This is a genomic window from Halomonas koreensis, from assembly GCF_031451675.1.
Classification (GTDB): domain Bacteria; phylum Pseudomonadota; class Gammaproteobacteria; order Pseudomonadales; family Halomonadaceae; genus Halomonas; species Halomonas koreensis.
In genome coordinates this window covers 113,056-167,439 of sequence record NZ_JARWAK010000002.1, presented here as the reverse complement: position 1 = coordinate 167,439, position 54,384 = coordinate 113,056, and the positions used below count along the sequence as shown (strand labels likewise).

The 54,384-nt window shown below is 70.7% G+C and carries 56 protein-coding genes and 1 tRNA gene (2 of these 57 cut by a window edge); 22 read left to right on the top strand and 35 right to left on the bottom strand.

Annotated elements, in window-relative coordinates; genetic code table 11:
- On the bottom strand, window positions 1–1,088 hold the 5' portion of the coding sequence (locus tag QC818_RS02925) for a peptide chain release factor 3 (protein ID WP_309651345.1). It extends 502 nt beyond the left edge of the window; the window shows 1,088 of its 1,590 coding nt (coding positions 1–1,088); the start codon lies at window positions 1,086–1,088; its stop codon lies off the left edge, out of view.
- Between the two features lie 129 nt (window positions 1,089–1,217).
- Window positions 1,218–1,523 (bottom strand): hypothetical protein, encoded by a 306-nt coding sequence (locus tag QC818_RS02920; protein ID WP_309651344.1) that lies wholly within the window; start codon window positions 1,521–1,523, stop codon window positions 1,218–1,220.
- Between the two features lie 200 nt (window positions 1,524–1,723).
- Here QC818_RS02920 and QC818_RS02915 point away from each other — a divergent pair, with 200 nt between their 5' ends.
- Window positions 1,724–2,524, top strand: coding sequence for a formate/nitrite transporter family protein (locus QC818_RS02915; RefSeq protein WP_309651343.1), 801 nt, complete (start codon window positions 1,724–1,726; stop codon window positions 2,522–2,524).
- Between the two features lie 6 nt (window positions 2,525–2,530).
- Here QC818_RS02915 and cysQ read toward each other — a convergent pair whose 3' ends face one another.
- The 4 genes from cysQ to QC818_RS02895 are packed head-to-tail and all read right to left on the bottom strand — an operon-like array spanning window position 2,531 to window position 8,436.
- The gene (cysQ, locus tag QC818_RS02910; protein ID WP_309651342.1) at window positions 2,531–3,367 is read right to left on the bottom strand and encodes a 3'(2'),5'-bisphosphate nucleotidase CysQ; all 837 of its coding nucleotides are present in this window, start codon (window positions 3,365–3,367) and stop codon (window positions 2,531–2,533) included.
- A complete protein-coding gene (locus QC818_RS02905; RefSeq protein WP_309651341.1) occupies window positions 3,364–4,029 on the bottom strand; it encodes an SDR family oxidoreductase in 666 nt (221 codons plus the stop codon). Before QC818_RS02905 ends, cysQ begins: the two co-directional genes overlap by 4 nt.
- Before the next feature lie 43 nt (window positions 4,030–4,072).
- Window positions 4,073–7,213, bottom strand: a complete 3,141-nt coding sequence (locus QC818_RS02900; protein WP_309651340.1) for an efflux RND transporter permease subunit — start codon at window positions 7,211–7,213, stop codon at window positions 4,073–4,075.
- Complete coding sequence (locus QC818_RS02895) at window positions 7,210–8,436, bottom strand: efflux RND transporter periplasmic adaptor subunit (protein ID WP_309651339.1); 1,227 nt, start codon at window positions 8,434–8,436, stop codon at window positions 7,210–7,212. Before QC818_RS02895 ends, QC818_RS02900 begins: the two co-directional genes overlap by 4 nt.
- A 143-nt stretch (window positions 8,437–8,579) precedes the next feature.
- Between QC818_RS02895 and QC818_RS02890 the strand changes: the two genes are divergently transcribed.
- Window positions 8,580–9,851 (top strand): ATP-binding protein, encoded by a 1,272-nt coding sequence (locus tag QC818_RS02890; protein ID WP_309651338.1) that lies wholly within the window; start codon window positions 8,580–8,582, stop codon window positions 9,849–9,851.
- Window positions 9,852–9,878: 27 nt separating this feature from the next.
- On the top strand, window positions 9,879–10,418 hold the full coding sequence (locus QC818_RS02885) for a response regulator transcription factor (protein ID WP_309651337.1): 540 nt from the start codon (window positions 9,879–9,881) through the stop codon (window positions 10,416–10,418).
- Between the two features lie 127 nt (window positions 10,419–10,545).
- Here the strand turns inward: QC818_RS02885 and QC818_RS02880 are convergent, their stop codons facing one another.
- Together QC818_RS02880 and hybE are read right to left on the bottom strand one after the other, a co-directional pair.
- Window positions 10,546–11,316 carry a 3-hydroxybutyrate dehydrogenase gene (locus QC818_RS02880; protein WP_309651336.1) on the bottom strand — a complete coding sequence of 257 codons (771 nt, stop codon included), beginning with the start codon at window positions 11,314–11,316 and terminating at the stop codon, window positions 10,546–10,548.
- An 85-nt stretch (window positions 11,317–11,401) separates the two neighbouring features.
- Window positions 11,402–11,833 carry a [NiFe]-hydrogenase assembly chaperone HybE gene (gene hybE / locus QC818_RS02875; protein ID WP_309651335.1) on the bottom strand — a complete coding sequence of 144 codons (432 nt, stop codon included), beginning with the start codon at window positions 11,831–11,833 and terminating at the stop codon, window positions 11,402–11,404.
- A 147-nt stretch (window positions 11,834–11,980) separates the two neighbouring features.
- Here hybE and QC818_RS02870 point away from each other — a divergent pair, with 147 nt between their 5' ends.
- The 3 genes from QC818_RS02870 (at window position 11,981) to QC818_RS02860 (ending at window position 14,111) form a co-directional block, all read left to right on the top strand.
- Window positions 11,981–12,802 carry an inositol monophosphatase family protein gene (locus QC818_RS02870; RefSeq protein ID WP_309651334.1) on the top strand — a complete coding sequence of 274 codons (822 nt, stop codon included), beginning with the start codon at window positions 11,981–11,983 and terminating at the stop codon, window positions 12,800–12,802.
- 126 nt (window positions 12,803–12,928) lie between these two features.
- Window positions 12,929–13,204: a GrxA family glutaredoxin gene (locus tag QC818_RS02865; protein ID WP_309651333.1), complete on the top strand. Its 276-nt coding sequence runs from the start codon at window positions 12,929–12,931 to the stop codon at window positions 13,202–13,204.
- 139 nt (window positions 13,205–13,343) lie between these two features.
- Entirely contained in the window at window positions 13,344–14,111 is a 768-nt protein-coding gene (locus tag QC818_RS02860; protein ID WP_309651332.1) for a VOC family protein, read from the top strand.
- Window positions 14,112–14,296: 185 nt separating this feature from the next.
- On the opposite strand, the gene QC818_RS02855 is transcribed toward QC818_RS02860, so the two are convergent.
- Window positions 14,297–14,959: a CoA transferase subunit B gene (locus QC818_RS02855; protein WP_309651331.1), complete on the bottom strand. Its 663-nt coding sequence runs from the start codon at window positions 14,957–14,959 to the stop codon at window positions 14,297–14,299.
- Window positions 14,960–15,161: 202 nt separating this feature from the next.
- On the bottom strand, window positions 15,162–15,863 hold the full coding sequence (locus QC818_RS02850; protein WP_309651330.1) for a CoA transferase subunit A: 702 nt from the start codon (window positions 15,861–15,863) through the stop codon (window positions 15,162–15,164).
- 123 nt (window positions 15,864–15,986) lie between these two features.
- On the opposite strand from QC818_RS02850, the gene QC818_RS02845 reads away from it, so the two are divergent.
- The 7 genes from QC818_RS02845 (at window position 15,987) to QC818_RS02815 (ending at window position 23,062) form a co-directional block, all read left to right on the top strand.
- The gene (locus QC818_RS02845; protein ID WP_309651329.1) at window positions 15,987–16,889 is read left to right on the top strand and encodes a LysR family transcriptional regulator; all 903 of its coding nucleotides are present in this window, start codon (window positions 15,987–15,989) and stop codon (window positions 16,887–16,889) included.
- A gap of 26 nt (window positions 16,890–16,915) precedes the next feature.
- Window positions 16,916–18,865 (top strand): acetoacetate--CoA ligase, encoded by a 1,950-nt coding sequence (locus QC818_RS02840; RefSeq protein WP_309651328.1) that lies wholly within the window; start codon window positions 16,916–16,918, stop codon window positions 18,863–18,865.
- 84 nt (window positions 18,866–18,949) lie between these two features.
- Entirely contained in the window at window positions 18,950–19,819 is an 870-nt protein-coding gene (locus tag QC818_RS02835; protein ID WP_309651327.1) for an acyltransferase, read from the top strand.
- Window positions 19,768–20,655, top strand: coding sequence for a LysM peptidoglycan-binding domain-containing protein (locus QC818_RS02830; RefSeq protein ID WP_309651326.1), 888 nt, complete (start codon window positions 19,768–19,770; stop codon window positions 20,653–20,655). Before QC818_RS02835 ends, QC818_RS02830 begins: the two co-directional genes overlap by 52 nt.
- Before the next feature lie 105 nt (window positions 20,656–20,760).
- Window positions 20,761–21,918, top strand: a complete 1,158-nt coding sequence (locus tag QC818_RS02825; RefSeq protein ID WP_309651325.1) for a glycosyltransferase family 4 protein — start codon at window positions 20,761–20,763, stop codon at window positions 21,916–21,918.
- Entirely contained in the window at window positions 21,890–22,429 is a 540-nt protein-coding gene (locus tag QC818_RS02820; RefSeq protein WP_309651324.1) for a phosphatase PAP2 family protein, read from the top strand. Before QC818_RS02825 ends, QC818_RS02820 begins: the two co-directional genes overlap by 29 nt.
- Window positions 22,430–22,453: 24 nt before the next feature.
- Window positions 22,454–23,062, top strand: coding sequence for an alpha-ketoglutarate-dependent dioxygenase AlkB family protein (locus tag QC818_RS02815; protein ID WP_309651323.1), 609 nt, complete (start codon window positions 22,454–22,456; stop codon window positions 23,060–23,062).
- A 122-nt stretch (window positions 23,063–23,184) separates the two neighbouring features.
- On the opposite strand, the gene gcvT is transcribed toward QC818_RS02815, so the two are convergent.
- Together gcvT and QC818_RS02805 are read right to left on the bottom strand one after the other, a co-directional pair.
- A complete protein-coding gene (gene gcvT, locus QC818_RS02810; RefSeq protein ID WP_309651322.1) occupies window positions 23,185–24,294 on the bottom strand; it encodes a glycine cleavage system aminomethyltransferase GcvT in 1,110 nt (369 codons plus the stop codon).
- 61 nt (window positions 24,295–24,355) lie between these two features.
- Window positions 24,356–25,732: an alanine/glycine:cation symporter family protein gene (locus QC818_RS02805; protein WP_309651321.1), complete on the bottom strand. Its 1,377-nt coding sequence runs from the start codon at window positions 25,730–25,732 to the stop codon at window positions 24,356–24,358.
- A gap of 474 nt (window positions 25,733–26,206) precedes the next feature.
- Here QC818_RS02805 and gcvH point away from each other — a divergent pair, with 474 nt between their 5' ends.
- On the top strand, window positions 26,207–26,599 hold the full coding sequence (gene gcvH / locus QC818_RS02800) for a glycine cleavage system protein GcvH (RefSeq protein WP_309651320.1): 393 nt from the start codon (window positions 26,207–26,209) through the stop codon (window positions 26,597–26,599).
- Window positions 26,600–26,789: 190 nt separating this feature from the next.
- Window positions 26,790–29,684, top strand: a complete 2,895-nt coding sequence (gene gcvP, locus QC818_RS02795) for an aminomethyl-transferring glycine dehydrogenase (RefSeq protein ID WP_309651319.1) — start codon at window positions 26,790–26,792, stop codon at window positions 29,682–29,684.
- A gap of 75 nt (window positions 29,685–29,759) precedes the next feature.
- Here gcvP and QC818_RS02790 read toward each other — a convergent pair whose 3' ends face one another.
- Window positions 29,760–30,689: a LysR family transcriptional regulator gene (locus tag QC818_RS02790; RefSeq protein WP_309651318.1), complete on the bottom strand. Its 930-nt coding sequence runs from the start codon at window positions 30,687–30,689 to the stop codon at window positions 29,760–29,762.
- Between the two features lie 153 nt (window positions 30,690–30,842).
- Between QC818_RS02790 and ppnN the strand changes: the two genes are divergently transcribed.
- A complete protein-coding gene (ppnN, locus tag QC818_RS02785; RefSeq protein ID WP_309651317.1) occupies window positions 30,843–32,204 on the top strand; it encodes a nucleotide 5'-monophosphate nucleosidase PpnN in 1,362 nt (453 codons plus the stop codon).
- A 101-nt stretch (window positions 32,205–32,305) separates the two neighbouring features.
- On the opposite strand, the gene QC818_RS02780 is transcribed toward ppnN, so the two are convergent.
- A complete protein-coding gene (locus QC818_RS02780) occupies window positions 32,306–32,677 on the bottom strand; it encodes a hypothetical protein (protein WP_309651316.1) in 372 nt (123 codons plus the stop codon).
- Between the two features lies 1 nt (window position 32,678).
- Window positions 32,679–33,143: a flavodoxin domain-containing protein gene (locus QC818_RS02775; RefSeq protein WP_309651315.1), complete on the bottom strand. Its 465-nt coding sequence runs from the start codon at window positions 33,141–33,143 to the stop codon at window positions 32,679–32,681.
- 160 nt (window positions 33,144–33,303) lie between these two features.
- On the opposite strand from QC818_RS02775, the gene QC818_RS02770 reads away from it, so the two are divergent.
- Window positions 33,304–33,510 carry a DUF2788 domain-containing protein gene (locus QC818_RS02770; RefSeq protein ID WP_309651314.1) on the top strand — a complete coding sequence of 69 codons (207 nt, stop codon included), beginning with the start codon at window positions 33,304–33,306 and terminating at the stop codon, window positions 33,508–33,510.
- A 76-nt stretch (window positions 33,511–33,586) separates the two neighbouring features.
- Here QC818_RS02770 and ihfA read toward each other — a convergent pair whose 3' ends face one another.
- The 9 genes from ihfA to QC818_RS02725 form a co-directional block, all read right to left on the bottom strand.
- On the bottom strand, window positions 33,587–33,889 hold the full coding sequence (gene ihfA, locus QC818_RS02765; RefSeq protein ID WP_309651606.1) for an integration host factor subunit alpha: 303 nt from the start codon (window positions 33,887–33,889) through the stop codon (window positions 33,587–33,589).
- 38 nt (window positions 33,890–33,927) lie between these two features.
- Window positions 33,928–36,309 carry a phenylalanine--tRNA ligase subunit beta gene (gene pheT / locus QC818_RS02760; RefSeq protein ID WP_309651313.1) on the bottom strand — a complete coding sequence of 794 codons (2,382 nt, stop codon included), beginning with the start codon at window positions 36,307–36,309 and terminating at the stop codon, window positions 33,928–33,930.
- Between the two features lie 203 nt (window positions 36,310–36,512).
- Complete coding sequence (pheS, locus tag QC818_RS02755) at window positions 36,513–37,532, bottom strand: phenylalanine--tRNA ligase subunit alpha (RefSeq protein WP_309651312.1); 1,020 nt, start codon at window positions 37,530–37,532, stop codon at window positions 36,513–36,515.
- Window positions 37,533–37,663: 131 nt separating this feature from the next.
- Complete coding sequence (gene rplT / locus QC818_RS02750; protein WP_309651311.1) at window positions 37,664–38,017, bottom strand: 50S ribosomal protein L20; 354 nt, start codon at window positions 38,015–38,017, stop codon at window positions 37,664–37,666.
- Between the two features lie 38 nt (window positions 38,018–38,055).
- Complete coding sequence (rpmI, locus tag QC818_RS02745) at window positions 38,056–38,250, bottom strand: 50S ribosomal protein L35 (protein ID WP_309651310.1); 195 nt, start codon at window positions 38,248–38,250, stop codon at window positions 38,056–38,058.
- An 85-nt stretch (window positions 38,251–38,335) separates the two neighbouring features.
- Window positions 38,336–38,875, bottom strand: coding sequence for a translation initiation factor IF-3 (infC, locus tag QC818_RS02740; RefSeq protein WP_309651605.1), 540 nt, complete (start codon window positions 38,873–38,875; stop codon window positions 38,336–38,338).
- A gap of 34 nt (window positions 38,876–38,909) precedes the next feature.
- Window positions 38,910–40,808, bottom strand: coding sequence for a threonine--tRNA ligase (gene thrS / locus QC818_RS02735; protein ID WP_309651309.1), 1,899 nt, complete (start codon window positions 40,806–40,808; stop codon window positions 38,910–38,912).
- Between the two features lie 207 nt (window positions 40,809–41,015).
- The gene (locus tag QC818_RS02730) at window positions 41,016–41,828 is read right to left on the bottom strand and encodes an OmpA family protein (protein ID WP_309651308.1); all 813 of its coding nucleotides are present in this window, start codon (window positions 41,826–41,828) and stop codon (window positions 41,016–41,018) included.
- Window positions 41,829–42,106: 278 nt separating this feature from the next.
- Window positions 42,107–42,574, bottom strand: coding sequence for a DUF2489 domain-containing protein (locus QC818_RS02725; RefSeq protein WP_309651307.1), 468 nt, complete (start codon window positions 42,572–42,574; stop codon window positions 42,107–42,109).
- 100 nt (window positions 42,575–42,674) lie between these two features.
- On the opposite strand from QC818_RS02725, the gene QC818_RS02720 reads away from it, so the two are divergent.
- Window positions 42,675–44,114 carry an SLC13 family permease gene (locus tag QC818_RS02720; protein ID WP_309651306.1) on the top strand — a complete coding sequence of 480 codons (1,440 nt, stop codon included), beginning with the start codon at window positions 42,675–42,677 and terminating at the stop codon, window positions 44,112–44,114.
- Window positions 44,115–44,117: 3 nt separating this feature from the next.
- Here the strand turns inward: QC818_RS02720 and QC818_RS02715 are convergent, their stop codons facing one another.
- From QC818_RS02715 to QC818_RS02700, 4 genes are read right to left on the bottom strand one after another with little or no spacing between them, the layout of a single operon-like run.
- A complete protein-coding gene (locus tag QC818_RS02715; protein ID WP_309651305.1) occupies window positions 44,118–45,041 on the bottom strand; it encodes a heme o synthase in 924 nt (307 codons plus the stop codon).
- Window positions 45,034–46,089: a COX15/CtaA family protein gene (locus QC818_RS02710; protein WP_309651304.1), complete on the bottom strand. Its 1,056-nt coding sequence runs from the start codon at window positions 46,087–46,089 to the stop codon at window positions 45,034–45,036. The genes QC818_RS02715 and QC818_RS02710 overlap by 8 nt, the downstream gene beginning before the upstream one ends.
- A 14-nt stretch (window positions 46,090–46,103) precedes the next feature.
- On the bottom strand, window positions 46,104–46,631 hold the full coding sequence (locus QC818_RS02705) for a hypothetical protein (RefSeq protein WP_309651303.1): 528 nt from the start codon (window positions 46,629–46,631) through the stop codon (window positions 46,104–46,106).
- A gap of 3 nt (window positions 46,632–46,634) precedes the next feature.
- Entirely contained in the window at window positions 46,635–47,339 is a 705-nt protein-coding gene (locus QC818_RS02700) for an SURF1 family protein (RefSeq protein ID WP_309651302.1), read from the bottom strand.
- A 10-nt stretch (window positions 47,340–47,349) separates the two neighbouring features.
- Between QC818_RS02700 and QC818_RS02695 the strand changes: the two genes are divergently transcribed.
- Complete coding sequence (locus tag QC818_RS02695) at window positions 47,350–47,544, top strand: DUF2909 family protein (protein ID WP_309651301.1); 195 nt, start codon at window positions 47,350–47,352, stop codon at window positions 47,542–47,544.
- A gap of 5 nt (window positions 47,545–47,549) precedes the next feature.
- On the opposite strand, the gene QC818_RS02690 is transcribed toward QC818_RS02695, so the two are convergent.
- The 5 genes from QC818_RS02690 to QC818_RS02670 all read right to left on the bottom strand — a co-directional run bounded on the left by QC818_RS02690 (window position 47,550) and on the right by QC818_RS02670 (window position 52,100).
- Window positions 47,550–48,413, bottom strand: a complete 864-nt coding sequence (locus QC818_RS02690) for a cytochrome c oxidase subunit 3 (RefSeq protein ID WP_309651300.1) — start codon at window positions 48,411–48,413, stop codon at window positions 47,550–47,552.
- Window positions 48,410–49,003 carry a cytochrome c oxidase assembly protein gene (locus QC818_RS02685; protein ID WP_309651604.1) on the bottom strand — a complete coding sequence of 198 codons (594 nt, stop codon included), beginning with the start codon at window positions 49,001–49,003 and terminating at the stop codon, window positions 48,410–48,412. The genes QC818_RS02690 and QC818_RS02685 overlap by 4 nt, the downstream gene beginning before the upstream one ends.
- A gap of 16 nt (window positions 49,004–49,019) precedes the next feature.
- Window positions 49,020–50,651, bottom strand: a complete 1,632-nt coding sequence (gene ctaD, locus QC818_RS02680; RefSeq protein ID WP_309651299.1) for a cytochrome c oxidase subunit I — start codon at window positions 50,649–50,651, stop codon at window positions 49,020–49,022.
- 43 nt (window positions 50,652–50,694) lie between these two features.
- Window positions 50,695–51,756, bottom strand: a complete 1,062-nt coding sequence (gene coxB / locus QC818_RS02675; protein ID WP_374710052.1) for a cytochrome c oxidase subunit II — start codon at window positions 51,754–51,756, stop codon at window positions 50,695–50,697.
- Window positions 51,757–51,926: 170 nt separating this feature from the next.
- Window positions 51,927–52,100 (bottom strand): DUF2970 domain-containing protein, encoded by a 174-nt coding sequence (locus QC818_RS02670; protein ID WP_309651297.1) that lies wholly within the window; start codon window positions 52,098–52,100, stop codon window positions 51,927–51,929.
- A gap of 182 nt (window positions 52,101–52,282) precedes the next feature.
- Here QC818_RS02670 and QC818_RS02665 point away from each other — a divergent pair, with 182 nt between their 5' ends.
- The gene (locus QC818_RS02665; RefSeq protein WP_309651296.1) at window positions 52,283–52,630 is read left to right on the top strand and encodes a hypothetical protein; all 348 of its coding nucleotides are present in this window, start codon (window positions 52,283–52,285) and stop codon (window positions 52,628–52,630) included.
- Between the two features lie 13 nt (window positions 52,631–52,643).
- Here QC818_RS02665 and QC818_RS02660 read toward each other — a convergent pair whose 3' ends face one another.
- Window positions 52,644–53,372, bottom strand: coding sequence for an LrgB family protein (locus QC818_RS02660; RefSeq protein WP_309651295.1), 729 nt, complete (start codon window positions 53,370–53,372; stop codon window positions 52,644–52,646).
- A complete protein-coding gene (locus QC818_RS02655; protein WP_309651294.1) occupies window positions 53,369–53,731 on the bottom strand; it encodes a CidA/LrgA family protein in 363 nt (120 codons plus the stop codon). Before QC818_RS02655 ends, QC818_RS02660 begins: the two co-directional genes overlap by 4 nt.
- A gap of 189 nt (window positions 53,732–53,920) precedes the next feature.
- Between QC818_RS02655 and QC818_RS02650 the strand changes: the two genes are divergently transcribed.
- Together QC818_RS02650 and QC818_RS02645 are read left to right on the top strand one after the other, a co-directional pair.
- A tRNA-Pro gene (locus QC818_RS02650) sits at window positions 53,921–53,997 on the top strand.
- 227 nt (window positions 53,998–54,224) lie between these two features.
- On the top strand, window positions 54,225–54,384 hold the 5' portion of the coding sequence (locus tag QC818_RS02645; protein ID WP_309651293.1) for a hypothetical protein. The gene runs 407 nt beyond the window's last position; only the first 160 of its 567 coding nucleotides appear in the window; it begins with the start codon at window positions 54,225–54,227; its stop codon lies beyond the right edge, outside the window.

Genomic DNA, 54,384 nt, shown 5'->3' with positions numbered 1-54,384 from the left:
TCGCCCGGCCAGGCCTCCTCGACATGGGCGCGGTCCGAGGCCATGAAGGTCAGGGCATCGGCGATCTTGACGTCCTTGCCGATGCGCACGTGGCGCATCTTCATGCTCTTCTCGTACTTGCCCGAACAGACCCGCAGGAAGGCGATGCGATCCCGGTGGTTGGGATCCATGTTGGCCTGGATCTTGAACACGAAGCCGGTGAAGGTGCCGTCCTCGGCCTCCACGGTGCGGGTGTCGGTCTCCCGGGGCTGGGGCGTCGGGGCGTACTCGACGAAGCCGTCGAGCATCTCGCGCACGCCGAAGTTGCCCATGGCGGTGCCGAAGTACACCGGGGTCAGCTCGCCGCGCAGATAGGCCTGGTGGTCGAAGGGATGGGCGGCGCCGCGGACCAGCTCCACCTCCATGCGCAGCTCCTCGGCGACGTCCTCGCCGAGCACCTCGTCGACCTCGGGGCTGTCGAGCCCCTCGATGCGCCTGTCGTCGGGGATGCGATTGCCCTGCCCCTGGGTGTAGAGATGGATGACGTCGTTGTAGAGATGGTAGACGCCCTTGAAGTGCCGCCCCATGCCGATGGGCCAGGTCATGGGCGCGCACTGGATGTTGAGCACCTCCTCCACCTCGTCCATCACCTCGATGGGATCGCGGATGTCGCGGTCCATCTTGTTGACGAAGGTCAGGATCGGGGTGGTGCGCAGGCGACAGACGTCCATCAGCTTGATGGTGCGGTCCTCGACGCCCTTGGCGCCGTCGATGACCATCAGCGCCGAGTCCACCGCCGTCAGGGTGCGGTAGGTATCCTCGGAGAAGTCCTCGTGACCGGGCGTGTCGAGCAGGTTGACGATGCGCCCGCCATAGGGGAACTGCATCACCGAGGTGGTCACCGAGATGCCGCGCTCCTGCTCCATCTTCATCCAGTCGGAGGTGGCGTGGCGATCGTCGCGCTTGCTCTTCACCGACCCCGCCATCTGGATGGCGTTGCCGAACAGCAGCATCTTCTCGGTGATGGTGGTCTTGCCCGCGTCGGGGTGACTGATGATGGCAAAGGTGCGTCGAAGCCCGGTCTCGTGGGCTTGCGTGGAATGTGTCATCGGGCCTCTGTGCTCAGGCTGGTACTCGCGTCTCGATGGTCCCGGCATGACGGGACTCGCTGACGGGATTGTACCGCCCGGCCGGGGGCGCTGTCTCGAGGCGCGAGCCGTTGGCCCGCCGGCGAGCCCCTAGACGGCGGCCCCGAGCCGCAGGCCCAGCGACTCGGCGACGAACTCCCGCACCCTGGGGGTCTCGGCCCGCTCGGCGTCGACCACCAGCACCCGGCAGCCGGCGAGGTCGCCCCCGGGGCGAGCGTCGTGCAGTGGCCAGCAGCGCAGGCCGGACTTCAGCATCAGGAAGGGGCCGCGCCGGGGATCCCTTCCGAGGCCTCGCAGGTCCGCCTCGGGAGGCACCACGAAGACCACGTCGGGCACGGCGCCGCGACGCCGGTTCAGCTGCTGCAGGGGAAGCCGCTCGACCTGTACCTGGCACATGGGGACCGCCTCCGGCTGTGCTGCGCCTATGGGACCTACACCATAGTCCAGCCTGACCCGGCCGGCGGGTGACCTTGCCATGAAAGTTTTGCGACCCGGCGGGGCTCGAACACCGATCGATATCCGATACCCACGGGCCGGGCGAGGCCCACGGGGCAGCCGCTATAGTGAAGGGGTCACCGCCTCCGGAGGTCGCTCCCATGGACAAGGCGCCGCTGTTCGGCGATGCCTACCCGCCCCGCGAGATCGCGCGGCGCGTCACCCGCCTGGGCGTGGCCAAGGCGCGCGCCGATGCCGCCAGCGTGCTGCTGCTGGCCGTGCTGGCCGGCGCCTTCATCGCCCTGGGCGCGCTGTTCTTCGCCGTGGTGGTCACCGGCAGCGAGCTGGGCTTCGGCATCACCCGCCTGCTCGGCGGCCTGAGCTTCTGCCTGGGGCTCGCCCTGGTGGTGGTGGCCGGCGCCGAGCTCTTCACCGGCAACAACCTGATGGCCATGGCCTGGGCCAGCGGGGAGATCCGCGGCCGGGAGCTGCTGCGCCACTGGGGGCTGGTCTACCTCGGCAACGCGGTCGGCGCAGTGGGCACGGTGGCCCTGGCCCTGGTCGCCGACCTGCCGGCGCTGGGCGACGGCGGCCTGGGCGAGACCCTGGTGGCGATCGCCGCGGCCAAGGCCGAGCTGGAGCCGCTGGCCGCCTTCGGGCGGGGCCTGCTGTGCAACGTCCTGGTGTGCCTGGCCGTATGGCTGGCCATGGGTGGGCACAGCGTCACCGACAAGCTGCTCGCCATCGTCTGGCCGATCAGCGCCTTCGTGGCACTGGGCTTCGAGCACTCGGTGGCCAACTGGTGCTTCCTGCCGCTGGGCCTGTGGCTGGCGCCGGAGGCGGTGCCCGTCGGCGGCGCGGCCCTCAACCTGGCGCTGGTCACCGCCGGCAACATCCTCGGCGGCAGCCTGCTGGTCGCCGGCGTCTACTGGCTGGCCTACCTGCGCCCCCCGGCCCCTTGAGGCGGCTCAACGGGGCGCCCCCCGGGTGGCGGCCAGGGCCCGCTCCCAGCGGGGATCCCGGGCGCTGCAGGCGATGAAATCGGGATTGAGCGGCTCGCGGCGGCGATTACAGCGCAACGTCGCCAGGCCGTCGGCCTCGAGCACGCCGCCGCCGGCGGCGACCAGTACGGCCTGGCCGGCGGCCGTGTCCCACTCGCCGGTCGGCCCGAAGCGCGGGTAGAGATCGGCCGCCCCCTCGGCGATCAGGCACAGCTTCAGCGAGCTGCCCCGGGCCACCCGCCGGTGGGGCGGCAGGGCCTGACAGAAGGCGTCGAGGAGCCCCAGTCCATGGGCCCGGCTGCCCAGCACCCGCCAGGGCGTGCGCGCCGGGTCCGGCAGCGGCCGTACCCGGATGGCGCGCTCGTCGCCGTCACGATGGCAGCGGCGGCGCGCCCCGAGCCCGACGCCACCGTACCAGCTGGCGGCGAAGGCCGGGGCATGCACCAGGCCGAACACCGGCACGCCGTCCTCGACCAGCGCCAGGTTGAGGGTGAAGTCGTCGCGCCCGGCGACGAACTCCCGGGTCCCGTCCAGCGGGTCCAGCAGCCAGTAGCGCCGCCATCGGCGCCGCATCGCCCAGGGCACCGGCGCCGTTTCCTCGGACAGCACCGGCAGCCGGGGCGTGAGCGCCGCCAACAGCGCCAGCAGGACACCCTGGGCGGCGAGGTCGGCCTCAGTGACCGGACTGCCGTCGTCCTTGAGCTCGACGGCGAAGGACCGCCGGCGAATGGCCAGGACCTCGCGGCCGGCGGCCGTCACGCCGGCCAGCAGCCGGCGCTGCAGCGAGGGCGGAAGCGGGCTCACCAGGGCAGCCGCTCGCCGTTGCTGTGCCAGAAGCCGCCGCTGGTCTCGAGGGTCAGCGCCTCGATGCGCGCGGCCAGCCCCGCGGCCGCCTCCTCCGGCGAGATCAGGCCGCCGAAGTTGACCATGCGGGTCTGCACGTAGCCGGGATGCAGCTGCGCCACCGCGATGCCGCGGGGCGCCAGGTCCACGGCCAGCGACTTGCCGAAGGCGTTCAAGGCCGCCTTGGAGGCGCGATAGCCGTAGCGGCCGCCGGAATCGTTGTCGGCGATCGAGCCCATGCGGCTGGTGATGTTGGCGACCTTGGCGCCCTCCCCCAGGCACGGCAGCAGCGCCTCGACGACGCGCAGCGGCGCATAGGCGTTGATCTCCATCTGGGCGCGGATGGCGTCGAAGTCGAGCTCGCCGAGGACCTCGTCGTGGAGCAGGCCGGCGTTGTTGATCAGCAGGTCGAGGGGTCGGCCATCGAGTTCGCGGGCTAGGCGGGCCACGTCCTCGGAGCGGGTCACGTCGATGCCGTCGATGACCCGCTCGGCGACCTCGGCGAGCTCGGCGGACGCCTTCCGGCAGACGCCGATGACGCGCCGGCCCTCGCCGGCATAGTGACGGGCCAGGGCCAGGCCGACGCCGCGGTTGGCGCCGGTGATCAGCACGGTGGATGACATCGTGTTCTCCTCTGACGGGGAATGCTCGGGTCCGGGAGCCATTCTAGCGGCCGGCGGCGCCCGACGGCAGCTCCGCCGCGTCCGCATCGCGTCCCAGCCGGGCGCGCAGCCGCTCCAGGTAGCTCAGCAGCACCGGGATCACCGCCAGCACCAGCAGGGTCGAGAGCCCCAGGCCGAAGGCGATGGACACCGCCATGGGAATCAGGAACTGGGCCTGCAGGGAGGTCTCGAACAGCAGCGGCGTGAGGCCGCCGATGGTGGTCAGGGAGGTCAGCAGCACGGCGCGCACCCGCTGCACCACCGCCTCGTTGAGGGCGGCGTCGATGGCCAGCCCGCGGCGGCGCTGCTGGCGGTAGAAGGTCACCAGGATGATGGCGTTGTTGACCACGATGCCGGAGAGCCCGAACAGCCCGAACAGCGACAGCATGGTAAGGTCGAGCCCCATCAGCCAGTGCCCCAGCAGGGCGCCCACCAGGGCCAGCGGGATGGTGGCCATGACGATCAGCGGCAGGCTCCAGGAGGCGAACACCCAGGCCAGCACCATGTACATCAGGCCGAGTCCGACCGCCAGGCCGGTGCGCATGTCGGCGAAGGTCTCGCGCTGGTCGGCGGCGCGCCCCTCGAAGCTGTAGTGCACGCCGTGGGCGCGGGCCAGCGCCGGCAGGGTCTCGGCCTCCAGGCCGGCGAGGATGCGATCCGGGGTGGTGACCTCGGCATCCACCGCGGCGGTGACCTCCACCGCCAGGCGCCCGTCGGCGTGGCGCAGGGCCTCGAAGCCCTGGCGATGGTCCAGGGTCATGACCTGGCCCAGGGGCACGAAGCGGCCGTCCGCGGTGCGCACGCCGAGCCGCGACAGGGTCGCCAGGCGCTCGCGCTGATCCCGGGGCAGCATCACCCGCACCTCGATCTCGTCGGCGCCGTCCTGGTAGATCTGCACCAGGCGACCGTCGAAGGCATCGCGCAGCTGGCGCCCCAGCTCGCGGGTGGTCAGCCCCAGGGCTTCTCCCCGGGGGTTGACCCGGTAGAGCAGCTGCTCGCGCCCCCAGGGCATGTCGTCCTCGGTGTCGAGGACCCCGGGCAGCTCGTCCAGGGCCACCGTCAGGGCCTCGGCGGCGCGCTTCAGCGCGACCGGCGTCTCGCCGGTGAGACGCACGTTGACGTCCTTGCCCGGGGGGCCGGCGCTGCGCTCGGTGATGGTCAGGGTCTCCAGGCCCGGCGGCGGCGGCAGCCGCTCTCGCCAGGCCCGGATGAAGGTCGCGTTGCGCACCGTGCGGTCGTCCGAGGGCACCAGCTCCACCATGATCGAGCCGAGGTTGTCGCCGCTGCGCGAGGCCCGGCCATCGGCGATCACCGCGCCATGGCGGGTCACCGCCTGGGTCACCAGGCCGCCGCCCAGCTCGGCGTCGGTGGCCGCCAGGGCCTGCTCCATGCGGGCCAGGAAGCGGTCGACGCGTTCGCGATCGGTGCCCGCCACGAAGCCGGCATTGGCGTAGAGGACATTGGGCTCCGGGGCGGGGAAGAAGTTGAAGGCCAGGCGCCCCCCGGCCAGCAGCCCCAGGCTGACGAGCACCACGGCAACCGCCGCGGCCAGGGTCGCGCCCCGATGGCGCAGGGTCAGCGCCGAGAAGCGCCGGAAGGGCCCCTCGCGGAAGGCCTCGAAGGCGCCCTCGAAGCGCCCGCGGACCCGGGCCGGCAGCGAGCGGGTCGCCGTCGGCGCCGGCACGAAGGCGTTGCGCAGGTGGGCGGGCAGCACCACGAAGCATTCCATCAGCGAGGCGATCAGCACGCAGACCATCACCACCGGAATGTCGCCGAGGATGCTGCCGATCACGCCGCCGACCATCAGCAGCGGCATGAAGGCCGCCACCGTGGTCAGCGAGGACGCCAGCACCGGCCACAGCATGCGGCGCGCCGCCCCTTCCGAGGCGTGCCGCGCCGGCTCGCCCTGGCGGGCATGGGCGTCGGCGTCCTCGCCGACCACGATGGCGTCGTCGACGATCACCCCCAGGGCCATGATCAGCGCGAACAGCGAGATCATGTTGATCGAGCCGCCGATCAGCCAGAACACCGCCATGGCGCCGAGGAAGGCGGTGGGAATGCCGACCGCCACCCAGAAGGCCACCCGCCCCGGCAGGAAGAGGTAGAGCAGCCCCAGCACCAGCAGCAGCCCCCCCAGGCCATTGCCGACGAGCAGCCCGATGCGCTCGGCGATCAGCCGCCAGGTCTGGTCGTGGACCTCCAGGGTCACCGCTGGCGGCAGGCTCGGCCGGCGCGCCTCGAGCCAGTCCTCCAGGACGCCGGCGGCGGCCAGGGCATTGCCGTCCTCGGTGCGCTGCAGCAGCAGCTCGACCGCGGGGCGACCGTCGCGACTCAGGGTCACCTGGCCGTCGCGGGGCTCCTGGCGCACGGTGGCGATATCGCCCAGGCGGATCCGCACCCGGTCGCTGCCGAGGATCGGCAGCTCGGCGAACCCGGCCGGCGAGCGCCGCTGCTCCACGGCGCGCAGCTCGCGCGTGCTGTCGCGCTGTCCCAGCTGGCCCGCCGGCAGGTCGCGGGACAGCCGGTCGATGCGCTCGGCGATGTCGCCGATGTCCAGCGCCAGCCCCTGCAGGCGGGCCGCCGGCACCTCGATGCTGATCTGCTGTTCCGGGAGCCCCTGGGTCTCGATGCGATCGATGCCGGCGTCCAGCAGCTCGTCCTCGAGCCGGTTGGCCAGCGCCCGGAGCTCCCGCCGGGAGCTCGGCCCGTGCACCAGCAGCCGGGCCACCGGCTCGTAGCGGGCCACGCGATTGACCCGCGGCGTCTCGGCGTCCGCCGGCAGGTTGGTGAACTCGTCGACCCGCTGGCGCACGTCGTCCAGCGCCAGCACCGGGTCGCTGCCCTCGCGGAACTCCAGGGTCAGGCTGGAGACGCCCTGGGCGGAGGTCGAGGTCATGCGCTTGAGGCCGTCCAGGCTGCGCAGCCGCTGCTCCAGGGGCACGGTGATGCCCTGCTCCACGTCCTCCGCGGCGGCGCCGCTCCACAGGGTGCGCACGGTGACCACGTCCAGGGCGAAATCGGGGAAGAACTGGATGTTCATGCGCGACAGGCCCAGGGCCCCGCCCAGCAGCATGAGCAGCATCACCAGGTTGGCGGCCACCCGGTGGTGGACGAAGAAGCCCAGCGGCCCGCGACGCCGGCTCATGGCGCCGCCCCGTCGGCTGCCTCGACCCGCAAGCCCTCGAGGGCGTTGGGCAGGTGGGTGACGATGACCGACTGGCCGTCGGCCAGGGCCTCGCCACTGACCAGCACCCAGCTGTCGCCGTCGGGCCCGGGGACCGGGCCGTGGCGGGTCACCGCCACCCGCCGCATGCGGCCGTCGGCATCGCGCAGGTAGAGATCGCCCTCGCCGTAGAGGGCGCTGGCCGGCACGGCCAGGCTGTCGGCCACCGGGGGGCGCCGCAGGCGGACGTCCACCAGGCTGCCGGGCCTCAGCGCCTCGCCGCCGTCCAGCAGGCGCAGGATGGCCTGGGTGCCGCCGGGCTCGCTGCGGCCGCTGAAACCGGTCAGCGCGAAGCGCGCGTCCTCGCCGATGGCGATCGGCCGCCGCCCTTCCGCCAGGGCGGCCTGCAGCTCGGCCAGGTAGGGGGCGGGCACCAGGGCCCGCAGCTCCAGGCCATCCCGGGGATACAGCGACAGCAGCTCGGCCCCCTCGACCACCCGCTCCCCCGGCGCGGCGCTCACCTCGCCGACCACGCCGTCGAAGGGGGCGCTGACCCGGGCCCGGGCGGCGTCCCGTCGGGCCTCGGCGAGCCCCGCCCGGGCCTCGGCGAGGCCGGCCTCGAGCCGCGCCAGGCGGGCGGGGTGCTCGGCGATGCGGCCCTCCCGGGCCGCCACCGTGACCCGCGCCCGGGCCAGCGCATCCCGGGCGTCGTCCAGGTCGGCGGACGCGGCCAGGTCCCGGCTTGCCAGCGAGCGGATGCGCGCCAGGCGTCGGCGGGCGTTGTCGAGCAGCTCGCGCTCGCGGGCCAGGGCGTCGCGGTCGCTGGCATGACCGACCCGCTCGGCCTCGAGCTGGGCCTGCAGGTCCGCCACCCGGGCCTCGGCACGGGCCACCACCGGGGCGACGTCGGCCTGGTCCAGGGCCAGCAGCAGCTCGCCCTCGGCCACGCGCTGGCCGTCACGGACCGGCCGCTCGGCGAGACGCGCGGTGAGCGGGGCGCTGACGGTGACGGCCTCGGGCGCGGTGATCTCGCCGTACAGGGTCAGCCGCGGCGCGTGCTCGGCCAGGGTCGCCTCCAGGGTCTCGACCCGCCAGCGGCGCTCGCCGGGCGCGGCGCCCTCGGGCTCGGGGCGCGTCGCGCGCAGCGCCAGGAAGACCGCCACGCCGAGGGCCAGGATCAGCAGGGGAAGCAAGCGTCGTCGCATCGGGGCGCCCTAGTCGAGGATTCGCGAAGGCCAATATACAGGCTTGCGCCGTCCACGCGGAATCGGGTGACATCGCGCCGCGGGCGCGCATCCGGGGGGAAACTTCGGTTATCATGCCCCCCGACCTGCATCGTGGAGTCCTCATGCAAGCCGCCCTGCCCCTGCCGCTGTCCACCCCCAATCGCAACCTGGTACGCCTGACCATCGTCCGCGGCATCACCTGGACCGGCTTCCTGGCCGGCATCGTGATCGGCGTGGAGGGCCTGGGCTTCGACCTGGACCTGCCGGCGGTGATCGGCGTGATCCTGGTCATGGGGCTGATCAACGTCGCCACCTGGTGGCGGCTGGGGCGCCCGCGGGCGGTGACCCATCGCGAGTACCTGGCCCACCTGCTGGCCGACATGGCCGGGCTGACGCTGCTGTTCTACTTCACCGGCGGCTCCACCAACCCCTTCATCAACTACTACCTGGTGCCGGTGACCATCGCCGCCGCCACCCTGCCCTGGCGCCATGCCTGGGCGGTCGCGGCCGCGGGGCTGGCCGGCACCAGTTTCCTGATGGTCTTCTACCATCCCGTTCCCCAGCTCGGCATGCCCCATGCCGAGGCGGGGGTGAACCTGCATACCCTGGGCATGTGGCTGAACTTCGCCCTGTCCGCGGGCCTGGTGACCTTCTTCATCTACAAGATGGCCCGCGCCCTGCGCGGCCGCGAGCAGGCGCTGTCCCGCACCCGCGAGGCGGTGCTGCGCAACGAGCAGGTGCTGGCCGTGGCCACCCAGGCGGCGGGCACCGCCCACGAGCTGGGCACGCCGCTGTCGACCATGGCGGTGCTGCTCAAGGAGATGCGCGAGGACGCCCGCGGCCAGCCGCTGCTGGAGAAGGACATCGACCTGCTGCGCGAGCAGGTCGACACCTGCAAGTCGCGCCTGCGCCACCTGGTGGACAGCGCCGACCGGCGCCGCATGGCGCGCCCGGAGGTCCGCGACGCCCAGGAATGGCTGGCCGAGGTGGTGCAGCGCTGGCTGGTACTGCGACCGGACGTGGCCCACCGCCTGGACGTGACCGGGCGCCGCGGGAATCCCCGGGTGGCGGTGGACACCACCCTGGACCAGGCGCTGACCAACCTGCTCAACAACGCCGCGGACGCCAACCCCGACGACATCGCCATCCAGCTGGACTGGAACGACGAGGCGGTGGTGATCGACATCCGCGACCACGGCCCCGGGGTCTCGCTGTCGATCGCCGACCAGCTCGGCGAGACCTTCGTCTCCACCAAGAGCAAGGGGCTGGGCATCGGCCTGTTCCTGACCCACGCCACCATCAACCGCTTCGGCGGCGGCGTCAGCCTGTACAATCACCCCGAGGGCGGCACCCTGACCGAGGTGACCCTGCCCCGTAGCGACCCCGCGGCCTGACCCGCGCCCCGACCCTGCGAGGATGTCATGCAAGAGAGCGACCAACGGCTGCTGATCATCGACGATGACGAGATGTTCTGCCATGTGCTGCATCGCGCCCTGAGCCGGCGCGGCTATGAGGTGCTGGTGGCCCATGACGGGGCCGAGGCCCTGTCGCTGGCACGACGTCATCGGCCGCAGATGGCCACCCTGGACCTCAAGCTGGAGCAGGAGTCCGGCCTCAAGCTGCTGCCGGAGCTGCTGGAGCTGGTGCCGGACTGCCGGGTCGTGGTGCTGACGGGCTACTCGAGCATCGCCACGGCGGTGGAGGCGATCAAGCTCGGGGCGGTGAACTACCTGTGCAAGCCGGCGGACGCCGACGAGGTGCTCACCGCCCTGTCGCGGGAGGAGGGAGACCCGGAAGCGGAGGTCGCCGATCACCCGCCCTCGGTCAACCGGCTGACCTGGGAGCACATCCAGAAGGTGCTCCAGGAGCACGACGGCAACATCTCCGCCACCGCCCGGGCGCTGGGCATGCATCGGCGCACCCTGCAGCGCAAGCTGCAGAAGCGACCGGTACGGCGCTGAGGCGCCAAGAGGGAAGAGGGAAGACAGGGTATGCTCATGTCTTCCTTCTATCAGGCGCGAAGCGCCGGTCTTCCTTCTTCGAGTGGCACAGCCACGCCCTTCCCTCTTCCAGCGGCGCAGCCGCGCCTTACTGAGCCGTCCACCCCAGGTCGATGTTCCAGCTGGCGCCGGTCACCGCGCCGGCCGCGTCCGAGGCCAGGTAGCCGACCAGCGAGGCGACCTCGTCGGGATCGATCAGGCGCTTGACGGCGGCGTTCTTGAGCATGACCTCCTCCACCACCTGCTGCTCCTGCATGCCGTGCAGCCGGGCCTGGTCGGCGATCTGGTTGTCCACCAGCGGCGTCTTGACGTAGGCCGGGCAGATGGCGTTGGCGGTGATGCCCTGGCCGCCACCTTCCAGGGCCGCGGTCTTGGTCAGGCCGATCATGCCGTGCTTGGCGCTGATGTAGGCGGCCTTGCCCGGCGAGGCCACCTGGGCATGCACCGAGGCGACATTGACGATGCGTCCCCAGCCGGCCTCGCGCATCGACGGCCAGGCGGCCTGGGTCAGCAGGAAGGGCGCGGTGAGCATCAGATCGATGATCCGCCGCCACTGGTCCTCGGGGAAGTCCTCGATGGGCGAGACATGCTGGATGCCGGCGTTGTTGACGAGGATGTCGAGGCGCCCGAAGCGCGCCAGGGCATCGGCCACCGCGGCCCGGCAGGCCTCGCCGTCGGTCAGGTCGGCCTGGAAGAAGGCCGCCCCGGCGGCCTCCGCCACCTGGCGCCCGTCGGGGTTGAAGTCCACGGCCAGCACCTGGTGGCCGAGGTCGCGAAAGTGGCGAACCACGGCGGCGCCGATGCCGCTGCTGGTGCCGGTGACCAGGGCGACGCGGGGGGTGGAAGCATTGGCGGTCATGACGTCTCCTCGATGCGGGTTCCCTGAAAGGCTGCGGGGTCCAGCATAGGACGGCTTGATGCACTGCACCACCCCCGGCGCCGGGCTAGTCGCCGGACGCCGCCGGCGCCATGACCCGCTCCATCAGCCGCTGGGCCAGGCGGCTGCCTTCCTGCAGCGAATCGATGTCGGACAGGTCGTCCAGCAGCGGACAGGCCCACAGCCACTGCTCCGCGTCCAGCGCCAGCACCCGGAAGGGGTAGCGGCCGGAGGGCAGCGTCAGGACCAGCGACGCCGCCTCGGGAGGAGCCATCGGTGACTCCGGCACCAGCGCCAGCGACAGCGAGACCGGGGTGATGAGCGCGCCCAGCAGGGCCGGGCGGCCGTCGGGCAGCGCCTGCGGCTGGAAGCACAGGGCGTCGACGCCCAGCCGCGGGTTGTAGTGCGGCTCGGCCTTGGCCTCGGCGAGATGGGCCCGTGCCCAGGCGCAGGCCAGCGTGGCCAGGCGTTCGTACTGATCGGCGGTCAATGCCTGCATCCTGCCTCCGGATCGTTGGGGGTCGCCAGTATAGCGGCCGCGAACGAGGTTCGGCAGGGCCCGTCCGGACTGCTAGCCTAGAAGCGCGACATCCCGCGCCGGGGCCGTCGCGCCTCGCGCCCCCGCCACTCGCCCCAAGGAGCCCCCATGTCCCCCGAGCAGCGCCTGGAGATCGCCGTCGACATCGCCACCCACGCCGGCCGCCTGATCGTCGAGGCCCGGGACGCGGGCGGCTTCGGCCAGCGCTACAAGCACGGCCAGGAGCTGGTCACCGATACCGACGTGGAGGTGGACACCTACATCGAGGAGCGCCTCCAGGCGAGCTTCCCCGAGGAGGCGCGGCTCAGCGAGGAGCTCGCCCCGGATCGCGAGGCCCTGGAGCACCCCCGGGACCTGTGGGTGGTGGACCCCATCGACGGCACCGTGAACTTCGCCCACGGCCTGCATCACGTGGCGGTGTCGATCGGCTGGGTCAGCGGCGGTCGGCTCAGGGTCGGGGTGGTGCACGCCCCCTTCCTGGGCGAGACCTATACCGCCCTGGCCGGCCGCGGCGCCTGGTGCAACGGCGAGCCGATGCGCGTCAGCCGGACCCGCGAGCTGTCCCGGGCCCTGGTCGGCACCGGCTTCCCCTATCGCCGGGACAGCCGCCCCCCGCTGATGCGCCGGCTGATGGCCGTGCTCTCCCGCTGCCAGGACGTGCGCCGGGCCGGCTCCGCGGCCCTGGACCTGTGCGCCGTGGCCAGCGGCCGGCTGGATGCCTACTACGAAAGCATCACCCCCTGGGACCTGGCCGCCGGGCTGCTGATCGCCCGCGAGGCCGGTGCCCGCACCGGGCATCTCTACCCCGGCCCCGGCGGCATCCCCGAGGACCTCTACGGCGAGAACCTGCTGGTGGCGACCCCGGCGCTGCACGAGCCGCTGGGCGAACTGCTGCGCCACGCCGACGCCAGCGAGCTGGGCCAGCTGTAGCCGCGCCATAGGCCCCCGCAATCGGCGATACAGGCCGGGGCTATTGGCCAATGGCGCCGTCCTGGGTCACAATGGCGCCCGTTTCCGCCCCCTTTACCCGCATCCCCGATGCAAGGAGTCGTCAGCATGTTCGTCGTCATCTTCGGCCGTCCCGCCTGCCCCTTCTGCGTGCGCGCCAAGGAGCTCGCCGAGAAGCTCGAGAGCGCCGGTGCCATCCAGGGCTTCCGCTACGTGGACATCCACGAGGAAGGCATCACCAAGGCCGACATGGAGAAGACCATCGGCAAGCCGGTGGAGACCGTGCCGCAGATCTTCGTCGACCAGACCCATATCGGCGGCTTCACCGAGTTCGACCAGTACGTCCGCCAGGAGGCGCTGCTGCCGGCCGCGACCGCCGACTGACACGGGCTTCGCGCCCCGCATCGCGAAAACCGCCCTCGCCGGCGGTTTTCGCGTTTCCGGCCCTCGTTGAATCCGCCCACACTCCCGCGGCTTACACTGCCCCCAGGGCACAGGCTTCCGCAGACGAGGGCAAGGCAGCATGCAACGGGAAGAGTTCGTCCAGCAGCTATGGCTGGACTATGTCCACCAGCACCCGGACATCGGCGGGCTGCGACTCTGGCCGGTGTCGATCCCGCCGGAATACCTGACGCTGCTGACGCTCAATCACGGCCCCTGGTCCATGGAGGCCCTGCTGCCGTCCCTGATGCGCTTCGGCTACCGCCCGGCGTATCGCTACGCGATGCCCGACCGCGGCCTGCTGGCCACCCTGCTGGCCGCCCCCGACGACGGCGCCTGGCTGGTCCTGGCCGAACTGCAGCTGGGGACCCTGTCCCGGGAACCGCGCTCGGCGCTGCAGCGACTGGTGGAACGGGCCCCGCCCGGGGAACGCCACGGCCAGGCGCTGCTGTGCCACGGCCGGCCCTGGCCGATGCCGGACCGGGCCAGCTACCTGGCGCTCGCCGCCGCCCACCCGCTGGCCGGCTGGCTGGCGATCATGGGGCCCCGCCTGCACCACCCCGGCTTCGACTGCACGCGCCTCGGCCGCGACATCGCCGACCTGGACGGCGCCCTGGAACAGGCCGGCCTGCCCGGTCGCGCCGACCGCCATCACGGCCTGCTGCCCATCTCGCCACTGCTCGAGTACCGCTTCCACCCGGCCCCGGCCCGCCGGCTGTGCTTCGCCGACGGCGACGAGTACCGGGTCGGCGGCGGCGGCCTGGCGCTGGTCCAGAAGCAGGTCGCCGCCAACCAGGAAAGGGCCGCCGCCCTGCTGCTCCCCCACCACACCCGTTGCGAGCTCGACTGAGCCCGTCCACAGTTTCTGTGGATAACGCTGTGCATCGCCCCGGCACAGGCCGCCGCAGGCCCCACGACGCCGCCGGCGACCTCGGAATGGTCATTTTTTCGGCATCCCGCGCCCGGGCCGGGCCCGAAAGCAGGCGGCCCGGGCGAAAGCCCGGGCCGCGCGACCGGCAGGGTCGTGACGAGGGATCAGTCGGCGAAGACCATTTCCGGCACGTGATCCGGGACGATCAGCTTGCCCGCCGTCTTTTCCTGGATCTCCTCCACCGACACGCCCGGGGCCCGCTCCTTGAGCACGAAGGCGCCGTCCTCGATCTCCAGATAGGCCAGGTCGGTCAGCACGCGGTTGATGCAGCCGGCGCCGGTCAGCGGCAGGTTGCAGGACGCCAGCAGCTTGGACTCGCCATGCTTGGAGGCGTGAGTCATGGTGCAGATGATGTTCTCGGCGCCGGCCACCAGGTCCATGGCGCCGCCCATGCCCTTGATCAGCTTGCCGGGGATCATCCAGGAGGCGATGTTGCCGTTCTGGTCGACCTCGAAGGCGCCGAGCACGGTCAGGTCGACGTGGCCGCCGCGGATCATGGCGAAGGATTCCGCGGAGGAGAAGATCGCCGCGCCGGGACGGGCGGTGACGGTCTGCTTGCCGGCATTGATCATGTCCGGATCCACTTCCTCCTCGGTGGGGAAGCGGCCCATGCCCAACAGGCCGTTCTCGGACTGCAGCATGACGTCGATGTCGTCCGGGACATAGTTGGCCACCAGGGTGGGGATGCCGATGCCCAGGTTGACGTAGAAGCCGTCCTCGAGTTCGCGCGCCACGCGCATTGCCATCTGTTCGCGAGTCAGTGCCATCTTGATGCCTCTTGTGTCTTGTGAGAGATAAACGTCATCTGAGAGCGCAGTTCCCCGACCTCGGCCAGGATGAGTGCCGGGGACAAGGCGGAGCGAGGGTCCTTTGCCATGGAGGGCTAATTGACAGCGCCCTCGCGGTGACCCGGCACTCCGGGGCTTGTCGCCGGAAAAGCTCGTCTCTCGACGGGTCGTGAAAGGGCTCTTAGCCCTGGTGCACGGTGCGCTTCTCGATGCGCTTCTCGAAGCTGCCCTGGATGAGGCGATCCACGTAGATGCCCGGGGTGTGGATCTGGTCGGGCGCCAGCTCGCCGGGCTCGACGATCTCCTCGACCTCGACCACGGTGATCTTGCCGGCGGTGGCGGCCAGGGGATTGAAGTTCTGGGCGGTGTCGCGATAGACGACGTTGCCGTAGCGGTCGGCCTTCCAGCCCTTGACGATGGCGAAGTCGCCGACCACCGACTCCTCGAGGATGTAGTGGCGGCCGCCGAACTCGCGGACCTCCTTGCCCTCGCCGATCGGGGTGCCGTAGCCGGTGGCGGTGTAGAAGGCGGGGATACCCGCACCGCCGGCGCGCATCTTCTCGGCCAGGGTGCCCTGGGGAGTCAGCACCACCTCGATCTCGCCTTCCAGCATCTGCTGCTCGAACAGCGCGTTCTCGCCCACGTAGGAGGCGTGGATCTCGCGGATCTGCTTGTCCTCCAGCAGCAGGCCCAGGCCGAAGCCGTCGACGCCGCAGTTGTTGGAGTACACGGTCAGGTCCTTGACGCCCCGGCGCTGGATCTCGGCGATCAGGTTCTCGGGAATGCCGCACAGCCCGAAGCCGCCGGCGATCACGGTCATCCCGCTCTCCAGACCGGCCATGGCTTCTTCGTAGGAGCCCACTCGCTTGTCGAATCCGGCCATATCGATGCCTCGCATGGTTGGAAGGTTGTTGTGACGGATGCAAGCAGTGTCGCGGGGGACTATATATTTGTTAAGTTTGTTTTTTTTATTGATTATTTTGCCTACCCAATAAATGGGGCCGTCATGACCGTCAAGCAGCTTCGCGCCTTCCTGGCCGTGGCCCAGACCCTGAGCTTCACCCAGGCCTGCCAGCGGCTCCACCTCTCCCAGCCGGCGCTCAGCCTCACCATCAAGGGGCTCGAGGAGTCCCTGGGCGGCCGGCTGCTGACCCGCAGCACCCGCCGGGTGCGCCTGACCCCGGAGGGCGAATCCCTGGTGCCGCTGGCCAAGCGCCTGCTGGCCGACTGGGACAACACCGAGGAGCTGCTGCGCCAGCGCTTCACCCTGCGCCTCGGCCGGGTGGCCCTGGCCGCCATGCCCTCCCTGGCGGGCAACCAGCTGCCCGGCGTGCTGATGGCCTTCCGCGAGCGCTACCCGCAGATCCGCGTCACCGTCCATGACGTCATCAACGAGCAGGTCATCGACATGGTGCGTCAGGGACGGGTCGAGCTGGGCATCGCCTTCGCTCCCGAGGCCGCCGACGCCCTGGAGTTCACCCCGCTGTTCGAGGATCGCTTCGTGGCGGTGGTGCCGGCGGACTCGCCGCTGGCAGGGCGCGCCAGCATCGACTGGCCGACGCTGCTGACCCGGGACTTCATCACCCTGCAGCGCCCCTCCATGGTGCGCCTGATGCTGGAGCAGCAGCTGCAGGCTCGGGGCATCGCGCCGCGGGTGGCCTTCGAGAGCCACCAGCTCACCACCGTGGGCCGCATGGTCGCCGAGGGGCTCGGCGTCAGTGCGGTGCCCTCGCTGTGCATCGACCAGATGCACGAGCTCGGCGCCCGCTGCCTGGCCCTGGAGGCGCCGGTGATCCGCCGCGCCGTGGGCGTGCTCTCGCCCCGCGGCGACGCCCTCTCGGTGGCCGCCCAGGCGCTGCGCGAGGTCATCCAGGAGACCCTCACCGCGCCGGTGCTAAGCTCGGAATAGGCCATCGCCACGAGGGGGGAGCGCCCATGACCCAGCCGATCTGGCAGCCGTCGCCCGAGGCCGTCGAGGCCACGCGGATGACCGCGCTGATGCGCCGCATCGAGCGCGAGCACGGGGTCACCCTCGACGACTACGCGGCCCTGCACGCCTGGAGCCTGGCGCACCCGGCGCGCTTCTGGGCCCTGCTCTGGGACGCCTTCGGCATCGTCGCCGAGACCCGCGGCGAGCGGGTGCTCGAGCGCCCCGACGCCATGCCCGGCGCTCGCTGGTTTCCCGACGCCCGCCTCAACGTCGTCGCCAACCTGCTGTCGCGCCGCGACGACCATCCGGCGCTGATCGCCCGGGACGAGCGGGGCCGGCGCCGCGAGCTCGACTACGCGACCCTGCATCGCCGGGTCGCGAGCCTGGCCGGGGTGCTGCGCGAGGCCGGCGTGGTCCCGGGGGACCGGGTCGCCGGGGTCGTGCCCAACAGCGAGCACGCCGTCATCGCCATGCTCGCCGCCGCCAGCCTCGGCGCGGTGTGGTCGTCCTGCTCGCCGGACTTCGGCGTCCAGGGCGTGCTCGACCGCTTCGGTCAGATCGCCCCCCGGGTGCTGATCGCCGCCGACGGCTACACCTGGAACGGCAAGGGCATCGATATCCGCGAGCGCCTGGCGGCCATCGTCGCCGGCCTCGAGGGCCTGGCGCGGGTGGTGGTCTTCCCCTTCCTCGACGACCGCCCGAACCTCTCGGGCATCCCCGGCGCCGTGGCCTGGGACGATGTCCTGGCCCGGGACGCCGGAGCGCTCGAGGTGACCGCGCTGCCCTTCGACCATCCGCTCTACATCCTCTACTCGTCGGGCACCACCGGCACGCCCAAGTGCATCGTCCACGGCGCCGGCGGCACCCTGCTCCAGCACCTCAAGGAGCACCGCCTGCATACCGACATCGGCCCCGACGACGTGCTCTTCTACTACACCACCTGCGGCTGGATGATGTGGAACTGGCTGGTCTCGGGGCTCGCCAGCGGCGCCACCCTGGTGCTGTTCGACGGCGCCCCCTTCGCCCCCTCGCCGGACGCGCTCTGGGCGATGGCCGAGGGCGAAGGCGTCAGCGTCTTCGGCACCAGCGCCCGCTACCTGGGCGCCTGCGAGAAGCAAGGGCTGCGGCCCGACCGCGATCACGACCTCTCGGCGCTGCGGGCCCTGCTGTCCACCGGCTCCGCCCTGCCCCACGAGTCCTTCGACTACGTCTACCGCGACATCAAGGCCGACCTGCTGCTGGCCTCGATCTCCGGGGGCACCGACATCGTCTCCTGCTTCGCCCTGGGCTGCCCGATCCGCCCCGTCTACCGCGGCCAGCTGCAGTGCCGGGGGCTGGGCATGGCGGTGGAGGTGTTCGACGACGACGGCCGCCCGCTGCGCGGCGAGAAGGGCGAGCTGGTCTGCACCCGGCCCTTCCCCGCCATGCCGCTGGGCTTCTGGAACGACCCGGACGGCGAGCGCTACCACGACGCCTACTTCGCCACCTTCCCCGGGGTCTGGGCCCACGGCGACTACGCCGAGATCACCGCGGAGGACGGCCTGGTCATCCACGGCCGTTCCGACGCGGTGCTCAATCCGGGCGGCGTGCGCATCGGCACCGCCGAGATCTATCGCCAGGTCGAGAAGGTCGAGGAGGTCCTGGAGTCGCTGTGCATCGGCCAGGACTGGGGCGACGACACCCGGGTGGTGCTCTTCGTGCGCCTGCGCGAGGGACAGGTCCTGGACGAGGCCCTGCGCCGGCGGATCCGCGACACCATCCGCGCCAATGCCACCCCGCGCCACGTGCCGGCGAGGATCCTCCAGGTCGCGGACCTGCCGCGCACCCGCTCGGGCAAGCTGGTCGAGCTGGCGGTGCGCAACGTGGTCCACGGCCGGCCGGTCAAGAATCGCGAGGCGCTGGCCAACCCCGAGGCCCTGGCGCTGTTCGAGGACCTCCCCGAGTTGCGCGAATGACCCGACGACGTTGACCGGGCCGCTGGGCACCCCCGCCGGGATCCATTAGCATTGTCGATTTCGTCACGCACCAAGGAGATCGGCATGTCCACCCTCAGGGGGATCGTCAGCCTGACGGTCATGGCCCTCAACACCCTGATCTGGGCCGTGCCGCTGATCGCGCTGACCCTGATCAAGCTGGTCACCCCGGGGCGGCCGCTGCGCCGGCGGGTGCTCCGCGCGCTGAATGCCGTGGCCCTGGGCTGGATCGACGTCAACCTGTGGTGGATTCGTCGCGGCATCCGGCCCGACCTGCGCCTGGACCTGCCCGAGGACCTCACCGCCGACGACTGGTGGCTGGTGATCGCCAACCATCGCAGCTGGACCGACATCTTCGCCCTCTTCCTGGCCCTGCACCGGCGCATCCCCATGCCGCACTTCTTCGTCAAGCGCCAGCTGATCTGGATCCCGGTCGTGGGGCTGGCCTTCTGGGCCATGGAGTTCCCCATGCTGCGCCGCCTGACCCGCGAGCAGCGCGAGCGCCACCCGCACCTGGCCCGCCGCGACCGCGAGGCCACCGAACGCATGTGCCGGCACGCCCGGGAGCGGCCCATCGCCATCTACAACTTCGTCGAGGGCACGCGCTTCACCCCGGCCAAGCACGCCGCCCGCCACAGCCCCTACCGGCACCTGCTGCCGCCCCGCGCCGGCGGCATCGCCCAGGTGATCGGATTGCTCGGCGACCGGCTCGGCGGCATCCTCGACGTGACCCTGCGCTACGAGCGCCCCACGCCCCGCTTCTGGGACTTCCTCTGCGGCCGCGAGGGCGCCATCCACCTCGAGGCTCGCCGCCTGGCGGTGCCCGACTGGATGGCGCGGGGCGACTACCACCAGGACCCGCACTACAAGGAACGCTTCCAGTCATGGCTCAACGCCCTGTGGCAGGCCAAGGACGCCCGCCTCGACTCGCCCTGATCCTGCTGCTGGCCCTGCTGGCCGGCTGCGCCGGACACTCGCCGACGCTGCGCTCGCCCGCCGGCAACTGGGTGACCATCCAGCGCGGCGACACCCTCGGCGCGATCGCCCGCCGCGCCGACATCCCGCTGGTGCGGCTGCGCCGCTTCAACCCCGGCGTGGATCCCCGCGGCCTGGCCGTCGGCCAGCGCATCCTGGTGCCCTCGCGGCGGGAGCGCGCCCCGTCCGGCGGCCCCTATCGCTACCAGGTGCGCCCCGGCGACACCTACAGCGGCATCGCCCGGCGCTTCGGCACCACCGCCGGGCGGATCGCCGCGGCCAACCCCGATACCCCGGCCAACGCGCTGCGGGTCGGCCAGCTGGTGCGGGTGCCGCTGAACGGCGGCCGTGCCCCGACCACGGGCGGCGCCTCCGCCGACGCCGCCCCGCGCCGCCTCCCCGACCCCGGCCCGGTGCCGGGCGGGGCCCGGGACTGGCCCTGGCCGCTGGCGGACTACCGGGTCGCCCGCCGCTTCGGCAAGGACGACCGGGGCACCCTGCAGCCGATGCTGCTGGCCACCGAGTCGGGCGCCAGGGCCCGGGCGGTGGCCGACGGCGAGGTGCGCTTCGCCGACAGCATGCGCCAGCTCGGCCGGGTGGTGATCGTGCACCATGCCGACAACCTGCAGAGCGTCTATGCGCTGTGCGACGCCCTGCTGGTGGACGGCGGCCAGCGGGTCGCCGCCGGCACCCCGCTGTGCGAGGTCGGCCGGCACGCGGCCACCGGTCGCTTCGACCTGCTGTTCGACCTGCGCCATGGCGGCAAGCCCATCGACCCCGAGACGGTGCTGCGCTGAGCGCGGTCATCGCGCCGTCATGCCGGTGTCGCCGGGCTGTCACGCCCGCCGACCATGCTGTAGGCGATGGGGCCCGGACGGGCCGCCGACGGCACGAGGACGGCGATGCGCATCTGCCTGGTCAGCGAAACCTGGACACCGGATATCAACGGCGTGGCCCATACCCTGGGCCGGCTCGGCGCGGAGCTCCGCCGCCGCGGCCATGAACTGCAGCTGATCCGCCCACGCCCGGCCGCGGGCCCGCACCGCGCCGAGGGCATGAGCCGAGAGCTGCAGGTCCGCGGCCTGAGCGTGCCGGGCTATCGCGAGGTGCGGCTGGGCCTGCCCGCGGGCGGCGGCATCCGGCGCCTCTGGGAGGCCGAGCGCCCGGACGCCGTCTACCTCGCCACCGAGGGCCCGCTGGGCTGGTCGGCGCTGCGGGTCGCCGAGTCGCTGGGGCTGCCGGTGGTGGGCGGCTGGCACACCAACTTCGATCACTACTGCGACGATTACGGCATCGGCTGGCTGCGCCCCCTGGTGCTGCGCCGGCTGCGCCACTTCCACAACCGCTGCGCGGCGACCCTGGTGCCCACCCGAGCCCAGGCCGACGAGCTCGGCGCTCGGGGCTTCCAGCGGGTCCGGGTGATGGCGCGCGGCATCGAGGGCGAGCGCTTCTCGCCGGCCCGGCGCGACCCGGCCCTGCGCGAGGCCTGGGGCAGCGACGCCCACCGGCCGGTGGCGCTCTACGTGGGCCGGCTGGCCCCGGAGAAGAACCTGGACCTGCTGCGCGACACCTTCGCCGCCATGCTCGCGGCCCGTCCCGACATGACCCTGGTGGTGGTCGGCGACGGCCCCGGCCGGGCCGCCCTGGAGAAGGCCCTGCCCCAGGTGCGCTTCACCGGCTTCGTGCCGCCCGAGGCGCTGGCCCGCCACTACGCCAGCGCCGACCTCTTCATCTTTCCGTCGATCTCCGAGACCTGGGGCAACGTGGTCCTCGAGGCCATGGCCAGCGGCCTGGCGGTGGTCGCCTTCCGGCATGCCGCCGGCGCCGAGCTGATCGACGACGATGCCAACGGCATCAGCCGCGCGGTCGGTGACGCCGCCGGCTTCCGCGAGGCCGCCATCACGCTGTGCCAGCAGCCCGCCCGCTACGCCCGTCTCGGCCGGGCCGCCCGGGAGCGCGCCCTCCGCTACCGCTGGCCGGCCATCGCCGACGACTTCCTCGCCGCCCTGCACTTCGCCCGGGAGATGTCCGATGAAACCGCGCGCCCCTGTGGTATTTGAACGCCTGGACCTCATCGAGTGGCCGATCTGCCAGCGGCTGGCCGGGTTCAGCATCCACCGTCCCTGGCTGATGACGCTGCGCCTGGCCAGCAAGGCCGGCGACTGGCCGCTGTGGGTGGCCCTGATCGCGGCCCAGCCCTGGCTGTCTCCCCGGGACGGCTGGCACCTGGCGCTGCAGTATGCGCTGACCGCGCTGGTCGCCGTGGCCCTCTATCGGCTGGTCAAGACCCGCCTGTGCCGGGAACGGCCCTTCATCACCTTCGCCGGCATCGCCTGCCGGGAGCCGGCGCGGGATCGCTACAGCTTTCCCAGCGGGCATACCATGCACGCGGTGATGTTCGGCACCCTGGTGGCCGTACACAGCCCCTGGCTGCTGCCGGCCCTGGTGCCGGTGATCGCGCTGATCGCGGTGTCCCGGGTGGGCCTGGGCCTGCACTACCTCAGCGACGTGGCCGCCGGCGCGGCCATCGGCCACCTGATGGCCCTGGCGAGCCTGGCGCTGGCCTCCTGAGCCGCCGACTGGCACCCTGCGCACATGCCCCATGACGCCCGCGCCGGCGGCGAGCGCCTGCTGGCCTCGCCGCCGCTGATCCGCTTCCCGACCCTGCTCGGGCCGCCCGCCGACCGGGCCCTGGCCGCCCTCGACCGGGATCTGGACTGGCAGCGCCCCCGCCTGCGCCTGTTCGGCCGCGACCACCCCATCCCCCGACGCCAGGTGTGGATGGGCGACGCCGTCTACCGCTACTCGGGCCGCGACTTCGCCCCCATCCCCTGGCACCCCGTCGCCCGGGCGATCCGCGACGCCGTGGTGGCCCGGCTGGCCGAGGCCGGCATCGACGCCGACTTCAACGCCGTGCTGCTCAACCGCTACGCCGACGGCGGCGAGCGCATGGGCTGGCACTGCGACGACGAGCCGGAGCTCGGCCCGGCGCCGGTGATCGCCGCGGTCAGCCTGGGGGCCGATCGCCCCCTGCGCTTCCGCTGGAAGGATCGCCGCGCCCCGGCCTTCAACGTCGACCAGCCCCACGACAGCCTGCTGGTGATGGGCCCCGGCATCCAGGCCGAGCTCGAGCATGCCCTGCTGCCGCGCCGCGCTCCCGGCCTGCGCATCAGCCTGACCTTTCGCCGGGTGCGGGACGGCTGACCGCCCCGCTGCTCACTCCCTCGCCCCTCGCCCCTCACTCCTAACGCCTCACCCCATACGCGCACGAAAAAAACGGCCACCCCGTTCGGGATGGCCGTCGCGTTGCAAGATAACGGTATACGTCAGCCGCGATAGTAGCCCGGCGTGACGAAGGGCATCTTGCTGACCGTCATCGGCAGCCGCTTGCCGCGCACCTCGGCCTGCACGGTGGTGCCGACCTCGGCCTGGTCGATGGTCACGTAGCCCATGGCCACCGGCTTGCCGACGCTGGGGCCGAAGCCGCCGGAGGTCACCACGCCGATGCGGTTGCCCTCGGCGTCGAACAGCTCGGCGCCTTCGCGCACCGGCGCCCGGCCCTCGCCGAGCAGCCCCACCCGCTTGCGCCGGTGATCCTTCTCGGCCACCTGGTGGAGGATCAGATCGGCCCCGGGGAAGCCGCCGGGGCGCTCGCCGCCGCGGCGACGGGGCTTGCCGATCGCCCAGATCAGCCCGCCCTCCACCGGCGTGGTGCCGGTGTCGATGTCGTGGCCGTAGAGGCACAGCCCGGCCTCCAGGCGCAGCGAGTCACGGGCACCCAGGCCGATGGCCTCGACCTCGGCCTCGGCCAGCAGGCGCCGGGCCAGGGCCTCGGTCTGCTCGGCGGGTACCGAGATCTCGAAGCCGTCCTCGCCGGTGTAGCCGCTGCGGCTGATCCACACATCGATCCCCTCGATGGTGAACCTGCCGTGCTGCATAAAGACCATCTCGCAGGCCTCGGGACACAGCCGGCCCATCACCTCGGCGGTCTTCGGCCCCTGCAGGGCCAGCAGGCCGCGATCCAGGACCTCGACCTCATGCTCCGGCAGGCCACGGCGCAGGTGGGCGATATCCTGCTCCTTGCAGGCCGCGTTGACCACCAGGTAGAGGTGATCCCCGGCGTTGACGATCATCAGGTCGTCGAGGATGCCGCCGTCCTCGCCGGTGAACAGGCCGTAGCGCTGCATGCCCTCGGCCAGGCCCACCAGGTCGGCGGGCACCAGGGACTCCAGGGCCTCGGCGGGCGACTCGCCCTTCACCAGCACCTGGCCCATGTGCGAGACGTCGAACAGCCCGCAGGCGGTCCGGGTGTGCTCGTGCTCCTTCTTGACGCCGAGGGCGTACTGCACCGGCATGCTGTAGCCGGCGAAGGGCACCATCTTGCCGCCGAGTTCGAGGTGCAGGTCGTGAAGCGGGGTCTTGCGTTGTTCGGTCATCGGTTCGTATCACCCTTGCCGTGAGATGGGGCGACGGCGGCCGGGCCGGCCGCCGGTCGCCTTACTGGTTGAGGTCCTCGCCCGGCAGGATCTCCTTGCCGTCGAAGTAGTCCTTGGTGAGCTTGAACACCACCGGCGAGAGCAGCGCCAGGGCGATCAGGTTGGGGATGGCCATCATGGCGTTGAAGACGCTGGCCAGCAGCCACACGAAGCCGAGCGGCAGCACCGAGCCGACGAAGATCGCCAGGATGTAGACCACCCGATAGAACTTGATGGAGGCCACACCGAACAGGTACTCGAAGCACTTCTCGCCGTAGAAGGCCCAGCCCAGGATGGTGGTGAACGCGAACACCGCCAGGGCGAAGGACACCACGTACTGGCCGACGCCCGGCAGGGCCTCGTTGAAGGACAGCGCGGTCAAGGAGGCGCCGGTCTCACCGGAGGTCCAGGCGGTGGTCAGGATCGCCAGGGCGGTGATGGTGCAGACCACGATGGTGTCGATGAAGGTGCCGAGCATGGCGATCAGGCCCTGGCGCACCGGATTCTTGGTCTGGGCGGCGGCGTGGGCGATGGGTGCGCTGCCCAGGCCCGCCTCGTTGGAGAACACGCCACGGGCCACGCCGAACTGGATGGCCTTGGCCACCGCCGCGCCGGCGAAACCGCCCGCCGCCGAGATCGGCGTGAAGGCATGGCCGAAGATCATGCCCAGGGCCGCACCGACCTGGTCGGCGTTGATGATCAGCACCAGCAGGCCGCAGAGGATGTAGGCCACGGCCATGATCGGCACCAGCTTGCCGGCCACCTTGGCGATGCGCTTGATGCCGCCCAGGATCACGGCGCCGGCCAGCACCATGATCACCAGGCCGGTGATCCAGTGCGGCAGGCCGAGGGACTGCCCCAGGCCGTCGGCCACGGAGTTGGACTGCACGGTGTTGCCGATGCCAAAGGCGGCCACGGCGCCGAACAGCGCGAAGGCGCCGCCCAGCCAGCCCCACTTGCGGCCCAGGCCGTTGCGGATGTAGTACATCGGCCCGCCGACGTGATCGCCGGCCTCGTCCACCTGACGGTAGCGCACCGCCAGCACCGCCTCGGCAAACTTGGTGGCCATGCCGACCAGGGCGGTGATCCACATCCAGAACACCGCGCCGGGGCCACCGAGGAAGATGGCGGTGGCCACCCCGGCGATGTTGCCGGTACCGATGGTGGCCGACAGCGACGTCATCAGGGCGTTGAAGGGCGACACCTCGCCTTCGCCTTCATCCCCCTTCTCGGTGCTGCGCCCCTGCCACAGCAGCTTGAAGCCCATGCCCAGCTTGCGAATGGGCATCACCTTGAGGCCGGCCTGCAGATACAGGCCCACCCCGAGCAGCAGCACCAGCATCAGGGGGCCCCACACGACCCCCTCGATGGCTGTCAGAACATTGGTCAAAGTTTCCACGTCTCGTCTCCCTAAGCTTGTTGTTATGCACCAACGTGCACGACTCACGGGTGGGTGACACCCCGATGATTGCGAACCCGCGTACCATAGCGGATCCTTCCGTTGGCGCTCCAGTCTCCTATAGGAAAATCTGGCCGGTGGCGCCTCCCGCAGGATAAAGCGTAGCCCAATCGCCGGCGCTGCCGCGGCGCCGCGCGGCCCGGGCCGCCGCCGACGAGAAACTTGTTTCCTATAGGAAACAGCGGCTACTCTAGCGAGGTGGCGCCGTCGGAGCAAGCCGCCCCCACGGCCACCACACGGCGCCATGGCCCCGGCGCCGGCGGGCGTCACGGGTCGGGAAATGGGCAAGCGGCCTCGCGGCGCCTAAGCTGGAGGAGCACGCGACCGAAGTCCCGTCCCCGGGACTCGCCAAACGGCGTCGGGGGCGTTACGATGCCCCCGTTTCAGAAAACCTTTTTCGTATAGGAAATCGTCATGAGCGCTATCCCCGCCAACCTGCGTTACGCCGAAAGCCACGAGTGGGTCCAGGACAACGGCGACGGCACGGTGACCATCGGCATCACCGACCATGCCCAGCAGTCCCTGGGCGACGTGGTCTTCGTGGAACTCCCCGAGGTGGGCGCCAACCTGTCCAAGGGCGACGAGTTCGGCGTGGTCGAGTCCGTGAAGGCCGCCTCCGACCTCTATGCCCCCCTCGCCGGCGAGGTGGTCGCGGTCAACGAGGAGCTGGAAGACGCTCCCGAGACCCTCAACGAGGCCCCCTACGAGGGCGGCTGGATCATGAAGCTGCGCCTCGAGGACGCCGCGGCCCTGGACGCGCTGCTCGACGCCGACGCCTACCAGGCCCTGGCCGACGCCGAGGACTGATCCCGGCGACCGGGAAACGCCATCGCCGCGTGGGCGCCCGGGGCGCCGGCGACGGGGCATGGAGCCGGCGACGCCCGGCCGTCCCGTCGCCGGCCCGGCCCGGAGCCACCAGGCCGTGAGGCCCGTCCCAGGCCCGATTTCCCCGCTTCCCTGCCCGTCTTCGGGTGACGACATCGCAATAGGGTATTCCATGGCTACCGAACAACGCCGCCTGGCCGAGCTGGCCAATCACGATGCTTTCCTCCGTCGCCACAACGGCCCCGGCGCCGACGACGTGGCTTCCATGCTCGACGCCCTGGGCATGGACAGCCTCGACGGCCTGCTCGAGCGCACCGTGCCGTCCGCCATCCGGCTCGGCCGCGAGCTCGACCTGGATCCGCCGCGCAGCGAGGCCGAGGCCCTGGACTACCTGTATCGCCTGGCGCGCCAGAACCGGGTGGCCCGCAGCTACATCGGCCAGGGCTACTACGACACCCACCTGCCGGCGGTCATCCAGCGCAACGTGCTGGAGAACCCGGGCTGGTACACCGCCTACACCCCCTACCAGCCGGAGATCTCCCAGGGCCGGCTCGAGGGCCTGCTGAACTTCCAGCAGATGGTCATGGACCTCACCGGCATGAGCCTGGCCAACGCCTCGCTGCTCGACGAGGGCACCGCCGCGGCCGAGGCCATGGCCCTGTGCCGCCGGGCCAACAAGAAGGCCAAGACCAACGCCTTCTTCGTCGCCGACGACGTCTTCCCCCAGACCCTGGACGTGGTGCGCACCCGCGCCCACTACTTCGACTTCGAGCTGATCGTCGCCCCGGCCGAGGAGCTGGCCGAGCACGACGTCTTCGGCGCCCTGCTGCAGTATCCGGGCGAGAGCGGCCGGGTCCACGACCTGGCGCCGCTGCTGGAAGCCGCCAAGGCCAAGGGCGTCATGACCTGCGTGGCCGCCGACATCATGGCCCTGGTGCTGGTCAAGGAGCCCGGCGCCCTGGGCGCCGACATGGTGGTGGGCTCGGCCCAGCGCTTCGGCGTGCCCATGGGCTTCGGCGGCCCCCATGCCGCCTTCTTCGCCACCACCGACAAGCTCAAGCGCTCGATCCCGGGCCGCATCATCGGCGTCTCGAAGGACAGCCGCGGCGAGACCGCCCTGCGCATGGCCATGCAGACCCGCGAGCAGCACATCCGCCGCGAGAAGGCCACCTCCAACATCTGCACCGCCCAGGCGCTGCTGGCCAACATCGCCGGCTTCTACGCCGTCTACCACGGCGCCGAGGGCCTGCGCACCATCGCCGGGCGCATCCATCGCCTGACCACCATCCTCGCCGAGGGCCTGAGCCGCAGCGGCGTCGCCCTGGCCCACGACAGCTGGTTCGACACCCTGCGCCTGACCGGTGTCGACGCGCGCAAGATCCACGGCCGCGCCATGGCCCATGACGTCAACCTGCGCTACTTCGCCAATGGCGACGTCGGCCTGAGCCTGGACGAGACCACCACCGCCCACGACCTGGACCTGCTGTTCGACATCCTGCTGGACGAGGAGCACGGCCTGTCGGTGGCGGCCCTGGACGCCGAGATCGTCGAGGCCGGCAAGAGCGGCATCCCGGCACCCAGCCGTCGCGAGTCCGACTTCCTGAGCCATCCGACCTTCCGCCGCTACCGCAGCGAGACGGAGATGCTGCGCTACCTCAAGCGGCTGGAGAACAAGGACCTGTCGCTGGCCCACGCGATGATCCCGCTGGGCTCGTGCACCATGAAGCTCAACGCCACCAGCGAGATGATCCCCATCACCTGGCCGGAACTGGCGCGCATCCATCCCTTCGCGCCCAAGGATCAGGTAGCCGGCTACCAGCAGATCATCGACGAGCTGGCCGACTTCCTGGTGGAGATCACCGGCTACGACCATATCTCCATGCAGCCCAACTCCGGCGCCCAGGGCGAGTACGCCGGCCTGGTGGCGATCCGCCGCTACCAGCAGGCCCAGGGCCAGGGGCACCGCGACGTCTGCCTGATCCCCAGCTCCGCCCACGGCACCAACCCGGCCTCGGCGGCCATGGCCCACATGAAGGTCGTGGTGGTGGAGTGCGACGAGGACGGCAACATCGACCTGGCCGACCTGCGCGCCAAGGCCGAGCAGCATGCCGAGGCCCTGTCGGCGATCATGCTCACCTACCCCTCCACCCACGGGGTCTTCGAGGAAGGCGTGCGCGAGGCCTGCGAGATCGTCCACCGGCACGGCGGGCAGGTCTACATCGACGGCGCCAACATGAACGCCCAGGTGGGCCTGGCCCGCCCCGGCGACTTCGGCGGCGACGTCAGCCACCTCAACCTGCACAAGACCTTCTGCATCCCCCACGGCGGCGGCGGCCCGGGCATGGGGCCGATCGGCGTCAAGGCGCACCTGGCCCCCTACGTGTCCAACCACGTGGTGCGCCCGCTGGAGGGCGTCGAGGCGGACTGCGGCGCGGTCTCGGCCGCCCCCTTCGGCAGCGCCTCGATCCTGCCGATCTCCTGGGCCTACATCAAGATGATGGGCGCCCGGGGCCTGCGCGAGGCCACCGAGCTGGCGATCCTCGGCGCCAACTACATCGCCGCCCGCCTCGGCGAGCACTACCCGGTGCTCTACAAGGGCGAGAACGGCACCGTGGCTCACGAGTGCATCATCGACATCCGCCCGCTCAAGGCCGACTCCGGCATCAGCGAGGAGGATATCGCCAAGCGCCTGATGGACTACGGCTTCCACGCGCCGACCATGTCCTTCCCGGTGCCCGGCACCCTGATGATCGAGCCCACCGAGTCCGAGTCGCTGTTCGAGCTGGACCGCTTCTGCGACGCCATGATCGCCATCCGCGGGGAAGTGGCCCGGGTCGAGGCCGGCGACTGGCCGGCGGACGACAACCCGCTGGTCAACGCCCCGCACACCATGGCCGACCTGATGGATGCCGACTGGGCGCGGCCCTACTCCCGCGAGCTCGGCGCCTTCCCCTCCGAGGCGGTCAAGGCGGCCAAGTACTGGCCGGCGGTGAACCGGGTCGACAACGTGCTGGGCGACCGCCAGCTGATCTGCTCCTGTCCGAGCATCGACGCCTACCGGGAATGATCCCGGCCGGCCGAACGCAAGCGCCCCGCCGAATGGCGGGGCGCTTGCGTTACGGGCCCGGCGGCAGGCGGCGCGTCAGGACGCCCCCTCGGCGTCGGCCAGGCCCGGCTCGCCGTGGCCGTAGCGCTCGTGGCGGCGATGCTCGCGGAAGGCCTCGAGCAGGCGGGTGTAGCGCCGGGGCATGCGCATGCCCCGGCGACTGACCAGGTACAGGGTCTCCTGGACCGGGTGCGGCAGGGGCAGCTCCTTGACCTGGCGCTGCCAGGGGGAAGTCTCGAGCACCAGCCGGGACACCACGGTGAAGCCCAGCCCGCGGGCCACCGCATCCAGCACCATGCTCACCTCGTTGGTGAACCCCTGGCGGGGAAAATGGCTCATCGAGCGGAACTCGGCGGGAAAGTTGTGGCGCAGCAGCCCGCCGGCGTGATTGACGCCCTCGGAGTAGCTGATGAAGCCCAGGGCCATCAGGTCGGCCAGCCCGGTGCCGGCGAAGTCCGCCGGCACGACCAGGCACAACGGCTCCTGGTGCCAGGCCTCGCAGTCGATCTCGGGGTGGCGCACCGCCTCGGTGACGATCCCCAGGTCGTGGCGCCCGGCCAGCACGTCGGTGACGATCTCGTGGTTGAAGGCGAAGCTGTAGCTGACCGTCAGCCCGGTGTGCATCTGCTGCTGGCCGAGGATGAAGGGATAGAACATCAGCCCCACGCTGCCCGGGGAGGCGATCCGGCACTCCCCGCTGTCCAGGCTCTCGTCGTCCAGGGAGTGGCGGAACTGCTCGTGCTCGGCGAACAGCTTCAGGGCGTAGTCGTAGGCGCGGCGGCCGGCCTCGGTGAGCACGAAGCGCCGTCCCTGCCGGTCGAGCAGCGACTTGCCCAGGTAGCGCTCCAGCTTGCGGATATGCTGGCTGACGCCGGGCTGGGTCATCTCCAGGCGCTGCGCCGTCCGGGTGAAGCTGCCGGTCTCGACGAGGGTGATGAAGGTGCGGAAGTACTGGGCATTGAACATGGCGGGTCGCATCGTGAGGGGGACCGGGGCGCGTCCATTCTACCAGCTCGCCCCACCGCCCGCAGCGCTGCGCCCGGGCCGGCGCCGTGATAGCATCGCCCAAGGCGTCGCCCGACGACGCCCTTTCCTTCTCCAGTGACACGGACGCGCTGCATGGCCGACACCATCTCCAGTACCATCTCGCCGGAAGGCAGCCTCGAGATCCTCTCCCAGCACGAGGTCAACCGCCTCCACGACACCTCGCGCCGCGGGCTCCACGACCTGCTGCGCAGCTGCGCCCTGGCGGTGCTCAACTCGGGCAACCCGACCGACGACGGCCTGGCCCTGATGGAGACCTACCCGGACTTCGACATCGAAGTCATCCAGCAGGACCGGGGCGTGCGGCTCAAGCTGACCAACGCCCCGGCGGAGGCCTTCGTCGACGGCAAGATGATCCGCGGCATCCGCGAGCACCTGTCCTCGGTGCTGCGCGACATCGTCTATGTCTACAACGAGATCCAGACGCACCACCGCTTCGACCTGGAGACCGCCGAGGGCACCACCAACGCGGTCTTCCACATCCTGCGCAAGGCCGGCACCCTCAAGCCCAGCCGCGACCCAAGCATGGTGGTCTGCTGGGGCGGCCACTCGATCTCCCGAGAGGAGTACGACTACACCAAGCACGTCGGCTATCACCTGGGCCTGCGCGAGCTGGACATCTGCACCGGCTGCGGCCCCGGAGCCATGAAGGGCCCCATGAAGGGCGCCAACGTGGCTCACGCCAAGCAGCGCCGCCACGAGGGCCGCTACCTGGGGGTCTCGGAGCCCGGCATCATCGCCGCCGAGGCACCCAATCCCATCGTCAACGAGCTGGTGGTGATGCCCGACATCGAGAAGCGCCTGGAGGCCTTCGTGCGGCTGGGCCACGGCATCATCGTCTTCCCCGGGGGCGTCGGCACCGCCGAGGAGATCCTCTACCTGCTGGGCATCCTGCTGCACCCGGACAACGCCGACATGGAGCTCCCGGTGATCCTCACCGGCCCGGCGAATTCCGCGGACTACTTCCGGCGCATCGACGAGTTCCTGGTCTATGCCCTCGGCGAGTCGGTGCGGCGCCGCTACCGGATCATCATCGACGACCCGGTGGAGGTGGCCCGCGCCATGCGCAAGGGCATCGACGGGGTGACCGAGTACCGCCGCCAGCGCCAGGACGCCTTCTACTACAACTGGCGGCTGACCGTGGCCCGGGACTTCCAGGAGCCCTTCGAGCCGACCCACGCGTCGATGGCCGCGCTGGCCCTGCACCGCAACCAGCCGGTCCACGAGCTCGCCGCCCACCTGCGCCGGGCCTTCTCCGGCATCGTCGCCGGCAACGTCAAGGAGCGCGGCATCCGCCTGATCGAGGCGCACGGCCCCTTCCGGCTCAGCGCCGAGCCCGACCTGATGGCGCGGCTGGACGAGCTGCTCGACTCCTTCGTCGCCCAGGGGCGCATGAAGCTCGCCGGCGAGTACGAGCCCTGCTACACGCTGGGCTGAGCCAAGGGACGAGGGACAGGTTCAGGCCCGGAGCCGGGAAGGGCAAGGGCCACCACACCTCGCACCTCGCACCTCGCACCTCGCACCTCGCACCTGCGATGCTAGCGCTCGGCCACCGGCCTGAACCAGATGCCCATGGCGTGCAACAGCACGCCCAGGGTGGTGCCGTGGGAGGCCAGCAGCGCCCCGCCCTGCCAGCCGGCGACCAGCCCCTGCCAGGCCGCCATCGCCGCCAGGCCCGCCACCAGGCAGGCCGCCAGACGGCGCAGCAGCGCCGGCAGGCGCCTTCGGGCCTCGGCGGCCAGCAGCCGCCACTGGGCCAGCGCCACGCCGAGCACCGCGAGGATCGCCACCGCCAGCAGGATCAGGCGCGTCTGGTGATCGCCGATCAGGTAGCGCGGCAGGGTCGCCGCCATCATCACCGCCAGGCCCAGCAGCAGGCTGAGCCGCTCCGGGCTCGAGGTCGCGCCCATCTCAGGCCACCTTGAGCCGCTGGGTGGCGATCCACTCCTCGACCCAGGGCAGCGCGGCGTCGTCGGCCATGAAGGTCTCCATGGCGTCGATCTCCAGGCGCTCGCCCAGGCGGGTGGCGCCCTGCCCCTGCAGCAGCTCATCCAGGGCGCGGCCGGCGCCGCAGAAGGAATCGACATAGGAGCTGTCGCCCAGCGCGATCAGGCCGTAGCGCAGGTCGACCAGGCCGGGGCTCTGGGCTTCCAGCTCGCGCACGAAGGCCGTCATGTTGCCGGGGATGTCGCCGCTGCCGGTGGTGGAGACGCAGAACAGCGCCAGGTCGGTGGGCGAGCCGATCAGGTCGTCCAGGGTCGGCTGGTCGAAGATCTCGACCCGGTAGCCGGCCTCCTCGAACAGCGGCTGGACCTGCTCCGCCACGTCCAGGGCGCCGCCGTACATGGTTCCTACGAAGATCTTGAGCATGGGCATGAAGGCACTTACCTGAGAATTTCGGTCGGATACTAACACGGCGCGGGCGCCGCCGGCACCCGCGCCCGGGACGAAACGCCGCAGGGCCGCCCCTGCGCGGCGCGCCAAGACCGAGTACAATGCTCGGGCTTACTTCCCCCCTGACGCGCTCGGAGGCGACATGGCGCATACCTTCGAAACCTGGGTCACGCCGCTGATGATCGGCGGTTTGATGCTGTTCATGAGTTTCATCATCTGGGATCTGGCCAAGCAGTCCCGGGCCGGCCGCTTCGGCACCCTGATGCTGTTCGTGGTGCTCGGCGCCGGCATGCTCGGCTACCTGTTCAAGGTGGTGATCACCTGGGCCCTGGAGAACGGCCTGGTCTGACCGCCCGCTCCCCCCAGGCCGGAACGACGACGCCACCCCGAGGGGTGGCGTCGTCGTTCGTCGGCGGGACGGGGAATCAGCCCTCGCCGGGCCGGTAGTCCTCGACCTGGGTCTTCAGCTTCTGGCCCGGCCGGAAGGTCACCACCCGACGGGCCGAGATCGGGATCTCCTCTCCGGTCTTGGGATTGCGCCCCGGCCGCTCGCGCTTGTCGCGCAGATCGAAGTTCCCGAAGCCCGACAGCTTGACCTGCTCGTTCTCCCGCAGGCAGGCGCGAATCTCCTCGAAGAAGGCTTCCACCATGGACTTGGCCTCGCGCTTGGAGAGGCCGAGTTCGGCGTGCAGGTGTTCGGCCAGCTCGGCCTTGGTCAACGCCCCCATGTCGCATTCCCCTCGCTGCTGGTCGAGCCCCGGTTCGGTCACGCGCGGAGCTCGGCGCCCAGATGCAGCCGCGACTCCTCGACGATGGCATCGACCAAGTGGTTGATTTCCTCGTCATTTAGCGTGCGCGAAGGATGCTGCCAGGTCAAGCCCAGGGCCACGCTCTTGCGGCCCTCGGCCACGCCCTTGCCTTGATAGACGTCGAACAGCCGCGCCTCCACCAGCCACTCGCCGGCCTGGGCGTGCACGGTGTCGAGCAGCGCCTGCACCGGGCAGTCGGCATCGACCAGGAAGGCCAGGTCGCGGCGCACCTCCGGGAAGCGCGACAGCGGCGTGAAGGCCGGCACCCGGCCGCGGGTCAGCGCCTCGAGGCGCACCTCGCACAGCACCGCATCCACCTTGAGGCCCAGCTTGGCGCGCACCGCCGGGTGCAGGGTGCCGATCCAGCCGGCCTCCTCGCCGCGATGCAGGATCCGCGCGCACTGGCCCGGATGCAGGGCCGGATGCTCGGCGGGCTCGAAGCGCCACGCCTCGGGCTCGCCGCCCAGGGCCAGCAGGGTCTCCAGGTCGCCCTTGAGGTCGAAGAAGTCGACGCTGTCCTTGCCGCCGTTCCAGCCCTCGGGATCCCGGGCGCCGCAGGCCAGGGCGCCGAGCATCGGCACCTGGTGCAGGTCGTCCAGCTCGCCACGGAACACCAGCCCGGTCTCGAACAGCCGCACCCGGCTCTGCTGGCGGTTGAGGTTGTGCTGGAGCGCCCGCACCAGCCCCGGGAACAGGCTCGCCCGCATCACCGAGAGGTCGCTGGAGATGGGGTTGGCCAGCGCCGGCGAGACCGCCTCGGGCAGCAGCGCCGCCTGCAGCTCCGGGGCGACGAAGCTGTAGGTCACCGCCTCGAAGTAGCCGCGGGCCACCATCTGGCCACGCAGCCGGGACAGCGGCGTGCGCGCCTCCTGGTCGGGCCGGAGCGCCATGCGCGCCGCCGGACGGCGCACCGGCAGGCGGTTGTAGCCATGGATGCGCGCCACCTCCTCGATCAGGTCCTCCTCGATGGCCAGATCGAAGCGCCAGCTGGGGATGCGCGCCTGCCAGCCCGCCTCGACGGCCTCCACGGCCAGGCCGAGCCGCTCGAGGATCTCGGCGACCTCGTCGCCCGGCAGCGCCTTGTCCAGGGCCTGATCGAGCCGGGCCCGGCGCAGCAGCACCGCGCGCTCGCCGGGCAGGTGCGCCGGATCGGCGACCTCCACCAGCGGGCCGGGCTCGCCACCGACGATGTCCAGCAGCAGCGCCGTGGCGCGCTCGGCGGCCTCCCGGGCCAGGGCCGGATCGACGCCGCGCTCGAAGCGGTGGGAGGCATCGGTGTGCAGCCCGTAGGAGCGCGCCTGGCCGGCCACCGCCAGCGGCGAGAAGTGGGCCGCCTCGAGGAAGATGTCCCGGGTCTCGGCGCTCACGCCGGAGTGTTCGCCGCCCATGACCCCGGCGATCGCCAGCGGGCCGCGCTCGTCGGCGATGACCAGGGTGGCGGCGCTCAGGGTGATCTCCTGGCCGTCGAGCAGCACCAGGCGCTCGCCCTCCCGGGCCCGGCGCACCACCACGCCTTCGTGGAGGTTGGCGCGATCGAAGGCGTGCAGGGGCTGGCCCAGCTCGAGCATCACGTAGTTGGTGACGTCGACCACCGGATCGATGGCGCGGATCCCGCCGCGGCGCAGCCGCTCGACCATCCACAGCGGCGTCTCGGCGGTGACGTCGACGCCGCGGATGACCCGCCCCAGGTAGCGCGGGCAGCCCTCGGCATCCTCGACGCGCACCGGGAAGGTCTCGTCGTGGGCGGCGGCCACCGGGGCGATCGCCGGCCCCTCGACGGGCAGGCGGTTGAGCACGCCCACCTCACGAGCCAGCCCCTTGAGGCTCAGGCAGTCGCCGCGATTGGGGGTCAGGTCGACCTCGATGGCATGGTCGTCGAGCTCCAGGTAGCCGCGCACGCCCTCGCCCACCGGGGCGTCGGCGGGCAGCACCAGGATGCCGGAGGAGGCCTCCTCCGCCAGGCCCAGCTCGGAGGCGGCGCAGATCATGCCCCGGGACTCGACGCCCCGCAGCTTGGCCCGCTTGATCTTGAAGTCGCCGGGCAGCACCGCGCCGACCCGGGCGAAGGGCACCTTCTGGCCCTCGGCGACGTTGGGGGCGCCGCAGACCACCTGCACGCGCTCGCCACTGCCGTCCTCGACCTGGCAGACGTTGAGCTTGTCGGCGTCGGGATGCGGCTGCCTGGCCACGACCTCGGCCACCACCACCTCGCTGAACTCGGCGGCCACCGGCTCGATGGCGTCCACCTCCAGGCCGGCCATGGTGATCTGGTCGGCCAGCGCCTGGGTCCCCAGCGCCGGGGAGACCCACTCACGCAGCCACTGTTCGGAAAATTTCATGACTCATCCTATCGCTGTGGTCTCAGGGCTCTCGGCGCTCGGCGGAGCGGGTTGGCGACAGATCCCGGTGTGCCGGACCATCGAGGGGCGCCGCCCCTTCCCTGGGCGCTCCCGACGCCATCCCTGGCGTCGCCCCTCCTTGACCTGTCCCCGGCGTTCCCGACAGCCCCGCGACGATTACCCTGGCTGTGTTCTGGAGACGTTCAGGCGAACTGCTTGAGGAAACGCAGGTCGTTGTCGAAGAACAGCCGCAGATCGTTGACGCCGTAGCGCAACATGGCCAGACGCTCGGCCCCCATGCCGAAGGCGAAGCCGGTGTAGCGCTCGGTGTCGATCCCGGAGTGACGGAACACCTCCGGATGCACCATGCCGCAGCCCATGACCTCGAGCCAGCCGCTGTGGGAGCAGACACGGCAGCCGTCGCCGCCGCACATCACGCACTGGATGTCGACCTCCGCCGAGGGCTCGGTGAAGGGGAAGTAGGACGGCCGGAAGCGCACCGAGAGATCCTCGCGCTCGAAGAAGGCGTGCAGGAAGTCCTCGATGGTCCCCTTGAGGTCGGCGAAGCTGACGTCCTCGTCGACCAGCAGCCCCTCCACCTGGTGGAACATGGGGGTGTGGGTCAGGTCGGAGTCGCTGCGGTAGACGCGCCCCGGGCAGACGATGCGGATCGGCGGCTCGGCCTCCTTCATGGTCCGCACCTGAACCGGCGAGGTATGGGTGCGCAGCAGCCGGGTGGCGTCGAAGTAGAAGGTGTCGGCCATGCCCCGCGCCGGATGGTGGGCGGGAATGTTGAGCGCCTCGAAGTTGTGGTAGTCGTCCTCGATCTCCGGGCCCACCGCCACGTCGTAGCCGATGCGGGTGAACAGCCCCTCGATGCGCTCCAGGGTGCGGGTCACCGGGTGACGGCCGCCGCTGGGCTGGCCGCGCCCCGGCAGGGTCACGTCGAGGCGCTCGGCGGCCAGCCGGGCCTCCAGGGCGGCCTTCTCCAGGGCCTGGCGGCGGGCGTCGATGTCGGCGGACAGCGCCTGCTTGGCCTGATTGATGCGCTCGCCGGCGGCCGGACGCTCCTCGGCAGGCAGCTTGCCGAGCCCCTTGAGCAACGCGGTGATTTCGCCCTTCTTGCCGAGGTAGCGGACGCGCAGCTCGTCCAGGGCGGCCATGCTCTCGGCGGCCTGGACGGCCTCGCGGGCTTCGGCGACCAGAGTGGGAAGGTGGTCCATCCGTTGTGCTCCGAAATCTTGATCAGGGTGTCGCATGCGAAAAAAACAGGGGAAGAGCGGCTGCTCTTCCCCTGCGACGATCAGCGGGACGGCGCGCGCGGTCGCGTGCGACATCCCGTTATCGAGACCACTTACTGGGCAGCCTTGGCCTTCTCGACGATGGCGGCGAAGGCAGCCTTCTCGTTGACGGCCAGGTCGGCCAGCACCTTGCGGTCGATCTCGACACCGGCCTTCTTCAGGCCGCCGACGAAGCGGCTGTAGGACAGGCCGTGCTGGCGGGCACCGGCGTTGATGCGCTGGATCCACAGGGCGCGGAACTGGCGCTTGCGCTGGCGACGGTCACGATAGGCGTACTGGCCGGCCTTGATGACCGCCTGCTTGGCGACGCGGAAGACGCGAGAACGGGCACCGTAGTAGCCCTTGGCTTGCTTGAGGATCTTCTTGTGACGACGACGGGCGACGACACCACGCTTGACGCGAGTCATGGCTTACTCCTGACGATTAAAAGTTGGCAACCAAGGGGTTACAGGTTCGGCAGCATGCGCCGCACGAGCTGCTTGTCGGCGTCGTGGATCTGCTGCATGCCGCGCAGCTGACGCTTCCGCTTGGGGCTCTTCTTGGTCAGGATGTGGCTCCGGAACGACTGCTTGTGCTTGAAGCCGTTGGCCGTCTTCTTGAAGCGCTTGGCAGCGCCGCTGTTGCTCTTGATTTTCGGCATGAGATGAACTCCGCACGAGATTGTTGAGAAAACCCGGGGCCGGCGGCGGGGCATCGCCCCGCCGCCCGTTGAACCGGCCGTCGGATCACTTCTTCTTGGGGGCAATGATCATGATCATCTGCCGTCCTTCCATCTTGGGGAAGGACTCCACGGTGCCGATCTCCTCGAGATCGGCGGCGATCCGCTCCATCAGCTTGCGACCGATGTCCTGATGGGCCATCTCGCGTCCGCGGAAGCGCAGGGTGACCTTGCCCTTGTCGCCACCTTCGAGGAAGCGCGTCAGGTTCTTCATCTTGACCTGATAGTCGCCCTCGTCGGTGCCAGGCCGGAACTTGACTTCCTTGACCTGGATCTGCTTCTGCTTCTTCTTCTGAGCCGCCTTCTGCTTCTTCTGCTCGAAGACGAACTTGCCGTAATCCATGATCTTGCAGACGATCGGATCGGCATTGGAAATCTGGACGAGGTCCATACCGGCGGCTTCGGCGCGTTCCAGCGCCTCGCGGGTGGGCACGATGCCCAGCTGCTCGCCGTCGTTGTCGATCAGGCGAACCTGCTCTTCGGTAATGCGCTCGTTCATCGGGGGCCGCTTGTCCTGCGGACGCCCTCTGGGGTTGCTTCGCTTGATGGTTCCGTCTCCACTTTAGCCTTGGAAGATGTCGTTATAACCGCTCGGCCTGGACCCTGTCGATGAAAGAATCCACCGTCAGGGTGCCGAGATCCTCGCCGCCACGCGTGCGAACGGCCACCGAGTCGGCCTCGACTTCCTTATCTCCCACCACCAGGAGATAGGGGACCTTCTGCAACGTATGCTCGCGGATTTTAAAGCCGATCTTCTCGTTCCTCAAGTCCGCCTTGACGCGCAAGCCGATTTTTTGCAGGCGACGCTCGAGTTCCTGCACGTAATCGCGCTGCGAATCGGTGATATTGAGGATCACCGCCTGCTGGGGGGCCAGCCACAGCGGCATGGCGCCGGCATGGTGCTCGATCAGGATGCCCAGGAAGCGCTCGAAGGAGCCGAGGATGGCGCGATGCAGCATGACCGGGGTCTTGCGCTCGCCGTCCTCGTCGACGAACTGGGCGCCGAGCCGGCCCGGCAGGTTGAAGTCGAGCTGCAGGGTGCCGCACTGCCAGACGCGGTTGAGGCAGTCGCGCAGCGAGAACTCGATCTTGGGCCCGTAGAAGGCCCCCTCGCCCGGCTGCAGCTCCCAGTCCAGGTCGGTGGCGTTCAGCGCCGCCTCCAGGCCGGCCTCGGCGCGATCCCACAGGGCGGCCTCGCCCATGAAGTCGTCCGGCCGGGTCGACAGCTTGAGTTCCACGTCCTCGAAGCCCAGGTCCTTGTAGACCTTGAGGGTCAGGGCGATGAAGGCCTCGGCCTCGGCCTGGATCTGGCTCTCGGTGCAGAAGATATGGGCATCATCCTGGGTGAAGCCGCGCACCCGCATCAGGCCGTGCAGCGAGCCGGAGGGCTCGTTGCGGTGACAGCTGCCGAACTCGGCCAGGCGCAGCGGCAGGTCACGGTAGCTCTTCAGCCCCTGGTTGAACACCTGCACGTGGCACGGGCAGTTCATCGGCTTGACCGCGTACTCGCGCTTCTCCGACTCGGTGGTGAACATCAGGTCACTGTAGTGGCCCCAATGGCCGGAGGCCTTCCACAGCGACAGATCCACCACCTGGGGCGTCTTGATCTCCTGGTAGCCGTTCTCGATCTGCACCCGGCGCATGTACTGCTCGAGGGCCTGGTAGATGGTCCAGCCGTTGGGATGCCAGAACACCATGCCCGGCGCCTCCTCCTGGAGGTGGAAGAGGTCCAGCTTGCGGGCCAGCTTGCGGTGGTCGCGCTTCTCGGCCTCCTCGAGGCGCTTGAGGTAGGCCTTGAGCTGCTTCTTGTCGCCCCAGGCGGTGCCGTAGATGCGGGTCAGCATCGGCCGCTCGGCGTCGCCACGCCAGTAGGCGCCGGCCAGCTTGGTCAGCTTGAAGGCCTTCAGGTGCCGGGTGTTGGGCACGTGGGGCCCCCGACACATGTCGGTGTATTCCTCGTGATGGTAGAGCCGGATCGTCTCGCCCTCGGGAATCTCGCGGACGATCTCCTGCTTGTACGGCTCGTCGCGATGCAGGAAGGTCAGCATCGCCTGGTCGCGGTCGACGTACTCGCGGACCACGTCATAGCCGGTGTCGATCAGCGCCTTCATGCGCTGCTCGATGGCCTCGAGATCCTCCGGGGTCGCGGCGCGGCCGAAGTCGATGTCGTAGTAGAAGCCGTCCTCGATCACCGGCCCGATGGCCATCTTGGCGTCGGGGTAGAGCTGCTTGACCGCGTGGCCGATCAGGTGGGCGCAGGAGTGGCGGATGATCTCCAGGCCGGCCTCGTCGCGGGCGGTGATGATGGCCACCTCGGCGTCGTGATCGATGACGTCCGCGGCGTCCACCAGCTCGCCGTCGATACGCCCGGCCACGCAGGCCTTGGCCAGGCCCGTGCCGATACTCTCGGCCAGTTGCATCACGGTGAGCGGTTCGTCGAAGGATCTCTGGCTGCCGTCCGGCAGGGTCACGATGGGCATGGTATAGGGGTTCCTTGTGCGCAGTGGTGATCCATACCAGGGATCACGTGTCGCCAGAAGCATGTCGGGGGTGATCAAAAAAAACGCGCCCTAGCCTAGCAGACGCCGCCGCCGGGGCGCCACGGCCGGGCACGAAAAGAGGCGCCCGCGGGCGCCTCCTTCGGCTGTCGACGGGCCCCGCCGAGGGGGCCCGGGCTCAGGAGGGGATCATTCCCACTCGCCGAGCTCGACGCGACGGTTCTCGGCACGGCCGGCGTCGGTCTCGTTGGTGGCCACCGGCTGGGACTCGCCGTAGCCGACGGTGCGCATGCGATCGGCGTCGATGCCCTGGCCGGCCAGGTAGTCGGCCACGGAATCGGCGCGGCGCTGGGACAGGTCCTGATTGTAGGACGCGGGACCCACGGCGTCGGTATGGCCCTCGATGCGCACGCGGACGCTCTCGTTGGCGGCCAGCTTCTCGGCCACGCCGTCGAGGATGCGCTCGGCGCCCATGGTCAGGGTGGCGGAGTCGAACTCGAAGTTGACGTCCTGCAGCACCAGGTCTTCCACGCAGCCCAGGGCGTTGACCTCGGCACCGGCCGGGGTGCCCGGGCACTGATCCTGGTAATCCGGCACGCCGTCAGCGTCGCTGTCCAGCGGGCAGCCCACCGCATCCACGGCCACGCCAGCCGGGGTGCCCGGGCACTGGTCGTTGGCGTCGATCACGCCGTCGCCGTCGGTGTCCCGGGGCGCGGGCGCCGGCTCGTTGGGCTCGGCGCACAGCAGGGCGCCGATGGTTGCCCCGGCGGTGCCGCCGACGGCCGCGCCGGTGTCCTCGTCGGAATCACTGCTGGAGGCGTAGCCGATGCCGCCGCCGATCAGGCCGCCGGCCAGCCCGCAGACCGCCGGGTGCTGGTACCAGGCGCGATCGGAGGAGGCGCTGTCCCCCATGCCGGAAGATTGGGAGGCCGAGCTGGCACAGCCGGAGAGGCCGACGACCAGGGCGGAACCGAGCAGCAAGCCAGTCGTAGACTTTTTCATGTAAGACTCCTTCTTGACACAAATCTGGCATGGGCATCGTGGAGAAGCCATCCAGGGGGGGACCGATGGTATGGCCAACGGGACGAACAGCGTTCGCCTACACCGACCAAGAAAGCACGAAAATGCCATCTCGGCCAGTGCCGGCCGCAGGATGACCACCGAATCCTTAGCACATTAGCCATCTGCGGCACGCGGCCAAGCTTGCCGAAGCCGGGCAGGAGATGCAATCGGCCGGCTGTAGGAAATCGCCGACAGGCGCCCGTCGCTGGCGGGCGACGTCAGTGCAGCGAGCCGGGCCAGTCGCGGCGGAAGCGCAGCACGGCGGCGGCGGCCTCCAGCACCGCCTCGCGCATCTCGTCCTCCACGCCGAGGCGCTCGCGGTCCTCGCGGAAGCGCTCCTTGGGCGTCAGGGCCTGGCGGGCGGAGTGAGTATGCAGGTGGCGGGTACGCCCGTGCACCTCGCCGAAGGCCTGGAACTCCGGCCGCTCGACCAGGCTCGGATCGAGGATGTCGAGCAGCGTCTTGCAGCGCCAGGCCCCTTCGGTGATGTCGACCTGCTGCTGCATCAGGGCCGAGGCCACCAGCTCCAGGTTCTCGAGGCAGTTCTCGTGGGCGCGGCGCAGCTCTTCCTCGCGGAAGGCCCGGCGGCGACGCACCTCGCGCCAGAGGGTCGCGGCATAGGCGCCGAGACCGGCGACGATGGCCAGGCCGATGGCGAGCAGGATCAGGGCGGCGGTGTGGGACATGCGGGCTCCCGGGCATCGAGGGATGGAGCCGGGCATTTTATACTGCTCGCCACCCGGCCCCAAACCCCGCGGGTCGAACGCAGCAAGGCAAGGAGCCACGATGTCCGACGACGCCCCCTCCCCGTCCCCCGCCGCCCGGATCGGCCTGGTGTTGGGCCCCCTCTGGGTACTGCTGAGCCTCGTCGCCCCGCCCCCGGCGGGCATGAGCGAGGCCGCCTGGGCCTGCACCGGCCTGGCGCTGCTGATGGCCACCTGGTGGTCCACCGAGGCCATCCCCATCCCGGCGACGTCGCTGCTGCCGCTGGTCCTGGTCCCCGCCCTGGGCATCGCCCCCCTGCGGCCCACCGCGGCCAGCTACGCTCACCCGATCATCTATCTCTTCCTGGGCGGCTTCCTGCTGGGCATCGGCATGCAGCGCTGGCACCTGCACCGGCGCATCGCGCTGCAGGTGCTGCGCCTGGTGGGCCACCGGCCTCGCCGGCAGATCGGCGGGTTCATGCTGGCCACCGGCTTCCTGAGCATGTGGGTGTCCAACACCGCGACCACCATCATGATGCTGCCCATCGGCATGTCGGTGATCGGCCTGCTCGGCGACCGCGATCCCGAGGAGCTGGGCCGCTACGCCACCGCCCTGCTGCTGGCGATCGCCTATTCGGCCAGCATCGGCGGCATCGCCACCCTGATCGGCACCCCGCCCAACGCCCTGCTGGCCGGGTATCTGGCCGACAGCCGCGGCATCGACCTGGGCTTCGCCCAGTGGATGCTGGTGGGGCTGCCGATCAGCCTGGTGATGATGGCCTGCGCCTGGTGGTGGCTGACCAGGCGGGACTTCCGCCTCGGGGGCGGCGACAAGAGCGCCGAGATGGTCCATCGCGAGCTGGCGCGCCTGGGCCCCACGACCCCCGCCGAGCGCCGGGTCGGCCTGACCTTCCTGGTGGCCGCCCTGGCCTGGATCGGCCGGCCGCTGCTCAACCAGTCGGGCCTCGACTGGTTGTCGGACACCGGCATCGCCATCGCCGCGGGCATCGCACTGTTCCTGATCCCCGCCGGGGACGGCCGCGGCAACCGGCTGCTGAGCTGGGACGACGCCCGGGACCTGCCCTGGGGCATCCTGCTGCTGTTCGGCGGCGGCCTGGCGCTGGCCGGCGTGATCACCCGCTCGGGCCTGGCCGAGTGGATCGCCCGTCACCTGGAGGTGTTCGGCGCCTTCCCGCTGCTGCTGCTGATCGGGGTGGTGGTGATGGTGATCATCTTCCTCACCGAGATCACCTCCAATACCGCCACCGCGGCGGCCTTCCTGCCGCTGCTCGGCGCCCTGGCGCTGTCGCTGGACATCTCGCCGCTGCTGATCACCGTGCCGGCGGCCATCGCCGCCAGCTGCGCCTTCATGATGCCGGTGGCCACGCCGCCCAATGCCATCGTCTTCGCCAGCGGGCACCTGCGCATCGGGGCGATGATCCGCGCCGGGGTGGCGCTGAACCTGATCGGCACCCTGCTGGTGACGCTGCTGGCCTACCCGCTGCTGCGCCTGTTCTGGTGACCCTCAGCCGCCGAGCGGCCAGCTCGACAGGTAGTGATCCGCCAGCAGCACGCCGAACACGCCCAGGATGTAGTGGATCGAGAAGCGGAAGGCCGCCAGGGGCGCGCGCGGGTCGCGGCCCCGCCAGACCCGGGCGTTCCACAGCATGAAGCGGGCGTTCAGGGCCATCACCCCGACCAGGTAGAGCGCCCCGCTCATGCCGATGACGAACGGCAGCAGGCTGACCGCCACGGTCAGCCAGCCATAGAGCCAGACCTGCAGCCGGGTGAAGGCCGGCCCGTGGGTCACCGGCAGCATCGGCACCCCGGCCCGGGCGTACTCGTCGCGCTTGTGCAGCGCCAGCGCCCAGAAATGCGGCGGCGTCCAGGCGAAGACGATCAGCATCAGCAGCAGCGGCTCGGGCCCCAGCTGGCCGGTCACCGCGGTCCAGCCGAGCATCGGCGGCGCCGCCCCGGCCACCCCGCCGATGACGATGTTCTGGGGCGTGGCGCGCTTGAGGAAGGCGGTATAGACCAGCGCATAGCCCAGCAGCGAGGCCAGGGTCAGCCAGGCGGTCAGGGCGTTGACGCGCCAGAACAGCAGGCCGATGCCCGCCACCGACAGCAGGGTCGCCCAGCCCAGCGCCAACGGGGTCGGCAGCCGGCGGCTGGCCAGGGGGCGGCGAGCCGTGCGCCGCATCAACGCGTCCAGGCGCCGGTCCAGCACGTGATTGAAGGCCGCCGCGCCGCCGGCGGCCAGGGCGATGCCCAGCAGGCCGAACCCGATCGCCGCGGGCGCGGGCAGCGGCCGGGCCAGCAGCATGCCGACCAGGGCGCAGACCAGCATCACGGCCACCACCCGCGGCTTGCACAGCGTCCACAGATCGCGCCAGGTCCGGCGCGGGCCCGCCGCGGCGAGCGAGGACGGCATCACGACACCTTCAGGCATGGATCCACTCCTTGCGCGGCTCGGGAAGGGAAACGGCCGCCGGCGCCCAGCGGCGGTGCCAGACGGCCAGCGTCATCGCCGCCACCAGCAGCACGGCCCCGGCGGTGTGCAGCAGTGCCAGCCCCAGGGGCAGCCAGAGCAGCACGTTGGCCACCCCCAGGCCGGCCTGGGCCAGGCTCACGCCCAGGGCCAGCCACACCCAGGGCCGCAGCCGCCGGTCGCGCCGGTGGCGCAGGCCCAGCAGCAGCAGGCTGGCCAGCAGCGCCGCCGCCCCCAGCCGATGGGCGACCTGGATGGCGCTGCGAGCCTCGGCGTGAAGCTGGCCGTGGAGATAGTTGGGCCCCACCGTCTGGGTCAGGTGGAAGCCCTCGCCCCAGTCCAGGGCGGCCGTCCAGGCGCCGTTGCAGGTCGGGAAGCCCTGGCAGGCGATGCCGGCATAGTTGCTCGAGGTCCAGCCGCCCAGCGCCAGCTGCAGCACCAGCAGGGCCACCGCCACGGCCCAGGGCGCGCTCAGCCGCCGGGGACGCCCCTGGGGCGCGGCCCCGGCGGCCAGGCGCCGCAGCCGCAGGGTCAGCCACAGGAACAGCGCCATGATGGTGAGCCCGCCCAGCAGGTGCAGGGTGACCACCTGAGGCCAGAGCTTGAAGGTCACGGTGAAGGCGCCGAAGGCCCCCTGCACCATCAGCGCGGCCAACAGCACCAGGGTCAGCCGCCAGGGATAGCCGGCGACCCGGCGGCGCAGCCAGGCCCCGGCGACGGTGAGGGCCAGCGCCAGGCCGCCCAGCGCCGCGGCCAGGTAGCGATGCAGCATCTCCAGCCAGGCCTTGGTGGCCTCCAGGGGGACCTCCGGGCTGTGGGCCGCCGCCCGGGTCGCGTCGGGCACCACCAGGGCGCCGTAGCAGCCCGGCCAGTCGGGGCAGCCCAGGCCGGCGTCCATCAGCCGGGTCCAGGCTCCGGCCAGGACCACCAGGGCACAGAAGAGCGTGCCCGCCAGGCCGACGGCCTGCCAGGGGCGCAGGTGGCGGCGCACGGTGAGGCGTCTCGACATGGGCTCCTCCTCGCTCAGTCATCCTGCATCGCCCGCGGCGGGGCGGGGTTGCGCTCGAGCAGGTGCTCGAGATCCGCCAGCACCTGGTCGGTGGCCACGTCCCGCTCGTACTGCAGCACCGGCCGACCGTCGGGATCGAGCAGCCACACCCGCCCCGGGGCTCGCCAGACCGGTGGCGCCTCCCAGCGGGCGGCCGAGGCCCCGGGCAGCGGCGCGCCGGCGCCGCCGATGCGCAGCCGGCTGACCCGGTGGGCCTCCCGCCCCAGGGCACGGTGCAGGCGCCACCAGCGATCGGCCTCGGCCGCGCAGTCCGCCGGGCAGTCGAAGACCAGCCGCCAGTCGCCGCCGGCCGCCGCCTCGCCCGCCAGGGGCCAGGCCGCCAGGGCCGGCAGCGGCGGGGCCAGGCGGCCGTGGGCGGTGCGTGCCTCGGGAATGCCGAGGCGCCACTCGACCATGCCCCAGGCCAGGGCCACGGGCAGCAGGAAGACGCCGAACAGCGCGGCCAGCTTGAGGCGCGAGGCGACGGGACTCGGGACAGGCATGGCTCACTCCTCCGGATCGGAACGGGACGCGCGGCGGTCGCGGGCCAGGCGACGCCCGCCGAGGACCATGACGACCAGCGCGGCCAGCGCCAGCCCCCACCACTGCAGGGCATAGCCCAGGTGACGCGCCGGCGGCAGCACATTGGGACGCCACCAGGGCGTCAGCCGACCGGGCCCCGCCTCCAGGTGCAGCCAGCCGGCATGCGCGAACTCGCCGAGCGGTGCCCAGGCCTCCGGCTCGATGCGCTGCAGCCGGCGACCCTCGCGGTTGGGCCCGAACAGCGGCGGCCGCTCGCCATCGGCCTGCCAGCGGCCCTCGAGCACCACCCGCCCGGACGGCGTGGCCACGCTGGGGGTGTCGCGGCGGACCCCGGTGGCCAGGAAGCCGCGCTCGATCAGCCACAGGCGGCCGTCGTCGCCCCGCAGCGGCGTCAGCACGGCCACGCCCAGGCGGCCGTCATGGGTGCGGTTGTCGAGGAACAGCGTCTCCGCGGCCAGGTACTCGCCGCTCAGCCGCAGCCGTGCGCCGGGCGGGGGTGTGGCCTGCGGCGCCTCGAGCCGCGGGGCGGCGGCGTAGGCGGCCAGCCGCTCGCGCTTGTCGGCGGCCCGCTCCCACTGCCATAGTCCGAGGGCCAGGCCGAGCCCCACCAGCAGGGTCCAGAACAGGACCCAGAGTCCCAGGCGACGGCCCGGCCTGATGGCTTTCATGGAGTCCGCGATGCTGCTCAAGACGTCGATTGCCCTCGTGTTCCTGGCCATGGTGGCGAGCCTCGCCGCCGGGGCCGGTTTCCTGATCCGCGACGGTGGGCGCTCCCGCCGGGTGCTGACCTCCCTCAAGCTGCGCGTCCTGCTGGCGGCGCTGCTGATGGCCCTGCTGGCCTACGGCTTCTACCTCGGCGACCTGGGCGCCTGAACGCCTCAGAAGACGTAGACGAAGGTGAACAGCCCGATCCACACCACGTCGACGAAGTGCCAGTACCAGGCCGCCGCCTCGAAGGCGAAGTGATCGTCCCGGGCGAAGTGGCCGCGGTGCACCCGCACCAGGATGGCGATCAGGATGATCGTGCCGATGATCACGTGCAGGCCGTGGAAGCCGGTCAGCAGGAAGAAGGTGGCGCCGTAGATGCCGGCCTGCAGGGTGATGCCGTAGTGGCTGTAGGCCTCGTAGTACTCGAACCCCTGGATGGTGATGAAGCACAGGCCCAGCAGCACCGTGCCGGCCAGCCAGTGCCGCGCGGTGCCGCGAAAGCCTTCCTTGAGGCCCTCGTGGGCCACCGTCAGGGTGATGCTCGAGCTGACCAGGATGAGGGTGTTGACCAGCGGCAGGTGCCAGGGGCTGAAGGTCGCGTGGGGCCCCTCGATGGCCGCCCCCGGCGGTTCCAGCAGCGGCCAGCTGGCGGTGAAGTCCGGCCACAGCAGCGCGGTGACGGCCTTGGCCCCCTCGCCGTCCAGCCAGGGCAGCGCGAAGGTGCGCACGTAGAACAGGGCGCCGAAGAAGGCGGCGAAGAACATCACCTCCGAGAAGATGAACCAGCCCATGCCCCAGCGGAAGGAGCGATCCATCTGGGCGTCATAGAGGCCGCTGCGGGACTCGCGGATGACGTCCCGGAACCACAGCGTCATCACCGCCAGCACGGCCAGCAGGCCGAGCGCCATCACCGGCATCCCGGCCAGGCCATGCACCAGCAGGGTGCCGGCGCCGATCATCATCGCGCCCAGCGCCAGCGAGGCCAGCACCGGCCACTTGCTGGCCTCGGGGACGTAGTAGCTGCCACCGCTCATGCTCGATCTCCTTCACCGACCGCATCCCGCTCGGCTCGCGCCCCGGACGCGGCCACGGGATAGAGGGTATAGACCAGGGTCACCGTCCGGACGTCCGCCGGCAGGTCCGGGGTGAGCTGGAAGACCAGCGGCGCCTCCAGCCGCTCACCCGCGGCCAGCCGCTGCTCCTGGAAGCAGAAGCAGCTCAGCTTGCGCAGGTGCAGGGAGGCCTCGGAGGGCGAGACGCTGGGCACCGCCCTCGCCCGGCTCGCCTCGGCGCCCTGGTTGCGAAAGCGGAAGTGCACCTCGCGGCGCTCGCCGGGGTGGACGCGCAGCTGCCGGGTGTCGGTCTCGAGCCGCCAGGGCAGCCCCGGGCTGCCGCGGGTCACGAACTGCACGGTCACGGTGCGCGAGGTGTCGACCCCGGCATGGACCAGCGACTGGGCCTGCCCCGCGGTCTTGCCGTTGAGCCCGGTGACCTGACAGAAGGCGTCGTACAGGGGCACCAGGGCGAAGGCGAACACGAACATGCCGCCCAGCACCGCCACCGTGCGGGCCACGGTGCGGCGCACGCCCTGGCGTCGTGGATCGCGCTCGAAGGGCTCGGCCATGGCGTCCTCCGCGGGTTCAGGATTCACGCGGCCGCACCTGCGGCGGCGTCTCGAAGGTGTGCAGCGGCGCCGGACTGGGCAGGCTCCACTCCAGGTCCTCGGCACCCTCCCAGGCCTTCGCCGGGGCCCGCTCGCCGCCGCGGACGCAGCGCACCACCACCACCACGAACAGCAGCTGAGAGGCGCCGAACAGGAAGCCGCCGAGGCTGGTCACCATGTTGAAGTCGGCGAACTGCAGGGCGTAGTCGGGGATCCGCCGCGGCATCCCGGCCAGCCCGGCGAAATGCATGGGGAAGAAGGTCAGGTTGACGCCGATCACCGACAGCCAGAAGTGCCACTGGGACAGGCGCAGGTGCGGGTAGTGGCCGGTCCACTTGGGCAGCCAGTAGTAGACGCCGGCCATGATGGCGAACACCGCCCCGGGCACCAGCACGTAGTGGAAGTGCGCCACCACGAAGTAGGTGTCGTGGTACTGGAAGTCCGCCGGGGCGATGGCCAGCATCAGCCCGGAGAAGCCGCCGATGGTGAACAGCACCACGAAGGCCAGGGCGAACAGCATCGGCGGCTCGAAGCTGATCGAGCCGCGGAACAGGGTGGTCACCCAGTTGAACACCTTCACCCCGGTGGGCACGGCGATCAGCATGGTGCTGTACATGAAGAACAGCTCGGCCACCAGCGGCAGCCCGACGATGAACATGTGGTGCGCCCAGACCAGGAACGACAGGATGGCGATGGAGGCGGTGGCGTAGACCATGGAGGCGTAGCCGAACAGGCGCTTGCGGGCGAAGGTGGGGATGATCACCGAGACGATGCCGAAGGCCGGGAGGATCATGATGTAGACCTCCGGATGGCCGAAGAACCAGAACAGGTGCTGGAAGAGCACCGGGTCGCCCCCGCCGGCGGCATTGAAGAAGCTGGTGCCGAAGTTGATGTCCAGCAGCATCATGGTGATGACCCCGGCCAGCACCGGCATCACGGCGATCAGCAGGAAGGCGGTGATCAGCCAGGTCCAGACGAACAGCGGCATGTCCATCATGCGCATGCCCGGAGCCCGCAGGTTGAGGATGGTGGCGATGATGTTGATCGCCCCCAGGATCGAGCTGATGCCCGCCAGGTGCAGCGAGAAGATGAAGAAGGTGGTCGACGGCGGCGCATAGGTGGTCGACAGCGGCGCGTAGAAGGTCCAGCCGAAGTCGGGCGCCCCGCCCGGCATGACCAGGGTGGCCAGGAGGATGGCGAAGGCCACCGGCAGCAGCCAGAAGCTGAAGTTGTTGAGCCGCGGCAGGGCCATGTCCGGGGCGCCGATCTGCAGCGGCACCATCCAGTTGGCGAGCCCCACGAAGGCCGGCATCACGGCGCCGAAGACCATGATCAGGCCATGCATGGTGGTCATCTGGTTGAAGAACTCGGGCCGTACCAGCTGCAGCCCGGGCTGGAAGAGCTCGGCGCGGATGACCATGGCGAAGAGCCCGCCGATGAAGAACATGCTCAGCGAGAACACCAGGTAGAGGGTGCCGATCTCCTTGTGGTTGGTGGTCAACAGCCAGCGCCGCAGCCCGCGATACGGGGCATGGGCCTCGCCGGCCAGCCCCGCGGAGGCCGGCTGGCTGTGCTGCGGCGTCGAAGTGGGTGGCAGGTGCGAAGCCATGGAACGTCCCCCCGATGGTTAGCCTCTCGATGGACCCGCGCCGCTAGTCGGCGAGCCGCTCGGCGATCGCCGAGGGCTGGACGACGTCGCCGGTGTCGTTGCCCCAGGCATTGCGCTCGTAGGTGATCACCGCGGCCAGCTCGATCGCATTGAGGGTGCCGCGGAAGGCCGGCATGGCGGACCCGGCGACCCCGTTGACCACCGTCTCGATGTGGCGCCGGCGATCGTCGATCAGGGCCTGGTTGCCGGCCAGGGCCGGGAAGGCCGGCGGGCTGCCGCTGCCGTCGGGCTGGTGGCAGGAGGCGCAGATGGTGCCGTAGACGGCCTCGCCCTTCTCCATCAGCTCGGCCATCCCCCACTCGCGGTCGAGCCCCAGGGCGGCCTCCGAGGCCGCCGCCTGGCGCTCGGCCAGCCAGGCGTCGAAGCGCTCGGGCTCCACCGCCCGGACCACCGCCGGCATGAAGCCGTGGTTGCGACCGCAGAGCTCGGCGCACTGCCCCCGGTAGACGCCGGGCTCGTCGATCTCGACCCAGTTCTCGTTGACGAACCCGGGCACGGCGTCCTGCTTCACCGCCAGGTCGGGGACCCACCAGGAATGCACCACGTCGTCGGAGGTCAGCAGCAGGCGGACCTTGCGCCCGGTCGGCAGCACCAGAGGCTCGTCGACCTCCAACAGATAATGCTCGCCCTTGGCCTGGCGGCCCTCGATGGCCTCCCGGGAGGTGGCCAGGTTCGAGAGGAAGGCGACGTCCTCGCCCAGGTACTCGTAGCGCCAGCGCCACTGCTGGCCGGTGATCATCACGTCCAGCTCGGCGTCGGAGGCGTCGTACATCGACTTGAGGGTGGCCGTGGCCGGCACCGCCATGGCCACCAGGATCAGCAGCGGGATCAGGGTCCAGACGACCTCGACCGCGGTGTGCTCGTGGAAGTGCGCGGCCTTGTGGCCGCGGGAGTGGCGATAGCGGAACAGCGAGAAGAAGATCGCCCCGAAGACGATCACCCCGATCACCACGCAGATCCAGAAGATGGTCATGTGCAGGGAGTGGATCTCGCGGCTGACGTCGGTGACGCCGACCGGCATGTTCCAGCCATTGGCCAGGACCATGGGAGCCAGCCCCGCCAGGGCCGCTCCGCTCGCCGTCCATACGAGCCGTCGCATCGCCCCCTCCTGAACGTCGTTGTTGTCATGATCGTGCCTGGCTGGAGTATAGAAGCCCCGCGGCGGCCCGGGCGCGGCCGGCCAACGGGCGTATCAACGGTCGTGGCCAGCCGCGCTCAGCGGGCGGCCAGCGACGCCACCAGGGCGATCAGGATCACCAGGGCGAGCCCCATGACCAGGCCCGCCGCGATGAAGGGGCCGGCACGGCCCCGCGTGAAGTCCTCGCGCCGGCGCGCCTCCTTCTGGACCCCGAAGAAGGCCGCCAGCACCGACTTGATCACCTGCCACATGGCCGCTCCTCCGTATCGCCTTCCCTGACCCTAGACCACGCCGGCGGCGCATGCGCCGTCGCCTTGACCCAGATCAGCGCCGGCGGCCCGCGGCGTGACGCGATTGTCGCGGGACGACCTATACTCAAGGCGATACCCCGCCCCGGCGCGGGAATCCCCCAGTGCGACACAGGAGGCCCACGATGACCCAGCAAGACGCGGCATCCCCTTCCCCCTCCGGCGAGGCCATGCTGGCGTGGTGGAGCCAGCAGTGGCTGCAGGGCGCCACGCCCGTGGCCCGCCTGCAGCTGGCCTGGATGGAGAGCCTGGCCGAGGCCATGCAGTTCGAGGCCCAGTACCTGCGCGCCCTCGCGGAGAGCGGCGAACGCCTGGCCGGCTGCTACACCGGCGAGGCGGCCGCCGATCCCGAGGCCCTCCAACAGTGCTATCGGCGCCTGCTGGAGGATGTCACCGACGCCCACCTGAAGCGCCTGCACAAGGTGGCCGAACTCTCCCAGGACTTCCGCACGCGGGTCTGGGAAGAAATCTGAGCCGGCGCCCCGCCTAGAGCCCCAGCAGGTGGGTGATCAGCGGCAGCAGGAAGGCCGTGAGCAGCCCCGTCAGCCCCATTGACAGGCCGGAAAAGGCCCCGGCCACGGCGCCCAGCCGCGCGAAGGCATGGGCGGTGCCGAACCCGTGCGCCGCCAGCCCCAGGGTGAAGCCCTGGACGGCCGGATCCTCGATCCTCAACCAGCGGAACAACCAGGGCCCCAGGGCGCAGCCGATGGCGCCGGTCAGCAGCACCAGCCCCGCCGCCAGGGAGGGAATCCCGCCGATCTGCTCGGCGATCCCCATGGCGATGGGGGACGTCACCGAGCGCGGCGCCAGCGACATCAGGGTCTCGTGGCGCGCCCCGAGCAACAGCGCCAGGCCCAGGGTGCTGGCCACCGCGGTAACGATGCCGGTGACGCAGGCCGCCAGCAGGGGCACCAGCAGCCGGCGAACCCGCTCGCGGTGATCGTAGAGCGGGATGGCGAGCGCCACCGTGGCCGGGCCCAGCAGGAAATGGATGAACTGGGCACCCTCGAGATAGGTGGCATAGTCCATGTCGACCAGCACCAGGCAGCCGATCAGCAGCGCGATGGCCAGCATGACCGGATGCAGCAGCGGCGTGCCGCCCAGGGCGCGATTGACGCGCACCGCCAGGATGAAGGCCAGCAGGGTCATCAGCAGCGACAGCAGCGGGTTGCCGGACAGATAGACCCACAGCTGATCGAGGGCCGCGACCCTCATGCCCGCCCCCGCCGGCCGAGGCGCGCCTGCAGGCGGACCAGCACCCAGGCGGTCACGGCCAGGGTGATGGCGGTGGAGCCCACCAGGGTCACCAGGATCGGCAGCACGTCGCGACCGATCAGGGCGCCATGCACCATCAGCCCCACCCCGGCCGGCACGAACAGCAGGGTGAGATAGCGCAGCAGCCCCTCGCCGGTCATCCGCAGGCTGGCGGGGACCCTACCGCGCACCAACAGCGCCCCGAGCAGGATCACCATCCCGATCACCGGCCCGGGGATCGGCAGGGTCAGCCCCATGGCCACCAGTTCGCCGAGCATCTGACAGCCCAGCAACATGCTCATTCCCATGATCAACGGCATCGTCGTTCTCCCTTGGCGTACGGGCCTTCATTCTCGCAGAGCCAGGCGCTCGGCGGCATCCATGGCGACGGCGTGCCAAGTTTCTGAAACGAAAGCGCAAAAAGGGGTTTTCATTTGCCGAGGAACGCGCTAGTATACGCCTCGTTCTCGGGGGCAACGCCGGACGGCAAGGCCCGCCACAGAGAACGTCGGAGCGTGGCGCAGCTTGGTAGCGCGTTGCAATGGGGTTGCAAAGGTCGCTGGTTCGAATCCAGTCGCTCCGACCATCAAACATCAAGAGAAACCGCCACTTACGGGTCATGCCGGGTGGCGGTTTTTCTTTGCGCTCAAAATTTTGTCAAAACCACATCAAAACTCTTTGTTCAAGCCAAAACACAGAGGCTCGGTACGTTACCGGTCCTCGGGGGATCGCAGTGATCTGGCCCACCTCGCGAGAATCTGGTACATGAGTTCAAGCGATATGTGCGAACCCCAACCCCCACACGGAGGTAACATGAGCAAAGCACCAAAAGCACGGAGAGAGATAGAAGCCGCTTACGAACACATTTCAAACATGGAAAGCGCAGAAACTCTCGAAGAATTCCAAAAAAATTGGGAGCATTTCCTTAATGACATATCGAGAGCATGGGACAAGACGACGAGCTACTTCAAGC

Coding starts and splice junctions, on each gene's coding strand:
- QC818_RS02655 (WP_309651294.1), bottom strand. CDS start 53,731: ATGCCGTTGATCATGGGAATGAGCATGTTGCTGGGCTGTCAGATGCTC.
- rpmI (WP_309651310.1), bottom strand. CDS start 38,250: ATGCCGAAAATCAAGAGCAACAGCGGCGCTGCCAAGCGCTTCAAGAAG.
- QC818_RS02725 (WP_309651307.1), bottom strand. CDS start 42,574: ATGTCCCACACCGCCGCCCTGATCCTGCTCGCCATCGGCCTGGCCATC.
- ppnN (WP_309651317.1), top strand. CDS start 30,843: ATGGCCGACACCATCTCCAGTACCATCTCGCCGGAAGGCAGCCTCGAG.
- QC818_RS02695 (WP_309651301.1), top strand. CDS start 47,350: ATGCTGCTCAAGACGTCGATTGCCCTCGTGTTCCTGGCCATGGTGGCG.
- QC818_RS02830 (WP_309651326.1), top strand. CDS start 19,768: ATGGCTCAACGCCCTGTGGCAGGCCAAGGACGCCCGCCTCGACTCGCC.
- QC818_RS02920 (WP_309651344.1), bottom strand. CDS start 1,523: ATGTGCCAGGTACAGGTCGAGCGGCTTCCCCTGCAGCAGCTGAACCGG.
- QC818_RS02905 (WP_309651341.1), bottom strand. CDS start 4,029: ATGTCATCCACCGTGCTGATCACCGGCGCCAACCGCGGCGTCGGCCTG.
- QC818_RS02720 (WP_309651306.1), top strand. CDS start 42,675: ATGTCCGACGACGCCCCCTCCCCGTCCCCCGCCGCCCGGATCGGCCTG.
- pheS (WP_309651312.1), bottom strand. CDS start 37,532: ATGGACCACCTTCCCACTCTGGTCGCCGAAGCCCGCGAGGCCGTCCAG.
- QC818_RS02860 (WP_309651332.1), top strand. CDS start 13,344: ATGCAACGGGAAGAGTTCGTCCAGCAGCTATGGCTGGACTATGTCCAC.
- rplT (WP_309651311.1), bottom strand. CDS start 38,017: ATGACTCGCGTCAAGCGTGGTGTCGTCGCCCGTCGTCGTCACAAGAAG.
- thrS (WP_309651309.1), bottom strand. CDS start 40,808: ATGCCCATCGTGACCCTGCCGGACGGCAGCCAGAGATCCTTCGACGAA.
- QC818_RS02690 (WP_309651300.1), bottom strand. CDS start 48,413: ATGAGCGGTGGCAGCTACTACGTCCCCGAGGCCAGCAAGTGGCCGGTG.
- QC818_RS02890 (WP_309651338.1), top strand. CDS start 8,580: ATGCAAGCCGCCCTGCCCCTGCCGCTGTCCACCCCCAATCGCAACCTG.
- QC818_RS02880 (WP_309651336.1), bottom strand. CDS start 11,316: ATGACCGCCAATGCTTCCACCCCCCGCGTCGCCCTGGTCACCGGCACC.
- QC818_RS02685 (WP_309651604.1), bottom strand. CDS start 49,003: ATGGCCGAGCCCTTCGAGCGCGATCCACGACGCCAGGGCGTGCGCCGC.
- QC818_RS02660 (WP_309651295.1), bottom strand. CDS start 53,372: ATGAGGGTCGCGGCCCTCGATCAGCTGTGGGTCTATCTGTCCGGCAAC.
- QC818_RS02775 (WP_309651315.1), bottom strand. CDS start 33,143: ATGCCCATGCTCAAGATCTTCGTAGGAACCATGTACGGCGGCGCCCTG.
- QC818_RS02730 (WP_309651308.1), bottom strand. CDS start 41,828: ATGAAAAAGTCTACGACTGGCTTGCTGCTCGGTTCCGCCCTGGTCGTC.
- ihfA (WP_309651606.1), bottom strand. CDS start 33,889: ATGGGGGCGTTGACCAAGGCCGAGCTGGCCGAACACCTGCACGCCGAA.
- QC818_RS02825 (WP_309651325.1), top strand. CDS start 20,761: ATGCGCATCTGCCTGGTCAGCGAAACCTGGACACCGGATATCAACGGC.
- QC818_RS02780 (WP_309651316.1), bottom strand. CDS start 32,677: ATGGGCGCGACCTCGAGCCCGGAGCGGCTCAGCCTGCTGCTGGGCCTG.
- QC818_RS02790 (WP_309651318.1), bottom strand. CDS start 30,689: ATGTTCAATGCCCAGTACTTCCGCACCTTCATCACCCTCGTCGAGACC.
- pheT (WP_309651313.1), bottom strand. CDS start 36,309: ATGAAATTTTCCGAACAGTGGCTGCGTGAGTGGGTCTCCCCGGCGCTG.
- QC818_RS02715 (WP_309651305.1), bottom strand. CDS start 45,041: ATGCCTGAAGGTGTCGTGATGCCGTCCTCGCTCGCCGCGGCGGGCCCG.
- QC818_RS02700 (WP_309651302.1), bottom strand. CDS start 47,339: ATGAAAGCCATCAGGCCGGGCCGTCGCCTGGGACTCTGGGTCCTGTTC.
- QC818_RS02665 (WP_309651296.1), top strand. CDS start 52,283: ATGACCCAGCAAGACGCGGCATCCCCTTCCCCCTCCGGCGAGGCCATG.
- QC818_RS02900 (WP_309651340.1), bottom strand. CDS start 7,213: ATGAGCCGGCGTCGCGGGCCGCTGGGCTTCTTCGTCCACCACCGGGTG.
- QC818_RS02710 (WP_309651304.1), bottom strand. CDS start 46,089: ATGTCGAGACGCCTCACCGTGCGCCGCCACCTGCGCCCCTGGCAGGCC.
- QC818_RS02915 (WP_309651343.1), top strand. CDS start 1,724: ATGGACAAGGCGCCGCTGTTCGGCGATGCCTACCCGCCCCGCGAGATC.
- QC818_RS02770 (WP_309651314.1), top strand. CDS start 33,304: ATGGCGCATACCTTCGAAACCTGGGTCACGCCGCTGATGATCGGCGGT.
- QC818_RS02865 (WP_309651333.1), top strand. CDS start 12,929: ATGTTCGTCGTCATCTTCGGCCGTCCCGCCTGCCCCTTCTGCGTGCGC.
- QC818_RS02815 (WP_309651323.1), top strand. CDS start 22,454: ATGCCCCATGACGCCCGCGCCGGCGGCGAGCGCCTGCTGGCCTCGCCG.
- QC818_RS02705 (WP_309651303.1), bottom strand. CDS start 46,631: ATGCCTGTCCCGAGTCCCGTCGCCTCGCGCCTCAAGCTGGCCGCGCTG.
- gcvH (WP_309651320.1), top strand. CDS start 26,207: ATGAGCGCTATCCCCGCCAACCTGCGTTACGCCGAAAGCCACGAGTGG.
- QC818_RS02885 (WP_309651337.1), top strand. CDS start 9,879: ATGCAAGAGAGCGACCAACGGCTGCTGATCATCGACGATGACGAGATG.
- coxB (WP_374710052.1), bottom strand. CDS start 51,756: ATGGTCCTGGCCAATGGCTGGAACATGCCGGTCGGCGTCACCGACGTC.
- hybE (WP_309651335.1), bottom strand. CDS start 11,833: ATGCAGGCATTGACCGCCGATCAGTACGAACGCCTGGCCACGCTGGCC.
- QC818_RS02895 (WP_309651339.1), bottom strand. CDS start 8,436: ATGCGACGACGCTTGCTTCCCCTGCTGATCCTGGCCCTCGGCGTGGCG.
- QC818_RS02835 (WP_309651327.1), top strand. CDS start 18,950: ATGTCCACCCTCAGGGGGATCGTCAGCCTGACGGTCATGGCCCTCAAC.
- QC818_RS02840 (WP_309651328.1), top strand. CDS start 16,916: ATGACCCAGCCGATCTGGCAGCCGTCGCCCGAGGCCGTCGAGGCCACG.
- QC818_RS02855 (WP_309651331.1), bottom strand. CDS start 14,959: ATGGCACTGACTCGCGAACAGATGGCAATGCGCGTGGCGCGCGAACTC.
- QC818_RS02670 (WP_309651297.1), bottom strand. CDS start 52,100: ATGTGGCAGGTGATCAAGTCGGTGCTGGCGGCCTTCTTCGGGGTCCAG.
- ctaD (WP_309651299.1), bottom strand. CDS start 50,651: ATGGCTTCGCACCTGCCACCCACTTCGACGCCGCAGCACAGCCAGCCG.
- QC818_RS02845 (WP_309651329.1), top strand. CDS start 15,987: ATGACCGTCAAGCAGCTTCGCGCCTTCCTGGCCGTGGCCCAGACCCTG.
- QC818_RS02870 (WP_309651334.1), top strand. CDS start 11,981: ATGTCCCCCGAGCAGCGCCTGGAGATCGCCGTCGACATCGCCACCCAC.
- QC818_RS02850 (WP_309651330.1), bottom strand. CDS start 15,863: ATGGCCGGATTCGACAAGCGAGTGGGCTCCTACGAAGAAGCCATGGCC.
- QC818_RS02820 (WP_309651324.1), top strand. CDS start 21,890: ATGAAACCGCGCGCCCCTGTGGTATTTGAACGCCTGGACCTCATCGAG.
- gcvT (WP_309651322.1), bottom strand. CDS start 24,294: ATGACCGAACAACGCAAGACCCCGCTTCACGACCTGCACCTCGAACTC.
- gcvP (WP_309651319.1), top strand. CDS start 26,790: ATGGCTACCGAACAACGCCGCCTGGCCGAGCTGGCCAATCACGATGCT.